The 57,671-nt window shown below is 68.5% G+C and carries 39 protein-coding genes and 1 pseudogene (1 of these 40 running past the window's edge); 33 read left to right on the forward strand and 7 right to left on the reverse strand.

All coding sequences use genetic code 11. The features are described from left to right. Positions 1 to 385: 385 nt before the first annotated feature. Both DI276_RS17475 and DI276_RS49990 read right to left on the reverse strand, forming a co-directional pair. The gene (locus DI276_RS17475) at positions 386 to 2,899 is read right to left on the reverse strand and encodes a non-reducing end alpha-L-arabinofuranosidase family hydrolase (protein ID WP_232836725.1); all 2,514 of its coding nucleotides are present in this window, start codon (positions 2,897 to 2,899) and stop codon (positions 386 to 388) included. Positions 2,900 to 3,261: 362 nt separating this feature from the next. Further along, entirely contained in the window at positions 3,262 to 3,474 is a 213-nt protein-coding gene (locus DI276_RS49990) for a hypothetical protein (RefSeq protein ID WP_157984767.1), read from the reverse strand. 88 nt (positions 3,475 to 3,562) lie between these two features. Between DI276_RS49990 and DI276_RS17480 the strand changes: the two genes are divergently transcribed. From DI276_RS17480 to DI276_RS17550, 15 genes are all read left to right on the forward strand, one after another. Continuing rightward, entirely contained in the window at positions 3,563 to 3,814 is a 252-nt protein-coding gene (locus DI276_RS17480) for a hypothetical protein (protein WP_157984768.1), read from the forward strand. Positions 3,815 to 4,018: 204 nt separating this feature from the next. Further along, positions 4,019 to 6,712: a ricin-type beta-trefoil lectin domain protein gene (locus tag DI276_RS52135; RefSeq protein ID WP_112264593.1), complete on the forward strand. Its 2,694-nt coding sequence runs from the start codon at positions 4,019 to 4,021 to the stop codon at positions 6,710 to 6,712. Positions 6,713 to 7,376: 664 nt separating this feature from the next. Further along, positions 7,377 to 7,943 (forward strand): DJ-1/PfpI family protein, encoded by a 567-nt coding sequence (locus tag DI276_RS17490; RefSeq protein ID WP_112264595.1) that lies wholly within the window; start codon positions 7,377 to 7,379, stop codon positions 7,941 to 7,943. 244 nt (positions 7,944 to 8,187) lie between these two features. After that, positions 8,188 to 9,147, forward strand: coding sequence for an ATP-binding cassette domain-containing protein (locus DI276_RS17495; protein WP_112264597.1), 960 nt, complete (start codon positions 8,188 to 8,190; stop codon positions 9,145 to 9,147). A 9-nt stretch (positions 9,148 to 9,156) separates the two neighbouring features. Then, positions 9,157 to 10,299 (forward strand): inositol-3-phosphate synthase, encoded by a 1,143-nt coding sequence (locus tag DI276_RS17500; protein WP_112264599.1) that lies wholly within the window; start codon positions 9,157 to 9,159, stop codon positions 10,297 to 10,299. 59 nt (positions 10,300 to 10,358) lie between these two features. Next, positions 10,359 to 12,197, forward strand: a complete 1,839-nt coding sequence (locus tag DI276_RS17505) for an RICIN domain-containing protein (RefSeq protein ID WP_232836726.1) — start codon at positions 10,359 to 10,361, stop codon at positions 12,195 to 12,197. Positions 12,198 to 12,512: 315 nt separating this feature from the next. After that, positions 12,513 to 15,347: a PQQ-dependent sugar dehydrogenase gene (locus DI276_RS17510; RefSeq protein ID WP_112264601.1), complete on the forward strand. Its 2,835-nt coding sequence runs from the start codon at positions 12,513 to 12,515 to the stop codon at positions 15,345 to 15,347. 37 nt (positions 15,348 to 15,384) lie between these two features. Next, positions 15,385 to 17,088 (forward strand): ThuA domain-containing protein, encoded by a 1,704-nt coding sequence (locus DI276_RS17515; RefSeq protein ID WP_112264603.1) that lies wholly within the window; start codon positions 15,385 to 15,387, stop codon positions 17,086 to 17,088. Positions 17,089 to 17,128: 40 nt separating this feature from the next. After that, the gene (locus tag DI276_RS17520) at positions 17,129 to 18,622 is read left to right on the forward strand and encodes an arabinofuranosidase catalytic domain-containing protein (RefSeq protein WP_112264605.1); all 1,494 of its coding nucleotides are present in this window, start codon (positions 17,129 to 17,131) and stop codon (positions 18,620 to 18,622) included. Positions 18,623 to 18,704: 82 nt separating this feature from the next. Beyond that, on the forward strand, positions 18,705 to 19,412 hold the full coding sequence (locus tag DI276_RS17525; RefSeq protein ID WP_112264607.1) for a glycoside hydrolase N-terminal domain-containing protein: 708 nt from the start codon (positions 18,705 to 18,707) through the stop codon (positions 19,410 to 19,412). 91 nt (positions 19,413 to 19,503) lie between these two features. Further along, entirely contained in the window at positions 19,504 to 20,718 is a 1,215-nt protein-coding gene (locus DI276_RS17530) for an ROK family transcriptional regulator (RefSeq protein WP_112264609.1), read from the forward strand. Between the two features lie 91 nt (positions 20,719 to 20,809). Continuing rightward, complete coding sequence (locus tag DI276_RS17535) at positions 20,810 to 21,661, forward strand: sugar phosphate isomerase/epimerase family protein (RefSeq protein WP_112264611.1); 852 nt, start codon at positions 20,810 to 20,812, stop codon at positions 21,659 to 21,661. 31 nt (positions 21,662 to 21,692) lie between these two features. Beyond that, positions 21,693 to 25,187, forward strand: a complete 3,495-nt coding sequence (locus DI276_RS17540) for a ThuA domain-containing protein (protein ID WP_112264613.1) — start codon at positions 21,693 to 21,695, stop codon at positions 25,185 to 25,187. Positions 25,188 to 25,247: 60 nt separating this feature from the next. Then, positions 25,248 to 25,934 carry a hypothetical protein gene (locus tag DI276_RS17545; protein ID WP_157984769.1) on the forward strand — a complete coding sequence of 229 codons (687 nt, stop codon included), beginning with the start codon at positions 25,248 to 25,250 and terminating at the stop codon, positions 25,932 to 25,934. Beyond that, the gene (locus DI276_RS17550) at positions 25,934 to 26,950 is read left to right on the forward strand and encodes a polyprenyl synthetase family protein (protein WP_112264617.1); all 1,017 of its coding nucleotides are present in this window, start codon (positions 25,934 to 25,936) and stop codon (positions 26,948 to 26,950) included. Before DI276_RS17545 ends, DI276_RS17550 begins: the two co-directional genes overlap by 1 nt. A 33-nt stretch (positions 26,951 to 26,983) precedes the next feature. Here DI276_RS17550 and DI276_RS17555 read toward each other — a convergent pair whose 3' ends face one another. Continuing rightward, a complete protein-coding gene (locus DI276_RS17555; RefSeq protein WP_112264701.1) occupies positions 26,984 to 28,156 on the reverse strand; it encodes an ROK family transcriptional regulator in 1,173 nt (390 codons plus the stop codon). A 123-nt stretch (positions 28,157 to 28,279) separates the two neighbouring features. Here DI276_RS17555 and DI276_RS17560 point away from each other — a divergent pair, with 123 nt between their 5' ends. From DI276_RS17560 to DI276_RS17605, 10 genes are read left to right on the forward strand one after another with little or no spacing between them, the layout of a single operon-like run. Further along, the gene (locus DI276_RS17560; RefSeq protein WP_112264619.1) at positions 28,280 to 29,800 is read left to right on the forward strand and encodes a sugar ABC transporter ATP-binding protein; all 1,521 of its coding nucleotides are present in this window, start codon (positions 28,280 to 28,282) and stop codon (positions 29,798 to 29,800) included. Positions 29,801 to 29,859: 59 nt separating this feature from the next. Beyond that, the gene (locus tag DI276_RS17565; RefSeq protein ID WP_232836730.1) at positions 29,860 to 30,807 is read left to right on the forward strand and encodes an ABC transporter permease; all 948 of its coding nucleotides are present in this window, start codon (positions 29,860 to 29,862) and stop codon (positions 30,805 to 30,807) included. Beyond that, positions 30,804 to 31,793 carry an ABC transporter permease gene (locus DI276_RS17570; RefSeq protein WP_112264621.1) on the forward strand — a complete coding sequence of 330 codons (990 nt, stop codon included), beginning with the start codon at positions 30,804 to 30,806 and terminating at the stop codon, positions 31,791 to 31,793. Before DI276_RS17565 ends, DI276_RS17570 begins: the two co-directional genes overlap by 4 nt. A gap of 43 nt (positions 31,794 to 31,836) precedes the next feature. After that, on the forward strand, positions 31,837 to 33,024 hold the full coding sequence (locus DI276_RS17575; RefSeq protein WP_112264623.1) for a substrate-binding domain-containing protein: 1,188 nt from the start codon (positions 31,837 to 31,839) through the stop codon (positions 33,022 to 33,024). 8 nt (positions 33,025 to 33,032) lie between these two features. After that, a complete protein-coding gene (locus DI276_RS17580) occupies positions 33,033 to 33,812 on the forward strand; it encodes an SCO3242 family prenyltransferase (RefSeq protein WP_112264705.1) in 780 nt (259 codons plus the stop codon). Next, a complete protein-coding gene (locus tag DI276_RS17585) occupies positions 33,809 to 35,137 on the forward strand; it encodes an EboA domain-containing protein (RefSeq protein ID WP_112264625.1) in 1,329 nt (442 codons plus the stop codon). Before DI276_RS17580 ends, DI276_RS17585 begins: the two co-directional genes overlap by 4 nt. Next, positions 35,137 to 35,991, forward strand: a complete 855-nt coding sequence (locus DI276_RS17590) for a TatD family hydrolase (protein WP_112264627.1) — start codon at positions 35,137 to 35,139, stop codon at positions 35,989 to 35,991. Before DI276_RS17585 ends, DI276_RS17590 begins: the two co-directional genes overlap by 1 nt. Next, entirely contained in the window at positions 35,988 to 37,079 is a 1,092-nt protein-coding gene (gene eboE, locus DI276_RS17595; protein WP_112264629.1) for a metabolite traffic protein EboE, read from the forward strand. The genes DI276_RS17590 and eboE overlap by 4 nt, the downstream gene beginning before the upstream one ends. Beyond that, positions 37,076 to 38,464 (forward strand): nucleotide pyrophosphatase/phosphodiesterase family protein, encoded by a 1,389-nt coding sequence (locus DI276_RS17600; protein ID WP_112264631.1) that lies wholly within the window; start codon positions 37,076 to 37,078, stop codon positions 38,462 to 38,464. The genes eboE and DI276_RS17600 overlap by 4 nt, the downstream gene beginning before the upstream one ends. Beyond that, positions 38,461 to 38,727 carry a helix-turn-helix domain-containing protein gene (locus DI276_RS17605; protein ID WP_112264633.1) on the forward strand — a complete coding sequence of 89 codons (267 nt, stop codon included), beginning with the start codon at positions 38,461 to 38,463 and terminating at the stop codon, positions 38,725 to 38,727. The genes DI276_RS17600 and DI276_RS17605 overlap by 4 nt, the downstream gene beginning before the upstream one ends. 622 nt (positions 38,728 to 39,349) lie before the next feature. Here the strand turns inward: DI276_RS17605 and DI276_RS17615 are convergent. Next, on the reverse strand, positions 39,350 to 40,522 hold the full coding sequence (locus DI276_RS17615) for a hypothetical protein (protein ID WP_112264635.1): 1,173 nt from the start codon (positions 40,520 to 40,522) through the stop codon (positions 39,350 to 39,352). A 258-nt stretch (positions 40,523 to 40,780) separates the two neighbouring features. Between DI276_RS17615 and DI276_RS17620 the strand changes: the two genes are divergently transcribed. Next, positions 40,781 to 44,461 (forward strand): BTAD domain-containing putative transcriptional regulator, encoded by a 3,681-nt coding sequence (locus tag DI276_RS17620; RefSeq protein ID WP_198680723.1) that lies wholly within the window; start codon positions 40,781 to 40,783, stop codon positions 44,459 to 44,461. Positions 44,462 to 45,733: 1,272 nt separating this feature from the next. On the opposite strand, the gene DI276_RS17625 is transcribed toward DI276_RS17620, so the two are convergent. Next, positions 45,734 to 46,423 (reverse strand): hypothetical protein, encoded by a 690-nt coding sequence (locus DI276_RS17625; RefSeq protein WP_112264639.1) that lies wholly within the window; start codon positions 46,421 to 46,423, stop codon positions 45,734 to 45,736. A gap of 393 nt (positions 46,424 to 46,816) precedes the next feature. Here DI276_RS17625 and DI276_RS17630 point away from each other — a divergent pair, with 393 nt between their 5' ends. The 4 genes and pseudogenes from DI276_RS17630 (at position 46,817) to DI276_RS17645 (ending at position 52,057) form a co-directional block, all read left to right on the forward strand. Further along, positions 46,817 to 47,005: a hypothetical protein gene (locus DI276_RS17630; protein WP_112264641.1), complete on the forward strand. Its 189-nt coding sequence runs from the start codon at positions 46,817 to 46,819 to the stop codon at positions 47,003 to 47,005. A 222-nt stretch (positions 47,006 to 47,227) separates the two neighbouring features. Continuing rightward, positions 47,228 to 48,646 carry a M20/M25/M40 family metallo-hydrolase gene (locus tag DI276_RS17635; protein WP_157984770.1) on the forward strand — a complete coding sequence of 473 codons (1,419 nt, stop codon included), beginning with the start codon at positions 47,228 to 47,230 and terminating at the stop codon, positions 48,644 to 48,646. After that, the gene (locus DI276_RS17640; RefSeq protein ID WP_112264645.1) at positions 48,643 to 50,412 is read left to right on the forward strand and encodes a PLP-dependent aminotransferase family protein; all 1,770 of its coding nucleotides are present in this window, start codon (positions 48,643 to 48,645) and stop codon (positions 50,410 to 50,412) included. Before DI276_RS17635 ends, DI276_RS17640 begins: the two co-directional genes overlap by 4 nt. Before the next feature lie 170 nt (positions 50,413 to 50,582). Continuing rightward, positions 50,583 to 52,057 (forward strand): annotated as a pseudogene (locus DI276_RS17645) (ISL3 family transposase). 1,667 nt (positions 52,058 to 53,724) lie between these two features. Here DI276_RS17645 and DI276_RS50975 read toward each other — a convergent pair. Continuing rightward, a complete protein-coding gene (locus DI276_RS50975; protein WP_198680724.1) occupies positions 53,725 to 54,015 on the reverse strand; it encodes a hypothetical protein in 291 nt (96 codons plus the stop codon). Between the two features lie 504 nt (positions 54,016 to 54,519). Between DI276_RS50975 and DI276_RS17660 the strand changes: the two genes are divergently transcribed. Next, complete coding sequence (locus DI276_RS17660) at positions 54,520 to 55,086, forward strand: DUF402 domain-containing protein (protein WP_198680725.1); 567 nt, start codon at positions 54,520 to 54,522, stop codon at positions 55,084 to 55,086. Between the two features lie 150 nt (positions 55,087 to 55,236). Here DI276_RS17660 and DI276_RS17665 read toward each other — a convergent pair whose 3' ends face one another. Continuing rightward, positions 55,237 to 55,953, reverse strand: coding sequence for a methyltransferase domain-containing protein (locus DI276_RS17665; protein ID WP_112264651.1), 717 nt, complete (start codon positions 55,951 to 55,953; stop codon positions 55,237 to 55,239). A gap of 274 nt (positions 55,954 to 56,227) precedes the next feature. On the opposite strand from DI276_RS17665, the gene DI276_RS17670 reads away from it, so the two are divergent. Then, positions 56,228 to 56,971, forward strand: a complete 744-nt coding sequence (locus DI276_RS17670; RefSeq protein ID WP_198680726.1) for an ABC transporter permease — start codon at positions 56,228 to 56,230, stop codon at positions 56,969 to 56,971. A 98-nt stretch (positions 56,972 to 57,069) separates the two neighbouring features. Continuing rightward, positions 57,070 to 57,671, forward strand: partial view of an ABC transporter permease gene (locus DI276_RS17675; RefSeq protein ID WP_232836727.1) — the 5' portion only. 151 nt of this gene lie beyond the right edge of the window; the window shows 602 of its 753 coding nt (coding positions 1-602); the start codon lies at positions 57,070 to 57,072; the stop codon falls past the right edge of the window.

Raw genomic sequence — 57,671 nt, forward strand, 5'->3', positions numbered from 1 at the left:
GATCAGGAACGGGTGAAGCTGGAGCGGGCGGGCTCGGCACAAGGCCGAGCCCGCCCGTGCACGCGGAGAACCCGGATGGTGGCGGCCTCGTCCTGGTCAACCACGAGGCGCGGAACGTGTCAAGCCTGGTGAGGCGGTCGATTTCAGGGTTTGTCGAGTGAGCCGGGGTCGCCGACGTCCGCGACCAGCGGCCGCCCGGGGCCCAAGGGCACTCCACCTCGATACACGACCTCGACACCCGCCGGCTGCTGCGCACCCAGATCCTCGGCGGACTCGTCAACGAGTACAGATATGCCGCATGGCTTGCAGCGATGACTTTCCTGCTCCGACTCCGCGCTCCCAGGGCTCATCAGCTCTGCCTGGGTCTGAGGTCGGGCGGATCCGGTCAGCAGGTGGAGTTGGTTTGGGTGAGCAGGCCGAGCCGCCACGGCAGGCTGTTGTAGTCGCCGCCCGCGTTGGGGTCTTTGCCTTGGTACAGGTATTGCATCTGGCACGGGCTGATGGTGAGCGTCTGGTCCGCGGTGCCGCTGCGGACCATCTCGCCGTGGCTGATGTCCGTCGTCCACGCGGAGCCGCTGAAGGTGACGTTGTTCGCGCCGGCGAACGGGTTGCTCTCGCTGGAGGCGAGAGGAGTCCAGCTGCCGCTGAGCGACGATGATGTCCAGGACCGGAAGTACCGGCCGCGGGAGCCGATCGCCTCGACGATGAGCAGGTACTGGTCCTGCCCGGCGACCTTGTAGACGTTGGCCGCCTCGAACAGGTTGTTGCGGTTGCTGTCCTGCAAGGCGATGACGGTGTTGGTCATGCCGTTGGGGAAGTCGGCCACGCTGGTCTGGGAGCGGTAGAGGTGGCCGTTGTCGTCGGAGGAGAACAGGTAGCAGTCGGCGGCGTCGCAGATGACCCACATGTCGACCCAGTAACCGTCACCGATGTTCTGCTGGATGATCGCCGGCATGCTGGAGTAGAAGTTCTTGGGAGCGCTCCACCCGTTGGGGTTGCTGATGTCGGGATTCGTGGAGTACGACGCGTTGCCGGTCTGGTAGACCAGGTACCACAGCCCCTGCGGCGCGAAGTAGAACACCTCCGGCGCGGCCCGGTAACCGGAGCCGATCGGGGTCTGGTCCAAGTAGTGGTGCGTCGCCGAGCCGGCCTGCGACCAGTCCGTGAAGCTCAGGTAGACCAGGTTGTAGCCCGAGGCGTTCGCGACGCTGGCGAACACGTGGTGTTTGCCGTTGTGATACACCACCGACGGGTCCTTGATCCCGGCGACGTCGTTGTGGGCGGCGTCCGGCTTCGGCGCGATCAACGCACCGGTGGAGCTCCACTGGAAGCTCGACGGCAACATCCCGCTCACCGGCGGCGCCGAAGACGGGGGTGACGAGGACGGGGGTGCAGAGGACTGCGGCGGCGTGGTGGGGCTGCCGGTGGGCACCAGGCTGAACTTCTGGTTGGCCTGTCCGCTGCAGTCGTACAGCTGGATCTGCGCTCCGTTGGCGGTGCTCCAGACGTCCAGGCAGCGCCCGGATCGCACGCTGGTGATGGTGCCGTTGGCGTTGACGTTCCACTGTTGGTTGGTCTGGCCGTTGCAGCTGTAGATCTGGATCGCCGCGCCGTTGCGGGAGCCGCCGGCGTCCAGACATTTGTTGCCGTACACGGTCAGTTGCTTGCGGGCGGTGTACGTCCACTGCTGGCTGACCTGGCCGTTGCAGTCGTAGAGCTGTACGCGGGTGCCGTTGTTCTGCGACGCGTTGGGCACGTCGATGCATCGGCCTGACTGAGCTCCGACGATCTGGTTGGCGCCGCTCGGCGGCGCCGTGCTCGATGACGAGCTCGTGGTCGGTGAAGCGGTCGACGAGGTGGTCGGGGCGGCGGCGTTGAGGGCGTCGAGCACCGCGGTGTACGCGGGCTTCTTGGTGCCGGCGCCGTCGAACAGCAGTGGGCTTTCGTTGGAACGCCACGAGTCGCTGTCCCGCACGCCCCAGACCGTGATGCCGATGCAGCGGGCCACGTTGAGGCAGGCCTGCGTCAGCCCGGCGTACTGCGCGGTGGAGGCGTTGGTCACGTCGACCTCGGTCAGGGCCACGTCCACGCCGAGTGCGGCGAAGCTCGACAGAGTGGTCTGGAAGTCGCTCGGCAGCGAGCTACCGCCGGTGAAGTGGGTCTGCAGCCCGACGCAGTCGATCGGCACGCCCCGGTTCTTGAAGTCCCGGATCATGTTGTACACGCCCTGGGTCTTCGCGTAAGACCAGTTCTCGATGTTGTAGTCGTTGTAACACAGCTTGACTGACGGATCCGCCGTGCGGGCGGTGCGGAACGCCACCTCGATCCAGTCGTCGCCGGTGCCCTGCAGGTTCGACTGCCGGCGGCTGCCGTTCTCGTCGAACGCCTCGTTCACCACGTCCCAATAGGCCAGCTTGCCCTTGTAGTGGGCCATCACCCCGTTGATGTGGTCGAGCATCGCCTGCCGCAAGGTGCTGCCGGACAGGCTCTCCATCCACGCCGGCTGCTGCGCATGCCACGCCAGGGTGTGCCCACGCACCTTCATCCCGCGCTGCGTGGCCCAGTTGTAGACCTGGTCGCCGGCAGCGAAGGTGAACTGTCCCCGCTGAGGCTCGGTCGCGTCGATCTTCATCTCGTTCTCGGCCGTGACCATCGTGAACTCGCGCCCGGCGATCGTCGTGTAGGCCGAGTCGCTGAGTCTCCCGCCCGCGATCGCCGTACCGAAGTACCGGCCCGACTGCGCCGCAGCGGCACCGAGCGTGCTCGCCGCCGCGTCCGCCGACGGGATCAACATCACCGCCGTGCCCACCGCCACGGCACTGGCCGCCCCCGCGACCAGAGCTCTGACAATGGGCGCTCGATTCCGCCAGAACCCGCCGGCACGGGTCGTGTGGCTCACCGCCATCATGATGTCCGTTCTCGTTCAGGGCCCGAGCCGTCTGCGCCTGAACGACTGGAGCTGCTCGGTGTGCCCCCAGTTTCGGGGGTTCTCATCTCATGTCGTTCAGCGTCCACACGGTCGTTCTTGTCACTCCCGTGGTGTTCGCCCTGGTGAAACGGGGAAGCTTCGGTTCAGAAGACGAGCTGCCAGGAGTCGACGTAGCCGCTGTCGGTGGTGCGGTAGACGTCCTCAAGGCCGCGAGTGCTTCTTCCGCCTCGGAACTCGCCCGACCCGGCGACGGTCGTGAAGCTTGTTCCACAGCATCACGACCGCTTCGGAGGCGAGCTCATCCTCCAGGTCCTCGGTATCGTCTCGTCCACCTACCATGGCAGTCTCATGCCATCGACGCGCTGGAACAGGGCATTTGGTCCTGTGAGGTCTGCGACGGACAGCTGATCCACCACGGCGGCAAAGGCTTGATCCACACCTCGATCCGCTTTCACGCAACGCTTGGCGGACAACGGAATCCTGCCGTTGATCGGTTCGGTCGGCGACTCCCGCGACCACGCGCTGATGGAGAACTTCTTCGTCACACTGAAGAAAGTTGCACCCTCACCTCCTTCGGTAACAGGGCAGGACGGCGCGCGATACACCCGCAGCGGGGGAATACGAGGAGTTGTCATGGCTGAGCGGGGAGTGACGAGCAGCGGAGCACGGGCGGTGCTCGGCTTGGCGGTGTTCGTGCTCCTGTCCTGCGCGCTGGGCAACGTGCTGCTCGCGGTCACCGAGTCCGTGTCGTGGCCGCTGGCCGCGGGCGTCGGTTGGTGGGGTGTCGCGGTCGGCGTGGCGATCCAGGCCGAGGCGGCCACGACATCCGAATCGAGAGCGCCCCGCGTGGCACCGGCGCAGGTGGCTTCAGCTAGTCGCGCGTGAAGTGCAGGGTCTCCGCTTCGGTATCAGGGCTGACAATTGTGGCAGATATTTGCCACTGCTCCCCAGTGCCGCCCAGCCTGCTGGAAGGTGACGTTGGTTCGCGGGTGGGGTGGTCCGAGGCTGGCCGTTGAGCGCTCGTCACTGCTGCGGACCGGTGCTCCACCACGGCCTGTCTGTTCGCGAACAAGCGAAGGGGAGAGCAAGGTGAAAGCAGTCGTCATCGTCAGAAGGTCGTTGTTGGCTCTTGCAGTGCTGGTGTCCGCTGCACTGCTGCCGACTGCGGCAGACCAATCGCGTGCCTCGGCCGCCGTCCAGGAAACGTATTACGTCGCTCCTGACGGAAATGATGCAAATCCGGGGACGGTCGCGGCCCCGTTCAAAACCTTGACGCGCGCACGGGACGTTGTCCGCGCGGTGAACGCGAACATGTCCGGGGACATCCACGTTCAGCTTCGTGGGGGGAACTACCCGATAGGAAACACGGTAGATTTCACGCCGAGAGACTCGGGCACGAACGGGTACCGGATCATATATTCTGCGTACCAGAACGAGACACCGGTGCTGAGCGGTGGCGTGCAGGTGAGTGGCTGGACGCAGCACGGAGGCAACATCTGGAAGGCTCCGCTCAATCGCACCAACAAGCTGCGGGCGCTCTACGTCAATGACAAGCGTGCCTTCATGGCCGGCAAGACGATCAACTCGCAAGGATGCTACGGCACGTACAACGTCAACGCCGGTCAGGCTCCATGGGCATTGGAGTCGGGATCGCAGTGTGACGGCGCCAAGTACAGCCTGGCCGATCTGCCCGCAATATCCCGCAATCCGGACGACATCGAAATCGAGACGGCAACGACCTGGCAGACGGCCATCGCAGGAGTCCGCCAGGTCACCACCAGCAGTGACGGCGCCAACCGCGTTGCGCTGTTTCAGCAACCGGGTGCGGCCATTGCGCAAGGCGCTTTCAACGGCAACTTCCAGTCCGGCGGAAGTCACAAGTTCATGAACGCCTACGAGTTCCTCGACGCGCCAGGCGAGTTCTACTTCGACAAGTCGAGCCAAACGGTGTACTACTACAAGGCCGACTCGGAGAACATGGCGACTGCGACGGTCTATGCGCCGAACAACGTGTCGACCCTGCTTAGGGTCGCCGGCACGTCCACGACCAACCACGTGCGCAACATCACGTTCTCCGGCATCACGGTGCAGCACTCGGACTGGAACCTCTTCACCGTGGCCGGCTCCGCGTTCAAGCAGGCCCAGCAGGGCAACCTCGGCAACACCGTGTACGTCAAGGGCAACTTCCACGTCTACTACTACCGCAATGTCGACACTGCGCCGGGCATCATCCAACTGGAGAACGCCGACGGCATAATGCTGCTCCGCAATCGGGTGCAGCACACCGGTGTCGACGGGATCAACATGGTCAACGACGTGCAGAACACGCAGTTGATCGGGAACTACACGAACGACATAGCCGGGTCCGCCATCACTGTGGGACATCCGCAGCACGTCTACATCGGGGACCACACGTCGACGAATCGCGAGAAGTACTCCGCGCAGGTCGAAGGACTTCCGAAGAACATCGAGATCAAGAACAACTACCTCTACGACAGCGCGGTGTTGTTCAACGGGCACAGTCCCATCTCGGCGTACTTCGCCGACACTCTGACCGTGCAGCACAACCGGATCGAAAAAGCCCCGTGGAACGGCATCACGCTCGGCTGGGGCTGGTGGAACTTCGACGGCTCATCGGGCTCTATCGCACCCAACCGGCCGACGACCACGGCACGAAACAACAACATCAGCTACAACCACATCATCGACACGGTTCAGCGCCTCAACGACACGGCCCCCATCTACACGCTCGGCAGCCAGCCGGGAACCACGATCAACAACAACTACCTTCAGGGTGTCCCGTCCGGACACAAGTACGGACTTCACCCGGACGAAGGATCGGCGTACATCACCTTCCGTGACAACGTCCTGAGCGTGGACAAGAACGTCACCTGGCTGATCAATTCTGACGATTTCGGACGCAAACACGATCTGAGCATCACGCAGACGTACGGTCCGGTCAACAAGGTCTCCAACAAGAATTTACCGAACAGCACCGTCCAGGACATCCTCGTCTATTCTGACTACGTCTGGCCGGCGGCCGCCTACGGCATCGCCGTGAACTCCGGACTGGAGGACGCATATCGGGACGTCATCCCGCTGGGCAATCTTTCCCGGCCGGATCACGCCCTGCCTGCCAGCACGTTCGTCGGCGCCGGGGTGTCGTCGATTCCGATCCGGAGCATCGGCGACGGGACCAGGACCGTCTGGCTGGCTCCGCTGGGTACGACGACCTTCGCCGTCGGCCCGACGATGACCAAGGCGAGCGGGACGGCGACGACGATCGACGTCCCGACCACCGCCGGTGACTACCGGCTCTACATCCTCGACGCGCAAGGAAATCGGTCGGCTGAGTCGAAATCGCTCGTTCGGCGGCAGGGCGGCGGTGGTCAACAGGGCGGCGCGATCGTGGGCGGCCAGTCCGGCCGGTGCCTCGACATCAGCGGCGCGAGCACGGCCAACGGCGCGCAAGCGCAGTTGTGGGACTGCCACGGCGGCACCAACCAGCGCTTCACCTACACCTCGGGCAAGCAGTTGCAGGTGTACGGCAACAAGTGCCTGGCCGCCGGCAACGGGGGTACTGGCAACGGCACCGCGGTGGTGATCTGGGACTGCAACAGCCAGGCCGGCCAGCAGTGGACCGTCAACGCCAACGGCACTATCACGGGTGTGCAGTCGGGGTTGTGCCTGGACGCCAACGGCGCCGGCACCGCGAACGGAACCAGGATCATCCTCTGGACCTGTGGCGGTGGCGGCAACCAGCAGTGGAGCCTGCGCACCTGAAACGGCTGGGGGCTGGGACATCACTGCCCAGCCCCTGCCTCTGCACGCGGCGCTTCGTCCTGCGAACTCGGCCGGACAACCATCCCTTTCGGACTGTCCACAGCGGTGTCGCGCACGGCGTCGCTCCGTGAGATCCGTGCCGTGACGCCCCGGACGGGAAAGGCATAAAACTGATCAATCTGTCGCCGGCCGGTCAGGGCGACGCAAATGAGTCATACTAATGCCAGGCAAGTCGTGCAACAGTGGGTCATCGGGTGGCCGCTACGGCGCGGTCGGCGGCACGTCGTAGAAGCGGTCGAGAAGCTCGTCGCAGTCTCGGCAAGCCGTTCGAGGGCAACCGCTGCGGTAGAGCGTCCGATGTTCGGCTGTTTGGAGCTTGTCCTTGTTGCTGGCGGGCTAGTCCAACTCATCCAAGCCTCGTGTACTACCTATTGACCGTGTTTGCGGCCGGTCCTACCGTAGGACTGTCGTACTAATCGGGTTCTGGCGGGTCAACCAGGCAATCAGGTCGGTCGTGCGTGTCGGTGCACTTCCCGCGTTCGATTCAAGGAGTACCTGTGACAACGCTGTCTCATACTCTCTTCAGACCATCGTGTTCGACGCGGTGGCGCTCGCGTCCTCCAGGCACGCCGTGTCCGAGAACCGATGGGAGTGAGGATCGGGTATGGCGCGAGTGCTGATGCTGGTGGGGGACGCCGCGGAGGAACTCGACTCGATGTACCCGTTGTTTCGGCTGCGGGAGGACGACCACGAGGTGGTCGTGGCCGCGCCCACGACACGTCCGGTGCAACTGGTGGTGCACGACTTCGAACCGGGGTGTGACGCCTACACGGAGAAGCCAGGTCGTCGGTTGCCCGTGGACCTGGCGTTCGCGGACGTGCGTCCGGAGGAGTACGACGCGCTGGTGATTCCGGGTGGCCGGGCACCGGAGTACATCCGCACGGACCCGGACGTTGCCCGCATCGTCGCGCACTTCTTCGCGAACGAACTTCCGGTCGGCACGATCTGCCACGGCCCGCAGGTCCCGGCTGCACTGGGGCTCCTGCGCGGTCGTACAACGGCCGCGTACCCGCCGCTGAAGGTCGACGTGGAGCAGGCCGGCGCCACCTTCGCCGACGGGCCGGACGTCGTGGACGGCGCGATGGTGTCCTGCCGCGGCTGGCCCGACCTGCCCCAGTGGTCGCGTGCGTTCCTCCGAGTGCTGGCGAAGTCGGGTGTCCCGACCGGCTGATCATCCACAATGGATGGTCGCTGACACCCGTCGCGAGGTGCTGCGTCGACCACTGGTCAAGGGGAACATTGGCCGATATGTGACACCGCCACGACCTTGACCGTGCGAAAAGCGGCTCATTAGTTTGACTGTTCGGAAAGCCGAATTCTCTGCTGTCGCAGCAATTCTCGGGCTCGGAGGACTCAATGGTGAGCTCGCCCAGGCGTGACCGCGCCCTGGTTCGCCCGTGGACGGGAGTGACCGGATGACGGTCGCGTCGACTCCACTGCTGGCGGTCAGAGGGTTGGTGAAACGCTTCCCCGGCGTGATGGCGTTGCAGGGCCTGGACTTCGAGGTTCGCGCGGGTGAGGTGCGCTGTCCGCTCGGGCAGAACGGGGCGGGCAAGTCGACGCTGATCAAGGTGCTGTCCGGGGCACACCGGCCTGACGAAGGTGAGATCCGCTGGCAGGGTGAGATCGCGGAGTTCGGCAATCCGACCGCCGCGATGCGCAGTGGTGTGGCCGTCATGTACCACGAACTGGATCTCGTGGCGGGCCTGTCGGTGGCCGACAACGTGTTCCTCGGTCACGGACTGTCCACAATGGCCTTTGCTCGGCGGGCAGAGGCGCGGCGCAGGACCCGTGCGCTGCTCGACCGGCTGGGGCACCTGGACATTCCGCCGGATCGCGACGTGGGCCGGCTTTCCGTGGCTCACCAGCAGGTGGTCAGCATGGCGCGGGCGCTGTCGCTGGACGGGCAGCTGCTGATCATGGACGAGCCGTCGGCCGTGCTGGACGCGGACGAGGTACGAGTCCTGTTCGGTGTCATCCGGGAGCTGACCGCCCAGGGCGTGGCCGTGGTCTACATCTCGCACCGGATGCGGAGACCCGCGAGATCGGTGACCGGGCGGGCGCTGGAGAACGTGTTCCCACCGCGGGTACCGGAGGCGCCGGAGGTGCTGGTGGTGCGCGGACTGGCCGAAGGCGACCGCTTCAGCGGCGTGAACCTCACCGTCCGCCGGAGTGAGGTGGTCGGGCTCGCCGGGCTCGTCGGGGCGGGCCGCTCGGAGATCCTCGAGACCGTGCACGGCGAGCGCAAACCGACGGACGGCACCGTCGAGGTCGACAGCGAGCAGTTGCGACGGGGAACGCTTTTGACGCGCCGTCGGCCTCGTTCGACGCGGCGTTCAGTTCTGGCGGCTGATGGGCCGGCCAGGGTCGGCTGACGAGAGGAGATGGTCGTGACCGAACGAGTCGGCTTGTGGTTGAACGGGGCCAGGGGATCGGTGGCGACCACCGCCGTGAGCGGGCTGCTCGCGTTGCGCGCGGGTCTCGTGCCGCCTGTCGGCTGTGTCACCGAGCTACTGGACGCGCGTCTGGCGCCATGGGACGCGTTCGTGGTCGGCGGGCACGACATCGTGACCACGCCGCTGGCGAAGCGGGTCGAGTCGCTGCTGCGCGACGGCGTGCTGCCGTACGACGTGACGGGGTGCATCGCGAGCGGCCTGGACGCGGTGGACGCGGAGATCCGGCCCGGTTACGACCCCGCGGCGTCCTCCGGAAGTCAGGCCGACGCCGCCCGGCGGCTGGCCGAGGACATCGCCGACTTCCGCGCCCGGCACGACCTGGCCCGCGTCGTGGTGGTGAACGTGGCGTCGACCGAGCCACCAGTGCGGGTCGAGCACGACTCGCTCGCCGCGCTGGAGGAGGCGCTCGCCGTGCCGGGAAACGCCGTGCTGCCGCCGAGCTCTCTCGTCGCTTACACCGCTTTCCAGGCGGGGTGCGCCTTCGTGGACTTCACGCCGTCCACCGGGGTCGCGGTGCCCGCACTGGACGAGCTGGCGGTGTCGAAGGGACTGCCCTACGCGGGAAGGGACGGCAAGACGGGGGAGACGCTGGTGCGGGCGGCGCTCGCACCGATGTTCACCTCGCGGGCGCTGCGCGTGCTGTCGTGGACGGGCACGAACCTGCTCGGTGGTGGTGACGGGGCCACGCTGGAGAACCCGGCGCACGCGGACAGCAAGCTGGCGTCCAAGGCCAGGGGGCTGGCGGCGTTGCTCGGCGAGGACGTGACCGCGCCCCTGCACATCGACCACGTACCCGATCTCGGCGAACGCAAGATCGCGTGGGATCACGTGTCGTTCGAAGGGTTTCTCGGCGCGCGGATGTCACTGCAACTGACCTGGAGCGGCCTGGACTCGTCCCTGGCCGCCCCGCTGGTGCTGGACCTGGCCCGCCTGATGGCCGCCGCCCACGCGGCCGGCCGGACCGGTGCCCAGGGTGCGCTCGCGTTCTTCTTCAAGGACCCGTTGGGCAGCGACGAGCACCGGCTCGCGGAACAGGCCCGCGAACTCCACGAGTGGGCCCGAAACCTCTGACACATCGATCGACCAGGTTGGACTCCGCTGCGCAACCCTTTCCCTGCAAAGGAGCAGGCGTGAACACCACCACGAGGAAACGGCGCGGCCGCCCCCGAGCGGTCCTGCCGCTGCTCACGGCCCTGTTGTCCGTCATCGCCTTCGCCGTGCCGGCGTGGGCGGCGGACGAGTCCATCGCCGTCGACTTCTCCACCGGAACCGGTGCTCCGACCTACCGGGCGTCGGGCTGGATCTACGGCATGACCGAGAACGCGTCCGGGCCAGCGGACAACTTCTACCGCGACGTGAAGTTCCGGTACATGCGCGCGGGCGGCGCCCAGCTCGACAGTCCTGGCGGCTGGGTGTCCGGGAAGTACGACCGCCGGTGGAACTCGACCCGTGCCCAGCTGCTGCGGACCCGCGCGCTGGGCGGCGAGTTCGTGTTGCTGCCGCACGACCTGTGGGGTGCCGACGGGTTCGCGATCTCCCGTTTTCCCGGTGACAACGGCAACTGGACCGACTACGACAACTTCCTCACCCGCGTGATCAGCGACGTGCGGGCGACCGGTGTGCCCGTGCAGTGGGACATCTGGAACGAACCCAACATCACGCTGTTCTGGAACCGCCCGCAGTCCCAGTACTTCGAGCTGTGGCGCCGCACGTACCAGCGCATCCGGGCGGAGTTCCCGACCCAGTTGATCGTCGGGCCGAGCTGCGCCTGCACGCCGTCCACCGGCGGTTGGTGGCCGCAGTACCTGGACTTCGTGCGCTCCAGCAACACGGTGCCGGACATCATCAGCTGGCACTCGCTGCCCGGCGACCCCGTGTCGAACGTGCAGGTGGCGAACCAGACGCTCGACTCGCGCGGCATCCCGCACCCGCGGCCGTACCAGATCAACGAGTACGGCGCCTCGAATGAGCAGAACCCCGGCGACGGCGCGTGGTACATCTCGCGGCTGGAACGGGCGGGCGCGGACGGCCTGCGCGCCAACTGGGCCAGCGGCGGCAACCTGCACAACGACCTCGGCAACCTGCTCGTCCACAACTCGGCGGGACAGCACCAGCCGAAGGGTGAGTGGTGGGTCTACCGCTTCTACGGCTCGCAGACCGGCCAGATCGCCACGGTCACGCCGAGCCAGAACTACGACGGGTTCGCGACGAAAGCACCGGGTGAAGCCAAGATCCTGGTCGGCGGCGGCCGCACGACGGGCAACATCGCGGTCAACCTGCGGCGCCTGGACGCCACCGAGGGCGTGGTGAGGAACAACCAGGTGCGGGTGCTCGCCGAGCGCATCCCGTACAACAACGGCGGAGCCGTCTCGGGCCCGGTGACCGCCATGGACACCGTCGTGACGCTGAACAACAACGGCACCACGGTGAACCTGCCGCACTCGAACGTCGACGAGTCCTTCACCATCACGGTCCTGCCGCCCTCGGGCACTCCTGGCGGGGCCTTCCAGTCCACCGCGGTCGCCCAGCACTCGCAGCACTGCCTGACCAACCCGGGCCGCAGCACCGCCGACGGCACCCGGCAGCAGCAGGTCACCTGCGGCACCGCTGACGAGCAGCGGTGGAACTTCAGCCCGGTGACCGGGACGGCCGACACCTTCACGGTCACCAACCAGCAGTCGGGCAAGTGCCTGGACGTCAACGGAGTGTCCACAGCGGACGGTGCCGCGGTCATCCAGTGGAACTGCAACGGCGGAACCAACCAGCAGTTCACCCTGCGCAAGGTCACCTACGCGGGCAGCGCTCCCACCGACTTCCAGCTGGTCGCGCGGCACAGCGGCAAGTGCGTCGCGGTCGTGGGCGCCTCCACCGCGTCGGGTGCCCTGCTGGACCAGCGGACCTGCAACCCCGTGAACCAGGGCAGCCCGCTCAACCAGACCTGGCGCCTGCCCGGCCGCCAGAGCACCTAGCACCAACTCGGCCCGCGTTCCCGGCAACGGGAGCCGGGCCGAATTCCGGACCCTTCTGGGAGCGCTCCCAGAAAGGGGCCGGATCGGCAGAGACCTTCAACGAAGAAGGACGATCATGGCCTCGTACCTCCATCCCCCGGCGCCACCGCCGGGTTTTCGCGCGTTCCGCGGTCTTCTCGCTCGTCTCGGCCGGCGCCGTGACGCTCGTACCGGATCTGCCTCTGACGGGTCTGCTCACCAGGACGGCTCGACGCCCCGGCCGTCCACAGTGAACCCCGCATCAGCGCGCCAACGAGACCGAAGGTATGACCTGCCATGAGAAACCGACTCACCGCGGCGCTCTCCGCCACGCTCCTGACCGTGGCCACCGCCGTGGCCGTCTCGGCCGTCACCGCACCGCCCGCCGCCGCGCACGTGGTCAACCCCGCCGACTTCCAACAGGTCGAACTGGCCAAGGGCGTCGCCGAGATGGGCGAGCCGATGTCGATGGCGGTGCTGCCGGACCGCTCGGTGCTGCACACGTCCCGCAACGGCACGCTGCGCCGCACCACGGCGGCCGGCGCCACGAGCGTGATCGCCAACATCCCCGTCTACACCCACGACGAGGAGGGTCTGCAGGGCGTCGCTGCGGATCCCGGCTTCGCGACCAACCGGCACATCTATCTCTACTACTCGCCGCCGTTGTCGACACCTGCCGGTGACGCGCCGTCCAGCGGGACGAACTTCTCCCAGTGGAACGGCGTGAACCGCCTGTCCCGGTTCACCCTCAACGCCGACTTCACGCTCAACACGGCGAGCCAGGTGACCGTGCTGGACGTGCCGACGAGCCGGGGGATCTGCTGCCACGTCGGCGGTGACATCGACTTCGACGCGGCGGGCAACCTGTACCTGTCCACCGGCGACGACACCAACCCGTTCGACTCCGGCGGCTACACGCCGATCGACGAGCGCTCGGGACGCAACCCCGCGTATGACGCGCAACGCAGCGCGGGCAACACCAACGACCTGCGCGGCAAGGTGTTGCGGATCAAGGTGAACGCCGACGGGGCCTACACGATCCCGGCGGGCAACCTGTTCCCGCCCGGCACGGCCAGGACGCGGCCGGAGATCTACGCGATGGGCCTGCGCAACCCGTTCCGGTTCAACGTGGACCCGGCCACCGGCACGATCTACCTCGGTGACTACGGACCGGACGCCGGCTCGACCACCTCCAGCCGCGGACCGGCCGGGCAGGTGGAGTTCAACCGGATCACCTCGGCGGGGAACTACGGCTGGCCGTACTGCACGGGCACGAACACCACCGATGAGAACTATGTGGACTACACGTTCCCGTCCGGGCCGTCGGGCAGCCGGTTCAACTGCGCCGCGCCGGTCAACAACTCGCCGAACAACACCGGCCTGACGAATCTGCCCGCCGCGCGCCCGGCGTGGATCAAGTACGACAACTGCTCCTTCGCCGCGTTCGGCTGCGGGTCGGAGTCCCCGATGAGCGCGCCCGTGTACCGCTACGACGCGGCCAACCCGTCGACGGTCAAGTTCCCCGCCTCGCTGGACGGGCACGTGTTCGCCACCGAGTTCGGCCGGCGCTGGATCAAGACCATCGACGTCAACCCCGACGGCTCCGCCGGGCAGGTCGGTGACTTCCCCTGGCGCGGCACCCAGGTCATGGACGCGAGCTTCGGTCCGGACGGCGCTCTCTACGTGCTGGACTACGGCACCGGATGGGGCAGCGGCGACGCGAGTTCCGCGCTCTACCGCATCGAGCACATCGGTCCGGCCGGCAACCGCGCGCCGGTGGCACGCGCGATTGCCAACCCCCTGTCCGGCATCGCGCCGCTGACCGCCGACTTCTCGTCGGCCGGGTCGTCCGACCCGGAGAACGGCGCGCTGACCTACTCGTGGAACTTCGGCGACGGCAGCACGTCCACGGCGGCCAACCCGAGCCACACCTTCACCGTCAACGGCCAGTACACCGTCACGCTCACGGTGAAGGACCCGGCCGGGCTCACCGGCAGCACCAACGTGATCATCACCGTCGGCAACACCGCACCCGTGGTCACGTTGAACACCCCGGTCAACGGAAGCCTGTTCAGCTTCGGCGACAGCATCCCTTACACGATCACGGTCTCCGACGTGGAGGACGGGACGATCGACTGCAGCAAGGTGACGTTGTCCTACCTCCTCGGCCACGACAGTCACTCCCACAAGATCACCTCGCGCAACGGCTGTTCGGGCACCATGGAGATCCCGGTGGACGGTGAGCACGACACGGCGGCGAACATCTACGCCGTCTTCGACGCCGAGTACACCGACAAGGGCGCGAATGGCGTGCCGCCCGCGACCACCCACGCCCAGAACGTGCTCCAGCCCCGGCACCGGCAGGCCGAGCACTACACGACGCAGTCGGGCACCGGCCTGTTCGACAAGACGCCGGCCGAGGGCGGCCGCACCGTCGGCGACATCCACAACGGCGACTGGATCGCGTTCGACAACTACAACCTCACCGGCGCCAACCGGTTCACCGCGCGCGTGTCCTCCGCGGGAGCGGGCGGCACGATCACGGTGCGCAGCGGTTCCCAGACCGGTCCGGCACTGGCCACGCTGACCGTGCCGGTGACCGGCGGGTGGGACACGTTCCGGGAGGTCTCCACCGCGCTGACGAACGTGCCCACGACCACCGGCAGGCTGTACCTGACGTTCGCGGGCAGCGGCACCGGTTACCTGTTCGACGTGGACGCCTTCACGTTCGACACGTCCACCGGCGGCGGACGCACCGGGCCGATCACCGGGGCGGCGTCCGGCAAGTGCGCCGACGTCACCGGTGGCAACAGCGCGGACGGCACGCGGATCCAGCTGTACACCTGCAACGGCGGCGCGAGCCAGCAGTGGACGGTCAACGGGACCACGTTGCGGGCGCTGGGCAAGTGCATGGACGTCGCGAACGGTGGCACCACCGACGGCGGCGCCGTGCAGCTGGGGACCTGCAACGGTGCCACGAGCCAGAACTGGAGCGCCGGTGCCAACGGATCCGTGGTCAACACGAAGTCCGGCAAGTGCCTCGACGCCAACGGAGCCGGCACCGCCAACGGCACGGCGCTGATCATCTGGACCTGCCACGGCGGCACCAACCAGCGCTGGACGCTGCCATGACGACTCCGCCGCGTGCTTCGACACCAAGGAGGATCAGATGACCTACCAGGCTTGGCGACGGGCGCTCGGCGTCGCCGCCGCGGCACTCGTCGTGGGCGGGGTCGCTTCCGCACCACCAGCGGCGGCCGCGGACACACCCTACGACGTGCTGGTGTTCTCCAAGACCGCGGGTTTCCGGCACGACTCGATCCCCAGCGGCATCCAGCTGATCCGCGATCTGGGCGGCGCCAACAACTTCACGGTTTCCGCCACCGAGGACGCGGCGCAGTTCACGACCGCCAACCTCGCGCAGTACGAGGCCGTGGTGTTCCTCAACACCACGGGGGACGTGCTGAACGCCACCCAGCAGAGCGCCTTCGAGTCCTACGTCCGCGGCGGTGGCGGTTACGTGGGTGTGCACTCGGCGGCCGACACCGAGTACGACTGGCCGTTCTACGGCGAGCTGGTGGGTGCGTACTTCGCGTCGCACCCGGCCATCCAGCAGGCGACGATCCGGACCGAGAACCGTGCGCACGCCGCCACCGCGCACCTCTCTCCGGCCTGGGTGCGCACCGACGAGTGGTACAACTACCGCACCAACCCGCGCAGCGGCGCCCGCATCCTGTCCACTTTGGACGAATCGACCTACTCCGGCGGGTCGATGGGCGCCGACCACCCGATCACGTGGTGCAAGCCCATGGCGAGTGGACGCTCCTTCTACACCGGCACCGGGCACACGAGGGAGAGCTACGCCGATCCGGCTTTCCGCACGATGATCCTCGGCGGCATCCGGTACGCGGCGAACAGGACGAAGGCCGACTGCCGTCCCGAGACCGGCTACACCACCCTCTACAACGGGTCGACGACCGGGTGGACGCAGGCAGGCCCCGGTGGTTTCACCAACAGCGACGCCACGCTCACCTCGTCCGGCGGCATGGGCATGCTGTGGTACAGCGCCAAGGAGTTCCGGTCTTACTCCCTCAAGCTCGACTGGCGGATGCCGGGGGACGACAACTCCGGTGTGGTGCTCGGTTTCCCGGCGGGCAGCACCCCGGACTCGGCTCTCGCCAACGGGTACGAGGTCCAGATCGACGCGACGGACACCGCGGACAAGACCACAGGGGCGATCTACGGGGTCAAGGCCCCCGACACCGCCGCCAGGGACGGCGCGCTGAACCCGCCCGGCGAGTGGAACACCTACGAGCTGCTCGTCGAGGGCGAACGCCTCCAGGTTTTCCTGAACGGCGTGAAGATCAACGACTTCACCAACACCGACCCGGCGAGGTCGCTCACCTCGGGGCACATCGCGCTGCAGAACCACGGGTCCGGTGACGACGTGTCGTTCCGCAACGTCCGGATCAAGGAGCTCGGCGGGCCCCTCCCGCGCACCGGGCGGATCACCGGCGGCTCCGGCAAGTGCGTCGACGTCGCCGGCGGCAGCAGCGCGGACGGCACGAAGATCCAGCTGTGGACCTGCAACACCAACGCGAGTCAGCAGTGGACGGTCAGCGGGAACACGTTGCGCGCCCTCAACAAGTGCATGGGCGTCGCCGGCGGCAGCACCGCCAACGGCGCGCTGGTGCAGCTGATGACGTGCAACGGCAGCGGCTCGCAGAACTGGACGGCCGGAGCGAACGGCTCACTGATCAACCAGCAGGCGAACAGGTGCCTGGACGCCAACGGCGGCAGTTCGGCGGATGGCACCCAGCTCATCCTCTGGACCTGCCACGGCGGCACGAACCAGCGCTGGACCTTGCCATGAGCGGCTGGTCCCAGCGACAAACCCTTCCAGGAGGTGCGGAATGAGACTCTCGGCAGTCTCTCCGGCGGCGCGGACCCGGATCGCCTTGGCGGTGACCGTGTTGGCCGCGGCGACGTTGACGTGGTCCACACCGGCACCTGCGGCGGCGGCGACCACAGGACCGTGTGACATCTACGCCAGCGGCGGCACGCCCTGCATCGCAGCGCACAGCACGACGCGGGCGCTTTACGGTTCGTACAACGGAAATCTCTACCAAGTCAGGCGTGCGTCGGACAACACCAGCAAGGACATCGGACTGCTCGCCGCGGGCGGCAACGCCAACGCGGCGACGCAGGACACGTTCTGCGCCGGCACCTCATGTGTCATCACGGTGGTCTACGACCAGTCCGGCCGCGGGAACGACCTGTGGTACCAGGGATCGAGCGTGGTCCCCGGCTCGCCGCAGAGCCGGCCCGCGAACGCGACCTCCGAGTCGCTGGTGATGGGCGCTGACAAGAGCAAGGCGTACTCGCTCTACATCAACCCCGGCAACAGCTACTGGCGTGACGGCAGCCGGACCGGCGTCCCGACCGGCGCCGCTCCGGAAGGCATGTACATGGTGACCAGCGGTACGCACGTCAACGGCGGCTGCTGCTTCGACTACGGCAACAGCGAGACGACCCGCAAAGCCGACGCGGCCGGAGCGATGGACGCGATCAACTTCAGCACGCAGTGCTGGTTCGGCGGGTGCGTCGGCCGCGGTCCGTGGGTCCAGGCGGATCTCGAATGGGGCCTGTTCCCCGGCGGAAGCCAGCAGTGGAACCCGAATCAGCGGGCCTTCACGGACAAGTTCGTCACGGCGATCCTGAAGAACAACGGGACCACGCGGTTCGCGCTCAAGGGCGCCAACGCCCAGGCGGGCGATCTGACCACGTTGTACGACGGGTCGCTGCCGAACGGCTACAGCCCGATGAAGAAACAGGGCGCCATCATCCTGGGCAGTGGTGGTGACTGCTGCAAGCCAGACGGTGGTGCCAACCTCAGCGCGGGCACCTTCTACGAGGGAGCGATGGTCGCGGGCTATCCGTCCGACGCGACCGAGAACGCCGTGCAGGCCAACATCATCGCTGCCGGGTACGGCGGTGGCGGCGGCAATCAGCCCGTGCCCGGCGGCGCTGTGCGTGCGGTGGGCGCGGGCAAGTGCCTGGAGACACCGAACGGCACCGCGGGCACGCAGACCCGGATCTGGGACTGCTCGGGCAGCGCGGGCCAGAAGTGGGCCCGGTCGGCGTCGGGTCAGCTCACCGTGTTCGACGGCACCACCCAGCGGTGTCTCGACGCGTACGGCCAAGGGACCACCGCGGGCACCAGGGTGGCGATCTGGACCTGCAACGGTCAGACCAACCAGCAGTGGAACGTCAACGCCAACGGCACGATCACCGGCGTGCAGTCCGGTCTGTGTCTGGACGTGTCCGGCGCATCCACGGCCAACGGCGCGCTCGTCCAGCTGTGGACGTGCAACGGCCAGTCCAACCAGCAGTGGAGCTTGACCTGATCAGCGGTCGTGCGTGCTGTCCTCCGCTCCGGCGGCGGACAGCACGCACGACCATTCCCATCACTGACAGAGGAGTCGAGTGATGCGCATGTCAGAGCCGACGATGCACGACACCCGCCCGGCCGCGTGCTGGACGGACGGCTTCCGCACCGCCAACGGCGAATGCGGTGCGGTGCTGTACGGCGAGCCCGCGATGGAGAAGGTGGTCTTCGAGGCCGGCCGGTCCTGCCACCCGGCGTACGAGTTCCGGATCTCCAGTCCCGGCATGGCCGCCGTCGGCGGCTACGGCCGGATCACCGACTCCCGCACCGGCGAGGTCACCTCGACCTGGACCGACGGGCACGGCACCTGGGCCCGCCGGGCCTTCGCGTCCAGAGCCGATCAGGTGATCGCACACGAGCTGCTGCCGGCACCTGGCCGGACGGTCGACACCACGCTGAGCGTCGACACCGCGCTCGACGGGCTGCTCGGCAGCACGCGCTTCACGACGAGAGCCACCGTCAGCAACGGCTCGGGCTACCTCACCTTGCGAGGCGTCGGCCTGTCGGGTCGCGGTGCCTTCGGCTACGAGGGCATCACCAGGGTGGTGGCCTTCGGCGGCAGCATCCTCGCCAGCGGGACCACCCTCGTCGTCATCGGGGCGGCCAGGCTGCTCCTGCTCACCAAACTCGACCGGTACGAGTCGTCCTCGACCGGCTGGTTCTTCCCCGCGCTGCGCACGGCACTCGCCGGGCTCGACAGCGACTACGCCAGCCTGTTCGCGCGGCACACGGCCGCCACACCCGCTTGACCCGGCCACCGGCATCGAGAGTTCGGGCGACGATCACACGCAAGCGTGACGATGTGCCCGATCCTTTCGTTGCCAGTGTGACAATTATCCGATGGAGAGCACCCAGGGCATCGAGTCCGGTTCGCCAGCCGCAGTGCTGCGCATGCTGATGGACGGCAGGCCGCGCACGCGAGCGGAGGTCGTGGCCGCGACCGGCCTCTCCCGCTCCACCGTGCGGGCGAGGCTCGACCTGCTCGTGGCCGCCGGTCTGGTGACCGGCGGCGGTACCGGGGAGTCCACCGGCGGACGCCCGGCGAGCCGGTTCGTGTTCAACCCCGGCGCGCGCCTCGTGCTGGTGGCCGAAGTGGGCGCCACCCATGCCACGGTCGCCGTGGCCGACCTCGGGTGCCGGTTGATCGCGGTCGAACAGGTCGGCCTCGATGTCGCGGACGGACCGGAGGTGATCCTCCAGCTCCTGGTCACGACCTGGCGCGAGCTGCTGCGCGACGTGGACCTCCCGGAGACCGGGCCGGAGATCGCTGGAGTGGGCATCGGGCTCCCCGGGCCGGTCGAGCATTCCACCGGCCGCCCGAACAACCCGCCGATCATGCCGGGCTGGGACGGGTTCGACGTGCCGGCGGCGATCACGGCGGAGTTCGGCGCACCGGTGCTGGTCGACAACGAGGTCAACCTGATGGCTCTGGGCGAGCACACAGCCTCGCACCCGGATGTGCGGCACATGATCGTGGTGAAGGCGGCGACCGGCATTGGCGCCGGGCTGATCAGCAACGGCCTGCTGCACCGCGGCGCGGCGGGTGCGGCGGGGGACCTGGGGCACATCCGGGTGCCCGACGGTGAGGAGGCGCTGTGCCGCTGCGGCAACACCGGGTGCCTTGAGGCGGTCGCCGGTGGTCCGGCGCTGGCGGCGAAGCTGAGAGAGCTGGGGCTCCCCGCTTCGTCGACGGCCGACGTGGTGCACCTGGTCCGGTCCGGCAACCTCGAGGCCGGCCGGGTCGTGCGGCAGGCGGGGAGGGACATCGGCGAGGTGCTCGCGGGGTGCGTGAGCATGTTCAACCCGTCGCTGGTGGTCATCGGCGGACTGGTGGCGGAGGCGGGGGAGATGCTGCTGGCGGGCGTGCGCGAGTCGATCTACCGGCGCTCGCTGCCACTGGCCACGGAGGACCTGAGGATCGTCGCGTCGAGGGCGGGTGCGACCGCCGGTGTGCTGGGCGCCGCGGCGATGGTCGTGCAGCACGTGCTGTCGCCGGAGGTGCTGGACGCGCGGCTCGGCGCGGTCGTCTCCGCGATCTCCGCCGGAGAGGCCTGAGCCACTTTGGCAGAAGATAGCCATAAGTTGGTCCAAATCTGCCGGACTTTTGCATTGACCTTGCCATATCGTCGGGCTTACGTTCACCTGCATGTGGGACATCGGCGTCAACACATGGGTTTGGACGTCACCGCTCACCGATGAGGGATTGGCCGCGCTCGCGCCGAAGGTTCGCGAGTGGGGGTTCGACGTCATCGAACTGCCGGTGGAGCAGCCGGGTGACTGGGACCCGCGCCGCGCCGCCGACCTGCTGGCCGAGCTGAACCTCGGGGCCACCGTCTGTCTCGTCATGCCGTCGGGCCGTGAGCTGGTCGCGGCAGACACGGTCGCGGAGACCCAGGACTACCTGCGGCGGGTCGTGGACGTCGCGGCGATCGTCGGCAGTCCGGTCGCGGCGGGCCCCGCGTACAGCTCGGTCGGCCGCACGTGGCGCATCGACGACCGGCCGCGGGTGTACCGCGAGTTGCGCGCGAACCTCCGCCCCGTGGTCGAGTACGCAGCGCAGCACGGTGTCCGCATCGCCGTGGAGCCGCTGAACCGGTACGAGACGAGCCTGCTGAACACCGTGGACCAGGCGCTGGAGGCGCTGGACGGGCTGCCGGCCGAGGGGTGCGGCCTGGCGCTCGACACCTACCACCTCAACATCGAGGAAGCGGCGCCGGTGAAGGCGGTTCTCGCCGCCGGCGCGCGCATCGCACACGTTCAGGTGTGCGCCAACGACCGCGGTACGCCGGGTCGCGATCACCAGGACTGGCCCGCGTTGCTGGGCGCCTTGGGCGATGCCGGCTACCGCGGTCCGTTGTGCATCGAGTCGTTCACGCCGGACAACGCCGCCATCGCGACCGCCGCCTCGATCTGGCGGCCGCTGGCCGACTCACCGGACGCTCTCGCCGTCGAAGGCCTGGCCTTCCTGCGCGCTGCCGCCGCCGCTCTCACCCGTTAGCCGACCGCGTCACCACCCCGGAGGAGTGGCAATGCAACGCAGACTCAAGCGATTACTGTCGGTGTTGGCCGGTGCTCTGGTGGTGATGGGGCTAGTCACGCCGAGCACCCCGGCACAGGCTCATGGCCTGCACGTCCTGCTGTTCACCAAGACCGCCTCCGGCGCCTACCGGCACGACTCCATCCCGGCGGGCATCACGATGATGGAGCAGCTGGCCGCCCAGCGCGGCTGGGAGATGACCAAGACCGAGGACGCGTCGGTCTTCAACGACACCACGCTCGCCACGTTCAACGTGATCGTGATGCTGCAGACGTCGGGCATGGTGTGGGACACCGCCGCGCAGCGCACCGCGATGCAGAACTACGTGCGCAGGGGCGGGGGCGTGGTGGCGATCCACAACGCCACGGACATGAACATCGAGCAGCAGTTCCCGTGGTGGGACCAGATGCTCGGCATGACCATGACCCAGCACTCGTCGATCGTCTCCGGCACCGCGAAGGTCGCCGATCGCAAGCACCCGTCAGGGGCGGGTCTTCCGGACCGGTGGACGCGCACCGAGGAGTGGTACAACTTCAACCGCTCCGCGCGCGGCGACGTGCACGTGCTGGTCACGGCGGACGAGTCGACCTACGACGCGGGCCCGTCCAAGATGGGCGTCGACCACCCGATCTCGTGGTGCCGCAACTTCGAGGGCGGCCGGGTGTGGGCCACCGGCATGGGGCACCAGGCGTCGAGCTACTCCGAACCCCTGTTCCGCCAGCACATCACCGGCGGTGTGGAGAGCGCGGGCGGCATCGTGTCCGCGGACTGCGGTCCGACGGTGTGGGGCAGCTTCCAGAAGGTGCAGCTCGACAACTCCGTCATCGCGCCGAGCACGATCGACGTCGCTCCCGACGGCCGGGTGTTCTTCAACGAGTACAACGGCAACCTGAAGATCTACAAGCCGGACACCAGGACGACGGTCGTCGCGGGCACGCTCAGCGTCTACGGCCAGGGGCAGAACTCGGAGGACGGCCTGGTCGGCATGGCGCTCGACCCGGCGTTCGCCACCAACAGATGGGTCTACCTGAACTACTCCCCGGCGGGGAGCCAGGAGATCGCCAGGATCTCGCGCTTCACCATGAACGGCGACCGGATGGACATGGCGAGCGAGAAGGTCCTGCTCACCCTGCCCGCGTCGCGGAAGGAGGAGCCGGGGCACACCGGCGGTCAGCTGGCCTTCGGTCCGAACGGCAACCTCTACATCAGCGTCGGCGACGACACCAACCCCAACGGTGACTCGGGCGGCTACGCGCCGATCGACGAACGTCCAGGCCGCGCGCTGTACGACGCGCAGGGCACTGCTGCCAACACCAACGACCTGCGCGGCAAGATCCTGCGCATCCACCCGGAACCCGACGGCACCTACACCGTCCCGTCGGGCAACATGTTCGCGCCCGGCACGGCCAGGACGCGGCCGGAGATCTACGCGATGGGCTTCCGCAACGTGTTCCGGTTCAGCGTGCACCCGACCACCGGCGTGATCTACGCGGCCGACTACGGCCCGGACGCGGGCGGCGACAACCCGAACCGCGGGCCGGCGGGACTCGTGGAGTGGAACGTGATCAAGTCGCCGGGCAACTACGGCTGGCCGTACTGCGTGGCGAACAACATCGCCTACAACGACTGGAACTTCGCCAACAACACGTCCGGTCCGAAGTTCAACTGCGGCTCGCCGGCGAACAACTCGCCCAACAACACCGGCCTGACGACTCTGCCCGCGTCACGCGCGGCGGACGTCTGGTACGGCAACGGCGCGAACGGCAACGCGTTCCCGGAGATGGGCCCTGGCAGCGGGGGCGAGGCGCCGATGGCGTTCCCCGCCTACCAGTACAACGCGAACAACCCGTCGAGGACGAAGTTCCCGGCGTACTTCGACCAAACGCCGTTCTTCGGCGAGTGGTCCCGCAACCGCATGTGGGAGTTCCGGCTGGATTCGTCCGGGAACCTGTTGAAGATCAACAACTTCCTGTCGAACATGTCGTTCGCCTCTCCGATGGACGCGAAGTTCGGCCCCGACGGGTCGATGTACCTGCTGACCTGGGGCACGGGCTGGGACGACAACAAACCGTTGCCCGGCGCCGGATTGTGGCGCATCGACTACACGACCACCGGTGAACGGCTTCCGGTGGCGCAGGCCTCCGGCACGCCCTTGACCGGTCCCTCGCCGCTGACGGTGCGCTTCTCCAGCGCCGGTTCCAGCGATCCCGGCGGTCTTCCGCTGACCTACCGGTGGACGTTCGGCGACGGCGCCACGTCCATGGAACCGAACCCCACGCACACCTACACCGGCAGCGGGAAGTTCACCGCCCAGCTCACCGTCACCAACTCGGCGGGCAAGATCGGTACCGCGAACGTGACGATCAGCGTGGGCAACACGGAGCCGGTCGTGCGGTTCACCGGTCCGGTCGACGGCGGCATGATCAACTTCGGCGACCCGATCCCGTACACGCTGTCCGTGACCGACCAGGAGGACGGCACGATCGACTGCACCAAGGTGAGCGTTCAGTCGAACATGGGCCACGACTCGCACAAGCACCCGATCGGCTCGCCGATGACCGGCTGTTCGGGAACGCTGCCGACCACCGTCGACTCGGGCCACCAGGGGCTCAACGTGCACGTCATCGGCTCGGCCGAGTACACGGACAAGGGCGCGAACGGCGTGCCGCCCCTGACCGGCAGCGGCCAGGTCGTGCTGCAGCCCAAGCAGAAGCAGGCCGAGTTCTTCAACGACTCGTCCGGCGTGACCATCGTGTCGCAGGCGGGCGCCGAATCGGGCGCCAAGGTGGGCGACATCGGCAACAACGACTGGATCTCGTTCAAGCCGGTCAACTTCACCGGCATCAACCAGGTGTCGTTCCGGGTGTCCTCTCCGCCGGGTGGCGGAGGGACGATCGAACTGCGCGCCGGTTCACCGACAGGCACGCTCATCGCATCGTCGCCGGTCACCAGCACCGGAGGCGCGGACACCTACGTCAGCACGCCCGCGGTGAACGTGACCGCGCCGACCGGCACCGTCGAGCTGTTCGCGGTGTTCAAGACATCGTCGTCGACCAGCTTCGACCTCGACTCGATCACCTACGTCGGGCCGGGCGCGGGACAGCCCGGCGGTGGCTCCGCGAAGGAGATCGTCGGCGCCGGCGGCAAGTGCGTCGACGTCAACGGAGCCAGCTCCACCGACGGCGCCAAGGTCCAGCTGTGGACCTGCAACGGTGGCAACAACCAGAAGTGGACGCAGAACGGCACCACGCTGCGGTCGCTCGACAAGTGCCTCGACGTCACCGGCAACAGTCAGACCGACGGCGCGATCGTCCGGTTGTGGTCGTGCAACGGCTCGTCCGGGCAGAACTGGACCGCCCAGTCCGACGGCTCGATCCGCAACGGCACGAAGTGCCTGGACGCCAACGGAGCCGGCACGGCGGACGGCACCCAGCTCATCATCTGGACCTGCCACGGCGGGACCAACCAGAGGTGGACCTTCCGGTAGCCCAGGAGCCGGTCAGCGGCCTTCCCGGCCGCTGACCGGTTTCCCCGTCGAGGAGGAACGATGAGCAGGACCGTTCGGTCGCGCGCGACCAAGGCCGCCGCCTGGGCCACCCCGCCGCCCAGGCCGAAAGGGCGGGTGTGGGCCGGTTTCCTCACCGCTTTCCTGCTCGGGCTGGCGGTCGCGTTCCTGATCACCTCGGGGAACGGGCCGGACGCGACCCAGCGGCGGATCGCGGAACTGGAACGCGAGGACGCCGCACGGGACGCCGCGCAGCTCGGCCCGCTGACCGACCAGGCCAAGGGCACCAGAGACAACCTGGCTCCGGTGCTCGCGGCCATGGCGCAGGCGGCTCCCGTCGACGGGTCGGCACCGAAGTCCGCGCTCACCGCGGAGGTGGTGAACGGGTGGAAGGACGTCCTCTCAGCGGCGGAGAAGTCGTACGAGCAAACGCCTTCGGCCGGCAACGGGATCAACATGGCGCGCGCCGGCCTGCGCACGGCCGTGCAACAGCTCGCTGCGGCGGTCAGGGGGTTCGACACGGCGCTCGGGGTGGCCGAGCCGGTCAGGAGCACTCTCGTGGCGCTGGCGGGTGAGCAGCGCACGCTGGCACTGCGCACGTGGTCGGTGGCCGCGGTCCAGCTCGACGTGATCAACATCGAGGCGGGGAGGGGGCACGTGCACGTCCAGCTCTCCACCGGCGGCGACGCCGGCGTGATCGCACCCGACGGCGCGCCGGAGGGACGGTGATGGCTGGTCATGTCGTTCGGCCGGCGACCGATGCCGTCCGCCTTCTGGTCGACGCGCGCACACTGATCGAGCCCGTGCACCGCGCCACGATCGACGAGCTCGGTCCGGCGCTGCGTCGCGTCGCCGGCTACCACATCGGGTGGTGGGACGCGGACGGCAGACCTTCACCGTCGGGCGGCAAGGCGCTGCGGCCCGCTCTCACCCTCGCCTGTGCCCGCGCGTTCGCCGACGGACCCGTGCCGCCGGACGTGATCGCGGCCGCGACGGCGGTGGAGCTGATCCACGACTTCTCGCTCCTGCACGACGACGTGATGGACGGCGACGAAACGCGGCGGCACCGTCCCTCGGCGTGGGCGGCGTTCGGGACCACGGCGGCGATCCTCGCCGGTGACGTCCTGGTGGGACTCGCGCTGCGCCGGGTGCCGCCGTCCCTGACGGGTGTACTCGCCGACGTGCTCGTCGACCTGTGCGAAGGGCAGTCGGCCGACGTGGCGGCCGAGACCGCGACGTCGGTGGACGTCGAGCAGTGCCTCGCCACCGCGGCGAGGAAGACCGGTGCCCTGCTGGGGGCAGCCTGCCGCCTTGGTGCTCTCGCGGCCGGAGCCGACCCTGCCGCGGCTGACCACTGCCGGTGGTTCGGGGTGCACCTCGGCGTCGCCTTCCAGTTGGTCGACGACATCCTCGGCATCTGGGGCGACCCGGCGAGGACCGGCAAACCGGCCCACTCCGACATCAGGGCCGGCAGAAGAACCCTGCCGGTCGTGGCGGCACTCGCCTCGGACACGCCGGCGGGGCGCCGGCTCGGACGGATCTACATCGAGGACCGCGGTGAGGACGAGACCGTGCCGTGCATTGCGGAGCTCGTTGCGGAGGCGGGTGGCCGGGCGTGGGCGCAGGCCGAGGCGGACCGCCGCGTGCGGCTGGCGTTCGGCTGCCTGGACCGAGCGGATCCGCGTCCGTCCGCCGCCCTGGATCTGCGCGATCTGGCCCGGCTGGTCACGAGCAGGGACCGCTGAACCAGCTCGCGCCGAACGCGGCCGCAGGGACCTTCAGCCCAGTTGCTGGTCCACGACGCTGGGTGACAGGACGTGGTGGACCACCATGGCCGCCGCCCCGAGCACGCCTGCCACCTCGCCCGCACGGGACGGCACGATGCGCAGGTTCTCCGTGGCCAGCGGCAGTGAACGGCGGTAGACCGCCTCCCGCACTCCGGCCAGCAGCATCTCACCCGCTGCGGCGAGGTCGCCGCCGACCACGATCAGCGAGGGGTTGACCATGCTGACACAGGCTGCGAGCACCTCGCCGATGGTGCGGCCCGCATGCCGGATCGCCTGACCGGCTTCGACGTTGCCCGCGCGGACCAGGGCGACGACGTCGGCGCTCGAGTGGGCCTCCACCCCCTTGGCTCGCAACCGGGCCACTATCGCGGAGCCGCTGGCGACGGCCTCCAGACACCCGGTGTTGCCACAGCCACAGGGAGCGTCGTCGCTGCCAGGCGCCTGGATGTGGCCGAGATCCCCCGCCGCGCCGACCGCGCCGCGGTGCAGGACGCCGTTGCTGATGAAACCCGAACCGATCCCGGTCGCCACCTTCACGACGATCATGTGGTCGGTGCCGGGGAAAGAGTGCGTGTGCTCGCCCAGTGCCATCAGGTTGACCTCGTTGTCCACCAGCACCGGCACGCCGAACTCGGCGCGGACGTGCGCCGGCACGTCGAAGCCGTCCCAGGCGGGCATGATCGGCGGGTGGTTGGGCTTGCCCGACGAGTGTTCGACCGGGCCGGGCAGGCCGATGCCGACACCGGCCGGCGACACGGACACGCCGGCGTCCCTGACCAGTTCCCTCCAGGTCTCGGCCAGGCGCGCCAGCACCGGCTCCGGCCCGTCGGCGATGTCCAGGCTGAGCCGGCGCATGGCCAGCGGGCCGCCGGCGAGGTCGGTCACGGCGACGGTCGCGTGCGTGGCGCCGACGTCGGCGGTGAGGACGGAGCGGGCGGCCGCGTTGAACACCAGCCGGCCCGCGGGTCTGCCGCCGGTCGACACCCGGATACCGCGGTCGGTGAGGAACCCCGCGTCCTGCAGTGCGTCGAGCCTGGTCCGGACCGCGGCGCGGGTCAGGCCTGTCTGGCTCGCCAGTTCGGCACGTGTGCGCGGTACTCCGTCGAGCAACAGCCGCAGCAGCTGCCCAGGAGAAGCCGCAGGAGCCCAAGGTACGTCCGGCACGCGCCCCAGTGAACCAGGGAACACCGAGTAATGGTGGTGTTCATCCGTAAGACGTGTGCACTTTGGCAGGGAAGTGCCAACTTATGATTGACAGTCGCCAATAGTGGCCCCTACGTTCGCCTCATGGCTGTGACCCACGCAACATCGGGGGCGGATGACCCCGTTGCCGTCGTACGGCTGGAGGGCATCGAGAAGAGCTTCTTCGGCGTACCGGTGCTGCGCGGCGTCGATCTCCTGCTGCACGCGGGTGAGGTGCATGCGCTGGTGGGGGAGAACGGTGCGGGCAAGTCGACGCTGCTGAAGGTGTTGGCCGGCGTCCACCGGCCCGACTCGGGACGGATTGTGGTGCGGGACGCGGAGGTCTCGTTCGCCACGCCGCGCGACGCGCAGGCGGCGGGCATCGCGATCATCCACCAGGAGTTCACCCTCCTCGAGCACCGCACGGTGGCCGAGAACGTCTTCCTCGGCCGGGAACCGGTGCGGCGCGGTCAGGTGGACCGGCGCGCGATGGAGACCCAGACCCGGCGGCTGCTCGACTGGCTGGGAGAGGACGGCATCGAGCCCGGCACCGAGGTGGCCCGGTTGTCCGTGGCCCGCAAGCAGGTGGTGGAGATCGTCAAGGCGCTGTCGGCGGACGCCAAGGTCCTCGCGATGGACGAGCCCACCGCGGCGTTGGCGGACAACGAGGTCGAGCTGCTGTACGGCCTGGTGCGCAGACTTCGGGATCGTGGGATCGCGATTCTCTACGTGTCGCACCGGATGCGTGAAGTGTTCGACCTCAGCTCACGGATCACGGTGTTGAAGGACGGTGCGTTCGTCACCTGTGTGCCGACCGCCGATCTGGACACCGATCAGGTCGTGCGGCACATGGTCGGCCGTCCGCTGGACGCGCTGTATCCCGAACGCACGAGCGTCCCCGGTGCGGTGCGGATCGCGTTGCGGGGAGCGGGAAACGAGCGGGTGCGGAACCTGACGTTCGACGTGCGGGCCGGGGAGATCGTCGGCCTCGCCGGGTTGCAGGGCTCCGGTCGTTCCGCGATCGCGCGGGCGATCTGGGGCGTCGAGCCGTTCACGACCGGCACCGTGGAACTCGATGGCGTGCCGACTCGCGTCACCGGTCCGCGGACGGCCGTCCGCAAGGGCATCGGGTACGTCACCGAGGATCGCAAGGGCGAAGGACTGGCGCTGCGGCAGTCGGTGCGGGACAACACCTTGCTGGTCCGTCGCGCGGCGTGCCGCGGTGCGGTGGCTCGTCAGGCCGCGGATCTGACACGGCTGCTCGGCTCGGTCGGTGTCGTCGCGCGTGGGCCGCATCAGGAAGTGCGCTACCTCTCCGGTGGCAACCAGCAGAAAGTGGTGCTGGGAAAGTGGCTCGCCGTGCGGCCACGCGTGCTGATCGTGGACGAGCCGACCCGCGGCGTCGACGTCGGCGCGAAACAGACCCTGTACCGGTTGCTGCGCGACCTGGCGGACGACGGCATGGCGATCCTCATGATCTCGTCGGAGTTGCCGGAGTTGATCGGCATGAGCGACCGGATCCTCGTCATGCACGAAGGCGCGCTGGCAGGCGAACTGCCCGCCGGTGCCGACGAGGAAGCCGTGATGGCACTGGCCACCGGGCACCGGCCTGGGGCCGTGGCGTGAGCGCCGTGCGCGAGCAGGTCCGCCGGCGCAGCGAGGCGCCGGCCCGGACGAGGACGTTCGTGATCACCCCGGTCCTGGTCGTGTACCTCGCGCTGGCGGTGCTGCTGGTGGTCGGCAGTGTGCTGGTGGGCGTCCAGGGAGGTGTGCTCCTCGATCACGGCGGCATTCTCAACATCCTGACGCGCGGCACGGTGCTCGGACTGGTCGCGATCGGGCAGACCCTGGTGATCGTCACCGGTTCCCTCGACCTGTCGGTGGCCTACCTGGTCGGCCTGTGCTCGTTGGTGGCCGCCGAGACGATGGCGGGCAGCCCGGCGATGATCGTGCCCGGTGTGCTGGCGGCGCTGGTGGTCGCGGCGGTGGTGGGGTTGGTCAACGGACTGGTGATCACCGTGCTGAAGGCCAACGCGTTCATCGCCACGCTGGGCGTCGCGCTGGTGCTGCGCGGCTACCTCGAGCACAACTACACCGGCCCGGCGGGCAGTGTGCCGCGCGCGTTCCAGCACATCGGCTACGACCGGATCGGACCGGTTCCGGTGGCGGCGCTGCTGATGTTGCTGCTCGCGGCGGCGGCGTGGTGGTACCTGCGGCGCACCCGCACCGGCTACCACATGTACGCAGTCGGCGGGGACGTCGACGTGGCCCGGCTGTCCGGCGTGCGCACCGGACGGACGATCGTCACCGCGCACGTGCTGTGCGCGGTCATGGCCGGGCTCGCCGGGGTGTTCCTGGCCGGTCGGTTGGGTTCGGGCGCCCCGTACGTCGGTACCGACGCCGGGTACGACCTGGAGTCGATCGCCGCCGTCGTGCTCGGCGGCACGGCCCTTGCGGGCGGTCGCGGCGGTGTGGCCGGCACCATCGGCGGTGTGCTGATTCTATCCACATTGGACACGATCTTCGACGACCTCGAGATGGACTCCTTCTTCAAGGACGTCGTGCGCGGCGTCGTGCTCATCGTGGCGGTGGCGCTGTACGCCCGGCGCAGGCCTGCCAGGAGATCGACATGAGAGCGCGGCCACGCCTGGCGGACGGCACCGGGCCCGTACTGGTCGTGCTGCTGATCCTGTTGGTGGGACTGGCGTTCGCCGGTCCCGCGTACGCCGAACCCAGCGGCTACCTCGCGCTGCTCAAACGTGCGGCGCCGCTCGTGGTGCTGGCCGTCGGCCAGTACTTCGTGATCGTCTCCGGTGGTTTCGACCTCTCCGTCGGCTCGCTGGTCACGGCCGAGGTGGTGGTCGCCGCCCGGCTGGTCAACGGTGATGACGCGAACACCTGGTGGGTGATCGCGCTGCTGCTGGGCTGCGGAATCCTCGTCGGGCTGGTCAACGGGCTGATCACGACGAAACTGCTGGTGCCGTCGTTCATCGTGACCCTGGGGATGCTGCTGGTGCTCGACGGTGCGGTGTTCCTGTGGTCAGGCGGAGCACCGCGCGGCGCCCTGTCCCCGTCGTTCCGCGTCCTCGGCCGGGGCAGTGCCGACGTGCCGGGTCTCGGCCAGTTGCCGTGGTCGGTGATAGTGCTGCTGGTGGTGCTCGCTGCGGCGGTGTGGTTCATGCGCAGCGGAACCGGACGCACGCTGCTCGCGGTGGGGGACAACGAGAACGTGGTCCGGCTCGCGGGCGGCCGGGTGGATCGGCTGCGCCTGCTCGCGTTCGTGCTGTCGGCGCTGCTCGCGTCGGTCGCCGCGATCCTGCTCGCAGGGTTCGCGGGGGTGTCGGCGCAGGTCGGTGAGGGCCTGGAGTTCCGTGCCATCACCGCGGTGGTGCTCGGCGGTGTCCTGCTCGGCGGTGGCCGCGGTTCGGTGGTCGCCGCGGCTGCGGGCGCGCTGTCGCTCGAAGCGCTCTTCTCCCTGTTGAACCTGCTGGGCGTCTCGGGCGCGCTCGAGTCCGCCGTGCAGGGCGTGATCATCATCGCCGCAGTGGCCTACGCCGCCCGCGGGGCCGGTCTGCAGCGGGTGCTGCGGCTACGCCGGCCGGTTCCGGACACCGCCTGAACGCCTCCGCCTGAACCCCGTCGACGAAGCCGAGGAGCAGCACATGAACAGGAAATGGTCCGTTGTGGCCCTGGTGGGCGCGTTCGCGGTGGCCGGGTGTGCCAGCGACCTTCCCTCCACCCAGGCCCCTGGCGGCACGTCCGAGTCGGCCAAGGCGAAGTCGGAGTTCTTCGACCAGGCCGAGTTCGAGCGACAGCTGCGGTTCCGCACCGCGAAGGCGACCGGGTTGGACTCGCAGGACGGCACTGCCAAGCCCTGGGAGCAGATGCTCGAACCGCAACTGGTCGACACGGCCAAGTACGCCAAGCCCGGAGGCGGCTACCACCTGTGCTTCTCCAACGCCTCGGTGGACAACCCGTGGCGGCAGGTCGGGTTCAAGACCATGAAGGAGGAGGTGAAGCTGCACCCGGAGATCGCCAAGTTCACCGTGCTGGACGCGGAGGCCAAGGACGACAAGCAGATCAGCGACATCCAGTCGCTCGCGTCGCAGGGGTGCAGCGCGTTGATCGTCTCGCCGAACACGACCGCCACGCTGACCCCGGCCGTCGAGGCCGCCTGCGCGACGGGCGTGCCCGTGATCGTCTTCGACCGCGGCGTCAAGACCAGCTGCCCGGTGACGTTCATCCACCCGATCGGCGGGTTCGCGTTCGGCGCGGACGGTGCCGAGTTCCTCAAGGAGAAGGTGGCGCCAGGCGGCAAGGTCCTCGCACTGCGCATCCTGCCCGGCGTCGACGTCCTGGAGCAGCGCTGGGCGGCGGCCAGCGAGATCTTCTCCGGTAGCCAGGTGAAGGTCGTGGGCGTGGAGTTCACCAACGGCGACGCGGCCAAGACCAAGAGCATCGTCAACGAGTACATCCAGCGCGAAGGCAAGATCGACGGCGTCTGGATGGACGCGGGCGCCACCGCGGTCGCGGCCGTGGAGGCGTTCCAGGACGCCGGCGCGGCGATCCCGCCGTTCGTGGGTGAGGACCAGCAGGACTTCCTGCGGATGTGGGCCGACGAGAAGATGACCGCGGTCGCCCCGACCTATCCGACCTACCAGTGGCGCACCCCGATCATCGCCGCCCTGCGCGTCCTCGGCGGCAAGCAGGTGCCGAAGGAATGGGTGCTGCCGCAGCCGAAGGTCACCCAGGACACCCTGAAGGACTTCATCAAGCAGGACATGCCGCCGCTGCACTACGCCATGTGCGGCTGCGAGGGCATGCCCGGCTACCCGGCGCCCTGGAAGTAGCCGCGATGATGAAGGCGTACGTGGACCTGGTGCGGGCACCGGCGGCGCTCACGGTGCTGGGCGACACGCTGGTCGGCGCAGGAAAACCGTTGCGGGGCAAGGCCTTGTTGCTTCCGCTGGCGTCCGTCTCGTTGTACTGGGCGGGAATGGCGCTCAACGACTGGGCCGACCGCGACCTGGACGCGGTCGAACGACCGGAACGACCGATCCCGTCCGGCCGGATCAGCCCGGACGCGGCCCTGGCCACCGCGGCCGGACTGACCGCGCTCGGCGTCGGTCTCGCCGCGGCGGCCGGTCGTAACGCTCTGCCGCTCGCCGCGGCGGTGTGGGCCTACGACACCGTGCTGAAGGCCACTCCCGCCGGACCGTTCGCCATGGCCGCCTGCCGGGCGTTCGACGTCCTGCTGGGCGGCCGGGCCGTCCTGCCCGCCGGGCTGATGGCCGCGCACACCCTCGGGCTGACCGTGCTGTCACGGGGCGAGGTGCACGGCACGTCACCTCGCACGGCGAAGGCGGTGCTGTCGGGCACGGTGCTGACGGCGGTGGCGGCCGGCGTCTCCACCCGGCGGCTCAGCGGGATCGCGGCGGCGCTGAGCTACGCGGTGACGGTAGGACGCGCGCAGTGGCAGGTGGTCCGGCAACCGTCGGCCGAGTCGGTCCGCGCCGCCACGAAGGACGGCATCCACGGCATGGTGCTGCTCCAGGCCGCGCTGGCCGAGCACGGCGCCGCGCTGCCGCTCGTGTTGCCGCTGGCCACAGCGCTGAGCAGGAAGGTGAGCCCGACATGACGTTCCAGCTGGGCTACGGCACCAACGGGTTCGCCAACCACCGGCTCGACGACGCGCTCGCCGTGATCGCCGATCTCGGCTACACGGCGGTGGCCCTCACCCTCGATCATCACCACCTGGACCCGTTCGCCGGCGACGTCGGGAAGCAGACCGATCGGCTTGCCGCACGCCTGCACGAACTGGGCTTGCGCGTCGTCGTGGAGACCGGCGCGCGGTATTTGCTCGACCCGCGCCGCAAGCACCACCCCACGCTGGTGAGTGAGGATCAGGCGGTGCGGGTCGATTTCCTGGTGCGCGCCAAGCAGATCGCGCTGGACCTCGGCGCGGACTGCGTGTCGTTCTGGTCCGGAGTGGGATCCGCGGACGACTGGGACCACCTGAGGTCGGGCGTCGCCGCGGTGCTGGAGAGCGGGCCGGCCGTCCCGATGGGACTGGAGCCGGAGCCGGGCATGGTCGTGCAGTGGCTCGACCAGGCACTGCGGCTGCGGACCGAGCTCGGGAACCCGGAGGAGCTGAGGATCACCCTCGACGTCGGGCACTGCGTCGCGGTCGAGCCGCAGGACGCGGCGGCGTGCATCAGGCAGGCGGGCGAGCTGCTCGTCAACGTGCAGCTCGACGACATGCTGCCGGGCGTGCACGAGCACCTGGAGTTCGGTGAGGGACAGCTGGACCTGCCCGCCACGCTCGCCGCACTGACTGGCATCGGCTACACCGGCGTCGCCGCGGTGGAGCTGCCCCGGCACAGCCATGCCGCACCGGACGTGGCGGTGCGGGCACTGCGAGCGCTGCGCGCGGCGCAGTGGCTGGCCGAGGCAGAACGGGCGGTCCGCGCCGATCCCGGCGCGATCGACACCCTGTTCCCCGCGGCGGGAAGGGCGGTGGGAGCAGGACAGGACGCCGCACGGGTCCGCCTGCTCACTGCGTTCGCCGACGTGTCCGGCGATCCGGTCGACGGCCTCACGAGGCTCTACCGGTACGGCACCTCCGCGGAACGGCGAGGTGTCCTGCGCGGGCTGGCCGAGGTGGGGGACCTTGCTCCGGCAGCCGGGGTCGCGTTGGTCGAGGACGCCTTGCGCAGCAACGAGACCGACCTGGTCGCGGCGGCACTCGGCCCGTTCGCCACCCGGCACCTCGGCAGACACGCGTGGCGGCACGGCGTGCTCAAGTGCCTGTTCATGGGCATTCCGCTGACCGTGGTCGACGGTCTCGACCGGCACGCGGACGCGGAGCTGCTGCGCATGGTGGCCGCGTTCTCCGACGAACGCCGCGCGGCCGGCCGTCCGGTGCCCGCCGACGCTCTCGCCCTGCTCGGAAAGGCTTCGTGATGCGCATCTTCGACCCGCACATCCACATGACGTCCCGCACCACCGACGACTACGAGGCCATGCGCGACGCCGGTGTGCGAGCGCTGGTGGAGCCCGCGTTCTGGCTCGGCCAGCCGCGGACGAGCGTCGGCTCGTTCGTCGACTACTTCGACAGCCTGCTCGGGTGGGAACGGTTCCGCGCCGCCCAGTTCGGCATCGCACACCACTGCGCGCTCGCCCTGAACCCCAAGGAGGCCAACGACCCCCGGTGCACCGAGGTGCTGGACGTGCTGCCGCGCTACCTGGCCAAGGACGGTGTGGTCGCGGTCGGCGAGGTCGGGTACGACTCGATGACACCGGAGGAGGACGACGCGTTCGCGCGCCAACTGGAACTGGCGCTGCGGCACGACCTGCCGGTCCTCGTGCACACACCGCACCGGGACAAGCAGGAGGGTACGAAGCGAACACTGGACGTGGTCCGTGAGTCGGGCCTGGCGCCGCACCGCGTCCTGGTCGACCACCTCAACGAGATCACCGTCAAGATGGTGGCGGACGCGGGCTGCTGGATGGGGTTCTCCGTCTACCCGGACACCAAGATGGACGAGGCTCGGATGGTGGCGCTGCTCGCCGAGTACGGCACCGAGCGGATGCTGGTCAACTCCGCCGCCGACTGGGGCCGGTCCGATCCGCTGAAGACCCACAAGACCGGGTTGGCGATGCTGGACGCCGGGTTCGGCGAGTCCGAAGTGGACACGGTGTTGTGGCACAACCCGGTCGAGTTCTACGGCCAGAGCGGCAGGCTGGCGCTCGAACCGGCGGCGGCGGGTGTGGTCGACGCGGCCACCGGCAGTTCGGTGCTGCGGGGTGAACGGTGATCGCCTACTGCACCAACGTCCACCCGGCGCCCGACCTCGCGGGCATCCTGGCCCAGCTCGACCGGCATGCGGTCCGGGTGCGGGAGGCGCTGGAGGCGGACACGCTCCCCTTGGGACTGTGGCTGCCCGCGCCGGTCGCACGAGGACTCGCGGAGGATGGCACCGCACTGCAGCACTTCCGCGCCGAGCTTGCGAGCAGAGGACTGACGGTCTCCACGCTCAACGCGTTCCCGTACGGTGACTTCCACGACGAGGTGGTCAAGCACGCGGTGTACTTCCCGACGTGGACCGATCCGCGCCGCCTGCGGTACACAGTGGACTGTGCAGCCGTGCTGGCCGACCTGCTGCCCGATTCCGCGTCCTACGGCAGCATCTCGACCCTGCCGCTGGCCTGGCGGGAGCCGTGGACGGGCCGCGACGACGACCGTGCCGCGGAGGCTCTCGCCGAGCTCACCCTGTCCCTGCGCGCCGAGACCCGCCGGCACGGCAGACCGATCAGGCTGGCCGTCGAGCCGGAGCCGGGTTGTGTGCTGGACACCGTCGCCGACGCGGTCGGCTGGCTGGCCGGCCGGGTCGATCCCGACCACATCGGGATCTGCCTGGACACCTGTCACCTCGCGGTGTCGTTCGCCGATCCGGCCGAGACGGTCGCGTCGATCCGCCGGGCAGGGCTGGAGGTGGTCAAGGTGCAGGCCTCGGCGGCACTGGAGGTGGCGGAACCCGGCACTGCGGCGGGCAGGCGGGCGGTCGCTGCGTACAGCGAACCCCGCTACCTGCACCAGGTCCGGGAGAACACCCCCGGCGGTGTCCTGGCGGCGGACGACCTGCCGGAGGCGTTCGAGACCCTGCCCGCCGAGCACCCGTGGCGCGTGCACTTCCACGTGCCGCTGCACGCTGTTCCGCCCGCACCGCTCACGTCGACCACCGACGTGCTCGTGGCCGCTGCAGCGGCGGTGGACCCCGGCACGCACGTCGAGGTGGAGACCTACACCTGGACCGTGCTGCCGGGTGCGGGCGACCTCGCTGACGGCATCGCGGCAGAACTGCGCTGGGCGGCGCAGCACCTGCGGACGGGAGTGGTGGTGTGAAACCGTTGGTGGTTCTCAACGTCGTCGGCATGACGCCGGCGCTCCTCGAACACATGCCCAATCTCTCGCGGCTGGGCTGGCAGGCCGAACTGGGCACGGTGCTGCCCGCCGTGACGTGCAGCGCGCAGGCCACGCTGCTCACCGGTCTCACCCCGGCGCAGCACGGGATAGTCGGCAACGGCTGGTACTTCCGCGACCTGGGCGAGATTCACCTGTGGCGTCAGCACAACCGCCTCGTCGGAGGGGAGAAGCTCTGGGAGACCGCGCGTCGCGCCCATCCCGGCTACACCGCCGCCAACATCTGCTGGTGGTACGCGATGGGCGCCTCGACAGACATCACCGTGACCCCTCGGCCGATCTACCACGCGGACGGGCGCAAGTCGCCGGACTGCTACGTCCGCCCACCCCGCCTGCACGACGAACTCGTCGGAGCTCTGGGCGAGTTCCCGCTCTTTCAGTACTGGGGCCCCACGGCGGCACTGGCGTCGAGCGAGTGGATCATCGGCGCCGCGCGGAAAGTCCTCGCCGAAAGGCGGCCTGACCTGTTGCTGGTCTACGTGCCACATCTGGACTACGACCTGCAGCGGTTCGGACCGTCCTCACCGCAGGCGGTCAAGGCGGCGGCGGACGTGGACCGGGCGCTGGCGCCTCTGCTCGCCGACGCGTCGGACGCCACCATCGTGGCGTTATCGGAGTACGGCATCACCGACGCACGCCGCCCGGTCGACATCAATCGGGCGTTGCGAGCAGCAGACCTGCTCGAGGTCTACTCGCAGTCCGGGATGGAGTACCTGGATCCGTGGACGTCGCGGGCGTTCGCGGTGGCCGACCACCAGATCGCGCACGTGTACGTCGCCGATCCGGCCGATCTCCCGAGGACGAGAGAGGTCCTCGCGGACATTCCGGGTGTCGACGTGCTGTACGGCCGGGACGCGCAGGCGTCCGTCGGCCTGGATCACGAGCGGTCCGGTGAACTGGTGGCGGTGGCCGAGCCGGACGCATGGTTCACCTACTACTACTGGACCGATGACCACCGCGCACCGGACTTCGCCCGTGGCGTGGACATCCACCGCAAACCCGGCTACGACCCCGCCGAACTGTTCTTCGACCCGGCCGACCCGCTCGTCAAGGCCAGAGCTGGGTTGAACCTGGCCCGCAAGAAGCTCGGGCTGAGATACACGATGAACGTCGTGCCGCTGGACCCGTCGTGCGTGCGCGGCACGCACGGCAGGCTGCCCGACCGGGCGGCGGACGGGCCGGTGCTCTTGTGCTCGGATCCGGTGGCACCGCGGTCGGTCGAGCGCACCGGCCGGATCACCGCGACCGAAGTCCGCACTCTCCTGCTCGAACTGCAGGGAATTCCCGCGGAGGAGCTCAGCCGATGATCAGTCCCTTGGCCGAGGTCACCACGGCGCACCCGAATTGCGATTACTCGGTGGTCGTGGGCAAGGAACCCACGGCGGAAACCCAGCGCCTGCTGAGGCTCATGCAAACGGGCGCGACCGACCGCGCGATCGCCCGCGAACTCAGTGTCAGCCTGCGCACCCTGCACCGGCGCGTCGCCCGCCTGCAGTCGTTGCTCGGCGTTCAGTCGCGGTTCCAGCTCGGCGTGCTCGCCGCCGAGCTGGAGTGGCTCCGTCCGGGGTGAACGAGACGCGACCGAACGTGTGCCGCTCGAAAGTCGTCCACCGCAGCGTGGCAGCGCATCTCTCCCAGGCTGGGAGCATGCTCGGGTGATCGTGTCTCTGCTGTACGAGGTGACGTGGAAGATGCTGTCCGCCGCGTCGGTGCTGCTCCGCGGTGAAGCGGCGAAGGACGTGGAGCTGCTTGTGCTGCGGCACGCCGGCCCGGTCCGTTGCGAGCCGGCGGACCGATTCTGGTTCGCGGCCCTGTCCAGGCTGATACCTCGTTCGCGTTGGCGCAAGGGTTCCCCAGTCACGCCCGGCACGGTGCACGGCTGGCACTGCAGGTTCATCGCCTGGAAGTGGGACCACACCACGCGACGACGCACCGGACGTCCACCCAGCCGAGCCGCGATCAAGACGCTCGTGCTCCGGCTTGCGGCAGAGAACCCGCGGTGGGGACATCGACGGGATCCAAGGCGAGCTGGCTCGGCTCGGCCACCGGGTAGATCCGGCCCCACCTGGCGCGAATTTCTCTCCGCCCAAGCATGGATGAGGTTTTCGGCACGCACAGCTCTCCGCGCGCCGAACGGTCGAGAGCGAGTTCTCGCTCTCGACCGTTCGGCGCGTTCGTCGGTCAGCCGCGGATCACCCGATCGTCAGCGTGCCGTTCTTGCCGGCAGGGCAGTTCGCGGAGGACTCGATCCAGCGGGTCACACCGCCGTCCTGCGGCACCGGGCCCGTTCCGACGAAGGGGCTGATGTACCAGATGTAGTGGCCCCACCACCTGCTGCCGAAGTGCAGCTCGTAGCTGCCGCCGACGCTTTGCAGCTTGGTGGCCCGTTGCAGGGCGATGGCCCTTCCCGGCGGGACGCTGAAGTTGTCGGTGCGGCTGAAGGTGTGCCCCCACGACCACTCCCTGCTGAACGAGGTCTTGACCGTCGCCTCCAGCTTCGCCAGGGCCTCGACCTTGAAGCCGGCGGTCACGGAGACCTCCACCCCGACGGTGTACTTGCCACCCGTCGTGTCCGACCAGGACACCGAGCCGGTCTGGGTCGTCGAGGCACAGTTGTTCGCCTTCGCGACCTCGTGGAAGTCGCTGTAGCTCTCGCTCACGCCGGGGTTCGCGCGGAAGTCGCAGGAGTCGGTGTTGCGGCCGCAGGCGTCGAGCAGGTGATTGACGGACGGGCCGTTGACCCACGAGATCGAACTGATCTGGCGGTTCCAGCCGCCACCGAAGTCGGCCAGCGGCGTGTCGGCGTACCACTGGTAGTAGCTGCCGCGCTCGTTGGGATCCAGGTAGTGGGTGGCGAAGCACTGGCTGAAGGTCTTGACGGAACTGAAGGCGTCGTCCCACCCGTAGTCAGCCAGATTGTGGATGTACCAGGTGCCGCCGCCCGCGCAGTCGGTTCCGCTGATGGTGAAGGTGGAGCCGGTGAAGTTGGTACCGCTGTAGCCGATCTCCACGAGCGGCACGTCGGCGGCGTTCACCTTGGCGACGTCGGCCTTGCTCAGCTCTGCGGCGGCCACCGGCGCGTCGGTGATCAGCCCGCCGGTCGCCTTGTCGATGGCTTCCCGGAAGGTCTGGTAGCAGGTGGAGGTGTGGGTGACGACCGAGGCCACGCAGTGCTTGACCGGACCACTGTCCTTGCTGGGAGTCGAGGTCCGGGCCGGCTTCGCGGCTCGCGGAGCCGGCTTCCGGGCGGCCGGGGCGCCGGACGGCGACTCCGGCGCGTAGAGATCGACGGAGGCGGGCGCCGTGGTCTCCGATGGTGCTGCCTGGGCGACCGCGGGCACCGACAACGCGAACGCGACGATCATGGACAGGACCGGGGCGACATATCTGCCCCGACGTCGACCGTGAGTGCAGGAAAGCACGGTGTCTCCTTCTCGTTTCGGCCGCCACCCGCCGTCGACGACGGGTGGCGGTGAGTTCGCGCCCAGGTTGGTGGGAGGCGATCACGAACCGCTCTCCGCGCACTCACAAGGCGCTCACCGATCCGTTCTGCCCGCGCTTGATCTTCGCTATGATCATCACGCGACGGCCGGGCGTCGCCGTTGCCGCCGTTGGAGAACTTCGTGCACTTCGGATTGCTCGGGCCGGTGCTCGTCCACGACGACGATCACCGGCAACTGTTAATCAGTGCTCCACGGCAGCGGGTTCTGCTGGCCGCACTGCTGTTGCGCGCGAACACGGTGGTGTCCACCGCGGCGCTGGCCGAGTTGGTGTGGGACGGACAACCGCCGCGCGGCGCCGTTGCGGCACTGCAGAACCACGTCATGCGGTTGCGACACTCCCTGGGCCCGTTGGTGGGTGCCCGTCTGCGCACGCAGGAACTGGGCTACCTCCTCGAGGTCGCGGACGAGGAGTTCGACGTCGCCGTCTTCACCACCCGCTGCGGGATCGGCCGCGCGGCCTCTCGCGCGGGCGACTGGGCCGCGGCGGCCGACCACCTGAGCGGGGCGCTCCGGCTGTGGCGCGGTGATCCGCTGGTCGACGTGCCCTCCGAACTGCTCCACCGGGACCACGGGGCACGACTGGCCGAGTCGCGGGTGCAGGCCGTGGAGTGGCGGGCGGACGCCGATCTCGCGCTGGGCAGGCACGAGGAACTGGTACCCGAGCTTCGCCAGCTCGCCAGGGAACACCCGCTGCGGGAGCACATCCACGTTCAGCTCGTCACCGCGCTGATCGAGTGCGGGCGGCGGGCCGAGGCGATGAGCGCCTATCGGACCGCCAGGCTCGAACTGGTCGAGAACCTCGGCATCGAACCGGGGGCGCGGCTGCGTGCGCTGCACGACCGGATCCTGCGTGGCGAGCCGGACCAGCCGGACGAGCCGGTGGTGGCACCCAGCGGGCCTGCGGCGGGGCCGGGCACGATCGACCACCCGCCGGAGGGCACGCGGCCCACCGCGGATCGGCAGGCGTTGACGGACCGGCAGGCCGAACTGGCCGAGCTGGCCCTCCTGGGCGACGACGTCCGAGCCGGGCGATCCCGGCTCGCCTGCGTCGCGGGGCCGGTCGGGATCGGCAAGAGCGCGCTGATCGACGAATGGGTCCACCGGGAGCGCTCTCGTGGGACACGGGTGCTGCGGGCGATCTGCGCTCCCGAGGAGCGGAACTTCGCCTTGGCGGCAGTGCGGCAGCTCTTCGAGCGGGTGCTGGCGGCGGCCGGTGACGACGAGCGGTCGCGGTTGCTGCACGGTCCGGGCGAGCTCGCCGCGCAGGCGCTCGCCCAGGGGCCGGAGCCCGAGCCGGACGAGGCACGGCAGCCGTCGGCCCAGGCGCTGCTGCACGCGCTGTACTGGTTCCTGGTCAACCTGTCCGCCGCCGGTCCGCTGGTTCTCGTCCTGGACGACGTCGAGTCGTGTGACGTGCCGTCGCTGCGGTGGTTGTCGTACCTCAGCCGCCGCCTCGACGGGCTTCCGGTCGCCCTGGTGCTGACCGTGTCCACCGGCGGCGATGACGCGGCGGACCCGCTGGCCGACATCATGGCGCGTCCCGACTGCGACGTACTGGAGCTCGGGCCGCTGACGCGGCGCGGTGTGGCCGGCCTGGTTCGGCGGGTGTTGGGCGCCGACACCACGGAAGCGGTCTGCGGCGCCTGCCACGACGTGTCGGCAGGCAACCCGATGTTCCTCGACGAGCTGTTACGGCACCTGCGGCGTGGCGGCGCCAAGATCGACGACCCGGACCAGGTGTGGGCTTTCGGCGCGCGGCGGCTGGTCCGCGACAGCATCGCCGAGCTCGCCCGGCAGGACACTCGGACGGTCAGGGTCGCCACGGCGCTCGCGGTGCTCGGCGAAGCGGCGACCGCACCGCTGGCGGCGCAGGTGTGCGATCTGGGCGAGCTGGAAGTGGTCGAGCAGGTCCGGCGACTGCGGCACCTCGACGTGATCGGGGAGCAGCGCCCGTGGACCTTCCGGTATCCGATGGTGCGCGATGGGCTGTTGACCGGCCTGCTGACCCCGGACGAACTCGCCGCTGCCCACTCCAGGGCGGCCAGGGCGCTGCACCACAACGGCGCACCGAGCGAGATGGTCGCCGCACACCTGTTGCTGGGCAACGAGTTCGAGTCCGACTGGCCGGTCGCGGCGCTGCAGGACGCGGCTCGGGTCGCGCGGGGCAGGGGAGCGCCCGACATCGCCGCCGGGTACCTGAAGCGCGCCCTGCGGGTGAGGTTGGACGACGCGACCCGGCGACGGATGGTGATCGCCCTCGGCATCGACGAGTTCCAGTACAACCCCGCTGCCTCGGCTCGGCACCTGCGTGAGGGCCTCGCGCTGACGCGGGATACCAGCGAGCGTGCACGGGTCGCGGGCTTGCTCGCCGCGGCACTGCACGTCGCCAAGTGCGGTGACGACGCCGTCGACGTCCTGGAGGACGCGCTGTGCGAGCTACCGGACACGACCGACGGCGGTCCGGTCCGCGAACTGCGAATGGCGCTGAAGGCTCAGCTCATCCAGGTCGGCTACGAGACGACCACGACGTACCCCGTGGTCGAAAAGCACTTGGCGGAGTTGGACGTCGACGGTTTGGCGGGTGAGACGGCGGGGGAGCGGGCGCTGCTGGCGGCCCTGGCCGTGCACTCGCTGGCAGGCAACGGGGGCGCCGAGCACGCGGTGGAACTCGTCGGCCGGGCACTGCGTTCGGGGTTGCAGGTCAACGCGCCGACGGGCGCGCTGTTCCCGCTGGCCATCTTCGTGCTGTCCTGCGGTGACCGGTTGGCGGAGGCGGCAGGCTGGTTCGACGAGATGGCCGAGCAGGGGCGACGGGACGGCCCGGCCTGGTTGTCCCTGCTGGCGCGGTACGGATCGGCCACCGTCGCGGCGCGGCGCGGTGACCTGCCCGAGGCGCTGATGCGGGCCAGTGCCGTGCTGGAGCTGACGCCCGCCGACCTGGGGTACTCCGCGTTGCCGTTCGTGGGACTGATCGTCAACGCCCTGATCGACCAGGGCGAACTGGACCGGGCGGGCCAGGTCCTGAGCGACTACCAGGGCAACGACGTGGCGGGTGCGCTGTGGGACCGGGGAGGCTTCCTGCTGGCGCGGGGCCGGTTGCGGCTGGCACTCGGCGACAGCGCCTCGGCACTGGCCGCGTTCCTGGAGTGCGGCAACCACCTGGACAGTGCGGGCCTGGTCAATCCCAGTGTGGTGGCCTGGCAGTCCCAAGCGGCCCTTGCCTACGCCGCGCTGGGGCAGCGGAACGCCGCGATCGAGATGGCCACCGCGGAGCTGGCGCGCTCGCGGCGCTGGGGCACGGCGCGCTGTGTCGGTGTCAGCCTGCGCTGCCTCGGCGTGGTCACCGGCGGCGAGCCGGGCCTGGCGTTACTCGGCCAGGCCGTGGCCGAGCTGGACCGTTCCCCGGCACGCCTGGAACTGGCCAGGGCACTGACCGACGAGGGACGGGCCTGGCTGCACCACGGCGATACCGAGCGAGCCGTGAGATCCCTCGGCCGAGCGCTGGACCTGGCACAGCGGTGCGGAGCGAGGGCACTGGTCGCCGATACCCTGCACGCGCTCCGCCAGGCAGGCGCGGCACCACAGGAGCCGCGCCAGGAGACGACCGCCGGGCTGACCGCGAGCGAGCACCAGATCGTGTCGATGGCGGCCACCGGCCTGAGCGACCAGGACATCGCCGAGGCGTTGTTCGTCACCCGTGGCACCGTCGAGCAGCACCTGGGCAGCGCGTGCCGGAAGTTGGGCGTGGACGGGCGGGAAGGTCTGGTCAACGCCGTGCACGGCGTGGGCCTGGCCCTGTAGGTGCCGAGAAATGCGTCCGTGCAGGTCAGCAGGCGTCGGCGGGTAGTGCTCATCGTCCGGCATGATCGCGGCTGTGCCGGTCCGCTTCGCCTACCTCACCGTCTCCCAGGTCTTCGCCGCGCTGTGGCTCTTGCAGAGCACCAGCAGTGTCGCGTACGTGACCACGGAGGACTGGGTGTGACCGCTGGGGAAGACCTCCGGCCGGTGGCGGTGGTGACCGGATCCCCCGGCCCTGCGTGTCGTGAGTGTTCGGCTTGACGGCGATCTGTTGCCTGCTCCGCGCGGTTGCCGGAGGTGGTGATTGACGAATGGGACCAGGTCGATGGGAGCTGCGGCTGGACCCGGCGGGATCGGGAGGTGCCGCCGCGCATGCATCTCTTGCGCCCCATGCGCTTGCGCTCTCCGCTGGGTCTCACGCTGAGCAATGTGGAGCAAATCTGGAGCGGCAGCTAGGCAGTGAGATCCTCACCCTGCTGATGAAGACCGTTCGCTGGACCTGACCACCGACACCACACTCGGCGTCGCGGCCACCGCCGGGACCACGCCGATCCTGGCCGCAGCCGCCTGGCTGCGGCGCTGACAAGCAACCTGGGATCTCCCGGCACTTAGGCAAATGAAGTAGCAATAAGCCAACTGAACGGACCCGTATCGTCCTAGTGGACTGTGGGCCGTGGTGTGTCGTCACCGGCGTGGTCGGCGTGGTGAGCGGGGAGGGTGCAGCTGACCAGCAGCGCAGCGCGGACGAGCGTGGTGGTGGACGGTGTCGATCAACGCGTTGACGAGCAGGTCGAAGAGCATGGTTCAGTCCCGCGGTGTGGTGATCTTGTCGCCGGGATCGACCCAGGGCGCTCCGCGGTGCGGTGCTGACCTGAGCACGTCCACCCAGGTGAAGCTGTGGCGGTGCCTACTGGCCCTCAAGTGACCTTCGAGGTCATCGGCTACGCCGAGTTCGTGCTCCTCAGATCAACTAGCACGGACACCGGTCGCCCGTTGAGCAGTCACACGGAAACCTATGTCCCGCAGTCAAGTTACGCGGTCCTCCGTCGGTGGATACCCGCCGCTGGAGCGGCCGGGTGACGGTCGGCGGCGTCGCCTGCGAAGATCAGCACATGCCCGTCGATCGCTTGGTCGGCGGTGATGATGTCGTGCGCGGCCGCGGAGCCTCCGTCGAACAGCGGACGGTGCGGGTCGCACCGTCCGCTGCGCGTTCTGATCTGATCTGGTGCTATCCCGTGTGCACAGTCGTCGCTGCGTGGCTACGGGACGTGGGCGCTACCTCGCGGCGACCCGCCGGTCGGCGCTGACGTTCAGGCCGGGCCAGTTGCCGGCCGCGCTGATCAGGCCGTGCCGGACGATGTCGCGACCGGACTTGTCAGTCTTGATGGCCTGGTTGCCCTTGAAGAACCAAAAGCCACTACTTGAGAACAGCGCGGCGTCGACACCGGACTCGAGTGGCGTGCCCGCCAGCGCGGGCCACGCCTCGTCAGAGGTGATCCTCGTCGGACCAATCTCGACCGACTCGCCGTGCTTGTCGAGCTTGATCGCCTTGGCGCCGCGGAAGAACCAGAACCCGTACTCGCCACCGGGGCCGGACTCGGTGGCCGCGTCGATGCCCTGGGCGAACTCCGTGCCCGCCAACCCCTGCCAGTAACCAGGGCTGGTGACGTCGTTGGTGGCCTTCACGACATGGTTGCCCGAACTGTCGGTCTTGATGGCGTGGTTGCCCTTGAAGAACCAGAACCCGCTGCTGGAGAACACGGCGTCGTCGATCTGGTTGGCGAACGGCGTGCCATTCAACGCCGGCCACGCCTCCCTCGCGGTGATGTCGCTCGGTCCCATGACCGCGCGTTCGCCGTCCTTGTCGGTCTTGACAGCCTGGTCGCGCTTGTAGAACCAGAACCCGTACTCGCCGCCCGATCCTGACCCTGTACACGCGTCGATACCGTCAGCGAAAGTGGACACAGCGAAATCCTTTCTGCCGTGGCGCGGTAGAGCCCCCCATCTGGGGTGCTGTTGCCCTTGTGTCCAGGGCACCGCGTTGCACACCCGAAGTCGGGATGCCACTTCAAGTGCACCCACCCCACGTCTTATTCGCCAGCGCTGCCCCCCGATCGTCCAACCCCAGAACCCGGTCAGGTGGGTGACCAATCACGACGACCACGCAACGTCGACATCCAGCACAGAAGGAGCTGGCCGGGATCAGTAGTGCCGGTGGACGTGCTTGCTCAAGAAGGGGCGCAATGGCTTCCGTTCGCGCGAATGCGTGAACGCGGCAACCAATGCGATCGGCCCCGCATCGTAGAAACCACGTCAGGTGGACACCTGTTCCACTGTCGAGGGAAAGAGATGAGGCCGATGAAACTCACGGCATTGCTTGCGTGCTCGGCGGCGGTGGCCGCGGTGATGGCGCTGCCGTCGACGCCGAGAGCGGGCAGGACCGTCATCACCTGCGCGCTGATCACCACCCACGCGATGTCCGCAATCGTGCCCGTCCACCGGGAAGCCCTTGCGAGCCTTGCCCTGGCCGTCCTGCATCGGGAGTGACAACGACGCCTGAGGTCTGTTGTCTGCCGGGCCGAATCACTGCAGACCCGAACGGAATTCAAGCCACGGAAGGCTTTCGGGCACCAGATGCACGCGGATAGCGACCCGTTCGGCCGCAGCTCACCCGTCAGGTGGTTCCTCTGGGTGGTCTCGCGGCGAATTCCTTTCAACCGCACGACTTCGGGGCACGCTCGGAGCAACCCCGGGACCGAAGGACATGCGATGACTCACAACGTGATCGACCTCGGCAGCGACACCGACCTGGCCAAGGCCGTCGCCGGCCTCATGCCCGGCCTGTGGCGTGACCTCGCCGACCTGGTACGCATCCCCAGTGTCTTCCCCTCGCCGGACGTCGCCGAGGCGCGTCAGGCGATCGTCAAGCTCTTCCAGGAGGCGCACATCACCGAAGCGGGCGAGCTTTCTCTTACCCACCAAGGAAAACCGCTCACCCCGCTGGTGTACGCAGACAAGGCTGGACCGGTGAACTCGCCCACCGTTCTGCTGTACGCCCACTACGACGTGCAGCCCGCGAACAAGGCGGGCTGGCATGTCACCGAACCGTTCGCGCCGAAGGAAGTCCTCTGCGGGACGGACAAACGCCTCTACGGCAGGGGTGCGGCCGACGACAAGTCCGGCGTGATGCTGCACCTGGCCGTCGCACGGGCATTCGGCGGCAAGCTGCCCGTGCACCTCAAGCTGATGCTGGAGGGCGAGGAGGAGAACGGCACCGGCCTGCTGGAGGACTACCTGATCGCCCATCCGGACGACCAGAGGTTCAAGGCGGACCTCATCATCGTCGCTGACACCGGCAACGTCGCCCTGGCCAGGCCCACCGTCACCACGACCCTGCGCGGCGTCGTCACGGTCGATGTCACCGTGCACACCCTGCGCAAGCCCGTCCACAGTGGAATGTACGGCGGGCCGGTCCCCGACGCGTTCACGTGTCTCGTGCGCATGCTGTCCACACTGCACGACGCGAACGGCGACGTCGCCGTCAAGGGTCTCGCCGTCGACGACCTGCCGTGGCCGGCCGTGGACGAGACCCGGTTGCATGAGGAGGCCGCGATGCTCGACGGCGTTCGGTTCGTCGGCACCGGCACCCTCGCGCAACGCCTGTACGGCAAGGCGTCGGTCAACGTCGTCGGCCTCGACGCGGGCCTGCCGCAGCCCAACAAGTCGGCGAACGTGTTGCGCGACAAGGCATCCGCCCGGATCAGCATGCGCACCGCACCGACCCAGGACCCGGCCGCCGCGCAAAGGGCGCTGATCGACCACCTGAAGGCGCATGTGCCGTGGGGCGTGCAGGTGGAGACGACACCCGGCATCACGGCGTACGGCTTCTCCGCCAACCCGAATGGCACCTACTTCCCGTTGGTCGAACAGGCGCTCAAAGCCGCCTACCCCGGCTCGGTCAAGGTTGAACGGGCGGGCCAGGGCGGCTCGATCCCGCTCGTGCACGCGTTCCAGGTCGTCAACCCGAACGCGGACATCGTGTTGTGGGGCTGCGAGGAGCCGAAGTGCGGCATCCACGGCCCGGACGAGAGCGTCAGCCACGCCGAACTGCAGGCGATGGCGACGGCGGAAGTTCTTCTGCTGGACCGGATCGGCAAGGCCGGTCACCACAACGGAGGTGCAATGTGACGCAGCTCGAAGGCCGCGAGGAGCTCCAGGCGTTGGAGATGTTCTGGGATGACGTCTCCATCCCGATGCAGGACGTGTGGAATCCGATACCGCCCACCGCACCCGACCCGAAGCAATTCGCCTTGGGCGAGCGGGGATTGAGTCCGGCCGCGCGGGTCAACGCGTTGAACACCCTGGCGGCCTATCTCGACCACAAACGCGACCACATGCTGGGCTACCAGGTCACCGAGGACATGAACGGGTACCAGGAGGATCTGGCCAGGTTCCTCAAGCACCACCTGAACAACCTGGGCGACCCGTTCCAGATCGGCGGCTACAAGGTCAACACCAAGGTCGTCGAGCAAGCGGTTCTGAACTACTTCGCCAAGCTGTGGCACGGCGAGCCGTACAACCACGACAACAAGGAGTCCTGTTGGGGCTACGTGCTCAGCATGGGCTCGACCGAGGGCAACATGTACGCCCTGTGGAACGCCCGCGACTACCTCGCCGGAAGGTTGCTGATCACCGATGACGAGAAGCCGGGCACGCACACGTACGACCAGCCGGTGCCTGATCCGCGCAACCCCAACGCCTACAAACCGATCGTGTTCTACTCGGAGGACACGCATTACTCGTTCGCCAAGGCCGTCCGGGTACTCGACCTGAGGACGTTCGGCCAGTATGGCCGTGAGCACGAGGGGGAGTACACGAATCCACTGGGCGGCTCTTGGACTGACGAGGTGCCGTCCGAGTCTGGTCCGGACAACAAGCCGTCGACGTACGGCTCGGGCCGCATCGACATCGGCAAGCTCAAGGTCCTGGTGGACTACTTCGCGGGCAAGGGCCACCCGATCATCGTGAGCCTCAACTTCGGCAGCACTTTCAAGGGCGCGCTGGACGACGTGCAGAAGGTCTGCGACACCCTGCTGCCGGTGTTCGTCAAGCACAAGCTGCACGAGCGTGAGGTCACCTACACCGGCGGCGCGAAGCACAAACGCCGCGGCTTCTGGATCCACGTTGACGGCGCGCTCGGCGCGGGCTACGTCCCGTTCCTGCACATGGCGGCCGACGAGCACAAGTACGCGTTCAAGCCGGACAGCGAGATCCCGAAGTTCGACTTCGGCGTCACGTCGAAGTCGGGGAACGTCACCAAGGACATGGTGTCGTCGATCGCGGTCAGCGGCCACAAGTGGATGGGCGCGCCGTTCCCCACGGGCGTGTTCATGACGAAGGTCAAGTACCAGATGCAGCCGCCGGACAAGGCCGAGTACATCGGTTCGCTGGACACCACGTTCGCGGGTTCCCGCAATGGTTTCTCGCCGATTGTGCTGTGGGACCACCTGGCGAAACACCCGCATGACCGGCAGGTCTCACTGATCACCCACGCCTACCGGATGGCCGGGTACCTGGAGCAGCAGCTCGCGCGGCTGGAGGAGTACTGGATCAAGAAGCACAAGAAGGAGAAGGGCTTCCTCCAGGTAGCCCGCAGCCCGCTGGCGATCACGGTGCGGTTCCGCAAACCTAACGCGCGGATCGTGGCGAAGTGGTCGCTGTCTACGGTCACGATGCTGATGACACCGGGCAAACCGGAGACCAAAGCGGAGATAGCCCACGTCTTCCTGATGTCGTCGGCGACGCAGGACAAGATCGACGCGTTCATCGCCGACCTGCACGACCCGGACGCATTCAACCTGAAGATCAAGGAGCCCTTCGTAGCCCCGACCCAGACTTTCGACGGTATAACCCTCGAAGCGGTCAACCCCTTCGGCGACCGAGGCTTCGCGTAACGACAACACCCATCTCAACCAGATGATCCGAAGCGCGGCCCAGGACGCCACAAGCGCACGGTCCTGGGCCGCTCTTTGGCTGCGGGGTATCAAAAGGGTCTGTCAATCGAGCGGCTCTGGCTCGTAGTCGGTGGTGACGGCGAGTAGCTGATCACGATCATGATCTTGTGATGGCTGTGGATTCCCTTGTGGGGACGGTGTTCTCCGGACTGTCAGCGTTGGTTGTCGAGGACGTGACGGACGGCAGTGGCATGGTGGTGGTCACGGCTTGCACTCGGGATGTGGCCGTGCCGTGTCCGGCCTGCGGCACTGCGACGGCGAAGGTGCACGGGTATCACCACCGGACGGTGAAGGACGTGCCGGTCGATGGCCGCCAAGTTGTCGTCCGCCTGCGCATACGGCGGCTGGTCTGCCCGGCTCGGAACTGTCCGAGGCAGACGTTCCGGGAACAGATTCCCGGATTGTTGGAACGCCATCAGCGCCGCACGGTGCGGCTTGTCCGGCAGATTTCCCATGTGGCGCAGGAGTTGTGTGGCCGGGCGGCGGCACGCCTGGCCGGCTTGCTCGCTGTGCCCGTGTCCCGTAGCGCCGCGTTGCGCCGTCTGCGGTGCCTGCCGCTGCCCCGGTTGATGATTCCGCGGGTGATCGGCGTGGACGACTTCGCCTGCGTCGCCGCCAGCGCTACGCCACGATCATCATCGATGCCGAGACCGGCCGACGTGTCGCGGTCCTGCCCGGTCGCGACGCGGCCACCCTGGAGTCGTGGCTGCGTGAGCACCCCGGTGTCGAGGTCGTGTGCCGGGACGGCTCGGCCACCTACGCTGAAGCTGTCCGCCGCGCTCTGCCGGGTGCGGTGCAGGTCAGTGACCGATGGCACTTGTGGCGGAATCTCTGTGACAAGGTTCTGCTCGAGGTCCGCGCGCACGCCGGGTGCTGGGCCACCGTCAACCCGCCCCGCCCAGGCGGCGTTCACGAGCAGACCACGCGCGAACGCTGGAACAAGGTCCACGATTTACTCGGCCACGGGGTCGGGCTGCTCGACTGCGCCCGCCGCCTCGGCGTGGCTTTGAACACGGTCAAACGCTACGCCCGCATGCCCGAGCCTCAGGCCCTGCGCATCACCCCGACCTACCGTCCGACCCTGGTCAACCCCTACCGTGATCATCTGCGTGCCCGCCGCGCGGCCGATCCCGCGGTCCCTGTCACCCGGCTGCTCGCGGAGATCCGCGAACTGGGCTACACCGGCAGTGCCAACCTGCTGGTCCGCTACCTCAACCAGGGCCGAGCCGACGGCGATCGCCCCGTCATGACCGCCCGTCACGCCAGCCGCCTCCTGCTCACCAAACCTGAGAACCTGCGCCCGAACGACACCGCCCTGCTGGAGAAAATCGCCGCAGCCTGCCCGGAGATGACCGCACTCGCCAGTCTGATACGCGGCTTCGCCGCACTGCTGAAACCGACCGCGGGCAACGACGTGAAGCTCACCGAGTGGATCGCGCAGGTTCGCGCCGCTGATCTGCCGCATCTACACAGTCTCACCAACGGCATCGAGATCGACCGGTCCGCTGTGGACGGTGCCGTCACCCTGCCCTACCACGACGGCCGCACCGAAGGCGTCAACACCCGCACCAAGAGGATCATGTAGGCAGCCCCGCGAAGGGTGTTCGCGATCTGTTGTGTGACACCAGACGTGAACACCCTCACGCCCTCCAGCAAGATCGGTTACGAGCTGGACAGGCCAGCCGAATCTGGCGCGCCGGCGCCATTCGCCGATGGGCGGGTGGCAGCGCGTGGCCTGACCGTGGACGTGCTCGCGTGGTGCCACCCGTCGTTGTGACCAAACCGCACCGAGGTGGCGGCGACTACTCGGACGGCTGTGGCACCCCGTATGTGATCCGAAGTCGCACGGGACCAGATAGCCGTTGCGTCGCAATCAGAACGGATCCGAGTTCCCTGCACGTCGAACGTGTTGCGCGGCTGCGCTCGCCAACGTCAGCCGCGACACGATCTTGTACCGGTTGTTGGGTAGTACTCGTCCGATAGTCAGGACCGGTGGCGGGCAGACCGGCCGGAGGCGAGCACAAGCAGGGAGCCGATACCCAGCAGCGAGAGTCCGGCAAGGCCGGGTACGGCCAGGCTTACCCCCGTGTCCGCCAGGTCTTGGCCGGCCACTGCGCTCGACGCCGCGGACGCGTTCTCGACGGACTGTGTTCCGACGATCGTGCTCTCGGACGAAGGCTCCTCGGCCTCTTTCACAACGGTCTCCCCGACAGGCGTTTCCGCGGCCGGGGGCTCTTCTGGCTGCGGTTGGACGACGGTCGTCGTCTCCTCGCCGGATGGGTCCTCATCGTGCGGCTCCTCCGCGGGTGGTTCCTCCGCGGGTGGCTCCTGGGTGGGTGGTTCCTGGGTGGGTGGTTCCTGGGTGGGTGGTTCCTGGGTGGGTGGTTCCTGGATGGGAGGTACCTCGGTTGTGGGAGTGGGGGTCTGGGTCGGCGGAACACTGGTCGTAGGTGCGCACCCGGTGTGCGCCGGGTTGCTGTTGCAGATGCCGCCGTTGTCGTCGCACTCGTGGCCGGACTCGCCGTGCTGCCCGCCGCCGTTCCCGCGTGGTGTGTTGTCGTCGGCCCGTCCGACGGACCCGGGGGGCGGTGGCCCGGGATCGTTGGTCCCGGTACTTGCCGTCGGCTCCAGCGCCACGGTGGTCGTTTCGTGGCTCTGTCCGGGCGGAGTTTGATCAGGGCCTCCCTGACCGTTGCCCGGTTCAGCGATGGCGGCGCCGGACGCGATGACGAACGCGATCGCAGCGACGACAGATGCGATCGCAGCGCTGTGTGTAGCCCTGGTCATGGTTTTCTCCCGCGTTCCGTCTGTCGTGCTTCGTGGTTCTGGTGCGGCCAAAACCGAGGCCGGTCTGAGTGGTGGCGGCCAGCCGCGCGACTGCTGGTGGATGGCACGGTCAAGACTCTGCAGGAGGCTCGGGGCCCACCGGTATCGGGCTACGGTCTGTAACGAGGACCCCCGATCGGATGACACGTCGTCCGATCGACCGACACGGCTCTCCGATCGGCGGACGACACCCGATCGGCGGCTGGCCCGTGCTGGTAGAGCACCACGTGCAGGCCGCAGCTCTGCCCATGGCGGCGAGCCCACGACGAACATTCCGCTCAGGTGCGCGGTGATCATGTATGCGCCACGCGGAGGACGCGTCCCGCCAGTGCGAGCAGCAGGCCCCTCCCGGCAGGAGGGCGAGTGCCGCATAGCCGAACGCGAGAGTTGACGCGCTGGCGACGCCGGCGACGATCAGTGGTCCTCCTATGTCGCCGAGCTCGCGGCCCAGTTCCGCGGAACCCCTGGTCTGTCCCATGCGTTGCTCCGGGTCGGTGCGGCCAGTGCGGCGAAGCCCGGCGGGGTGATCAGCCCGGTGCCGACGCCGATGAGGGCGGCGGCGGAGAGGACGCCGGTGAGGCCGGACAGCATCGCCGCGGCGAGCCCTGCGGCGGCGATGACCAGTCCGGTCAGCAGACCGTTGCGGGTGCTCAGTCGTCTGGCGTCGAGGGCACGGCCCGCTGCGGGCCGCACGACCGCGGCGGCCAGTATGGACACGGCGGCGCGGTGGCCACGGTGCCGAGCCCGGCCGCCGCTCCCGATACAGGGAGAAAGCCCACACCGACGGAGAGCGCGGCGGTCGCGGCGGCGAGAGCGGCGGTGGGCGCGAGAAACGAACGGCCGGCCAACCGGCAGGCGAGGTCGGCAGCGGTCTGGCGCGGGCGGGGGCAACGGTGGCACAGCGGGCGTGGACACCGCAGCCCACCGGGCGTGGACACCGCAGCCCACCGGGCGACACCTGCGGTGCACACGGCCATCACCGACTGCCTGGTTGATCGGTCAGAACGATCACGCCGCGGCTTAGATCGTTGATCAGCAGATCTGACGGGTGGGCAGAAGCTGGCCCGACAATCGGTCGTGGGAGTGGGCATGGAATGCCCGGCTCGCGGCATGACCGTGCGTTTGTCGACGAAGGTGCTTGCGAACAACATTGTCGGCCACGATGTGCGCGTTCCGGAGGACACTGCCGCATGCTTCCGCCGTGTCAGGTACGAATGGTTCATGGAACAGGTTGAGGTCTGGCGAGGCGCTCATGGTGATCCGACACCGTTGTTCGGGCCGCTGCCCGGCATCCGCCTCGGTGACACGCTCGCCTACGAGTTCCAACCGCCGGACAGCTTCGACCCATGGCCCGGTCGGACGCTGCTGGAACGCGTGTTCGTGTTGCTCGACCTCGGTGTGAGCATGTCCATCCCCGCCTGGCGGTCCACCCTCGGAACCGACCGCGACCAGACCGGACCGACCACCTGGTACGTGGACCTCGTACACGTCTCGACCACACAGGACTCGATCACCATCCGAGACCTCTACGCAGATGTCCTGGTACCCACCGACGGTCGCCATCAGCGGTTGCTCGACCTCGACGAGTTCGCCGACGCGATCGAAGCAGGACACCTCGACATCGCCACCGCCGTCGACGGACTGCGGCGCTGGCAACGATTCCTCGACCGGCACCTGCACGCCGCCCGCGACCCCAGCGAGACGTGGACCGGCTTCCCGCCCCAGCGACTGCGCGACCTGGCGGCGTTACCCAGTCCACTGGGGCCGATCGTCACCGCATCAGGCTGATCATTAGACACTTGTCACCCCGGCCTGTACCACTCATCCGCTCATCGGCATGACAGCACGTTGGTAGGTCATCCACACAGCGGCATGGCAGCGCATTGAACTGCTGAGAACGAGCCGCCGTCCCCCTGCTGGGCGACCAAGCGGCGGACGTCAGGTCGTGGCGGCAGGGCTGACGAGACCGGTTTCGTAGGCCAGGACGACGAGTTGGGCCCGGTCGCGAGCCCGAAGTTTGGTCATCGCGCGCTGGACCGGGACCGGAAGCGGGCACGGCGAGCCGGTGACGGCCACGGTGACCGGGACACCGGCCTTGCGGGCGCCCTCGACGAGTCCGTCACCGGCCAGGGTGTCGTCGGTGCGCAACACCTCCAGCGTCGCTCTCAGTTCGTCCATCGCCTCCTGGCTGGCCTGCTCGATGGCGAGCAGCGCCTCGGGGACCGCTCCCGGGTGGTTGTCGATGCCCTTGGCCAACGGCCAGCCGGGGTGATGGGCGAGCACCAGTTCCTCACTGGCCGCGGCGACCGAGCCGGGTGTGGTCACGTAGTCGCGGTAGCAGATGGCCAACGCGCCGTCCTCCACCAGCAGCCGACGGGCCTCGGCGGCGACCCGCGGCCGGTCGAACCAGTGCCAGCACTGCCCGGCGGACACCACGTCCCAGACGTGGGCCGGTAGAGCTGTGTCCTCGGCTGCGGCCAGCCGGTACGTCACTGCCAGCCCGGCACCGGCGCCCTGCTCACGAGCCTGCGCGAGCATCTCCGGTGCGACGTCGACCCCGGTCACCCGGCATCCCTCCGCAGCGAAACCCCGTGCCAGTGCTCCGGTTCCGGTGCCGAGATCGACTATGCGGTGGTCGGGGAGACCCACGTTCATCCGAGCATCGTGCCGGAGTGCCACGAGCCAAGGACACCGGCAACGCGGCGACGTCCGCTCATCGCCAACGCAATCGCAAGCGTTCGGTCAGCGGCCATGAGAGGCAGAAATCTGCGGCCATAGCCGCTGACTGTGATCATTTGTATACTGAGCGTGAATCTCCGCGCGGGAGTGCGAATTGGCAGACCTCTCTGTGCAGGCACTGGCCGCTCCGGCCCATCTGGCCCGAGGGCGATGAGGCGCTGTGGGGCCACTGGTACGGGGATTGACAGGCGTGCTGGTGCTGTTGCTGATCGGCGAGTTCTTCGGTCGCGCGGGTCTGGTGGATCAGTCGTACCTGCCGCCGTCCTCCACTGTTCTCGCCCATGCCGGCAGTCTGCTCACGGATGGCGAGTTCCTCCGTGATGTCGCCTTCACCCTGGGCGGATGGTCCTCCGGTCTGTTCATCGCGATCGTGATCGCGGTGCCCGCCGGGGTTCTGCTCGGCAGCCTGCCGGTGGTGGATTCGGCTGCTCGGGTCCTGGTCGAGTTCTTGCGGCCGATCCCGGCGGTGGCACTGGTTCCGTTGGTGTTGCTGGTCATCTCCGATCAGGGCGAGATGGAACGGACGTTGGCGGCGTATGCGGCGATCTGGCCGATCCTGATCAACACCATCTACGGCGCCGGCGAAGTGGATCCACTGGCTCGCGACATGGCTCGCTGCTTCGGGCTGAGCCCGGCTGCGATCTTGTTGCGGGTCTGGTTGCCGAGTGTTGCCCCGTTCGTGACCACGGGGGTACGGCTGGCTTCCTCGGTTGCCCTCATCGTCACGATCAGCACCGAACTGATCTCCGGTGGCGGTGGCAACGGGTTGGGCCAGTTCATCTTCGACGCGAGTGGGAATCCGGCCGGGTCGGCCGATGTCTTCGCCGCGGTGGTGGTCACGGGCGGACTTGGCCTGGTGATTGATGTTCTGCTCCGGTACGTCGAGCGCCGTGCGTTCCGGTGGCACTTCGAACGGCTGGGAGTGGCTGGGTGAACACGCCAGGAGACCGGGCTGTCATCCCCGTGGGTGGACGACGAGCCGGTTCCGTTCTGGCCGGTTCAGCACTGCGCTGGTCGGTTTTGCTTGTGGTGGTGGGTCTCTGGCAGTTCGTCACGACCACGGTCGTGGCGGCGGACTACGAACCGTACTTTCCGCCGCCGGGCATCGTTGCCAGGACTCTGTACGAGACCTGGTTCTCCGGCCCGGTGAGCCGGGGGTTCCTGACTCCGACCGCGATCGATCACCTGTTGCCCAGCTTGGGGCGCCTGCTCGGCGGTTGGGCACTGGCGGCCGTGATGGGCATTCCGGCCGGGGTGGCGCTCGGCCGGTCGAAGTACGCGATCGAGTACGTCCAGCCAGTGATCCACTTTGCTCGGTCGATCCCTGCGACCACGCTGATTCCGGTGTTCATCGTGCTGTTCGGCTTCAGCACGAGCATGCGGGTGTCGGTCATCATCTTCGGAGTTCTCTGGCCGATCCTGCTCAACACCATGGACGGCGCGCGGAAGGTGGAGCCCTCCTACCTCGACATCGCCAGGGTGTTCGGGGTGAGTCGGCCGGTGCGCCTGCTGCTGATCATCGTTCCGGCCGCAGCCCCGAGGATCTTCGCGGGGCTGCGGATCAGCCTGTCGCTGTCGATCATCCTGATGGTGACGTCCGAACTGGTCGGTGCCACCGACGGCATCGGATTCTT

The organism is Lentzea terrae, assembly GCF_003265345.1.
In the GTDB taxonomy this organism is placed as follows: domain Bacteria; phylum Actinomycetota; class Actinomycetes; order Mycobacteriales; family Pseudonocardiaceae; genus Lentzea; species Lentzea terrae.

Coding starts and splice junctions, on each gene's coding strand:
- DI276_RS17590 (WP_112264627.1), top strand. CDS start 35,137: ATGCGCATCTTCGACCCGCACATCCACATGACGTCCCGCACCACCGAC.
- DI276_RS17535 (WP_112264611.1), top strand. CDS start 20,810: ATGTGGGACATCGGCGTCAACACATGGGTTTGGACGTCACCGCTCACC.
- DI276_RS17510 (WP_112264601.1), top strand. CDS start 12,513: ATGAGAAACCGACTCACCGCGGCGCTCTCCGCCACGCTCCTGACCGTG.
- DI276_RS17605 (WP_112264633.1), top strand. CDS start 38,461: ATGATCAGTCCCTTGGCCGAGGTCACCACGGCGCACCCGAATTGCGAT.
- DI276_RS17480 (WP_157984768.1), top strand. CDS start 3,563: ATGGCTGAGCGGGGAGTGACGAGCAGCGGAGCACGGGCGGTGCTCGGC.
- DI276_RS17560 (WP_112264619.1), top strand. CDS start 28,280: ATGGCTGTGACCCACGCAACATCGGGGGCGGATGACCCCGTTGCCGTC.
- DI276_RS17580 (WP_112264705.1), top strand. CDS start 33,033: ATGAAGGCGTACGTGGACCTGGTGCGGGCACCGGCGGCGCTCACGGTG.
- DI276_RS17630 (WP_112264641.1), top strand. CDS start 46,817: ATGAAACTCACGGCATTGCTTGCGTGCTCGGCGGCGGTGGCCGCGGTG.
- DI276_RS17530 (WP_112264609.1), top strand. CDS start 19,504: ATGGAGAGCACCCAGGGCATCGAGTCCGGTTCGCCAGCCGCAGTGCTG.
- DI276_RS17520 (WP_112264605.1), top strand. CDS start 17,129: ATGAGACTCTCGGCAGTCTCTCCGGCGGCGCGGACCCGGATCGCCTTG.
- DI276_RS17500 (WP_112264599.1), top strand. CDS start 9,157: ATGGTCGTGACCGAACGAGTCGGCTTGTGGTTGAACGGGGCCAGGGGA.
- DI276_RS17515 (WP_112264603.1), top strand. CDS start 15,385: ATGACCTACCAGGCTTGGCGACGGGCGCTCGGCGTCGCCGCCGCGGCA.
- DI276_RS17585 (WP_112264625.1), top strand. CDS start 33,809: ATGACGTTCCAGCTGGGCTACGGCACCAACGGGTTCGCCAACCACCGG.
- DI276_RS17540 (WP_112264613.1), top strand. CDS start 21,693: ATGCAACGCAGACTCAAGCGATTACTGTCGGTGTTGGCCGGTGCTCTG.
- DI276_RS17495 (WP_112264597.1), top strand. CDS start 8,188: ATGACGGTCGCGTCGACTCCACTGCTGGCGGTCAGAGGGTTGGTGAAA.
- DI276_RS17665 (WP_112264651.1), bottom strand. CDS start 55,953: ATGAACGTGGGTCTCCCCGACCACCGCATAGTCGATCTCGGCACCGGA.
- DI276_RS17575 (WP_112264623.1), top strand. CDS start 31,837: ATGAACAGGAAATGGTCCGTTGTGGCCCTGGTGGGCGCGTTCGCGGTG.
- DI276_RS17525 (WP_112264607.1), top strand. CDS start 18,705: ATGCGCATGTCAGAGCCGACGATGCACGACACCCGCCCGGCCGCGTGC.
- DI276_RS17570 (WP_112264621.1), top strand. CDS start 30,804: ATGAGAGCGCGGCCACGCCTGGCGGACGGCACCGGGCCCGTACTGGTC.
- DI276_RS17550 (WP_112264617.1), top strand. CDS start 25,934: ATGGCTGGTCATGTCGTTCGGCCGGCGACCGATGCCGTCCGCCTTCTG.
- DI276_RS17545 (WP_157984769.1), top strand. CDS start 25,248: ATGAGCAGGACCGTTCGGTCGCGCGCGACCAAGGCCGCCGCCTGGGCC.
- DI276_RS17490 (WP_112264595.1), top strand. CDS start 7,377: ATGGCGCGAGTGCTGATGCTGGTGGGGGACGCCGCGGAGGAACTCGAC.
- DI276_RS17635 (WP_157984770.1), top strand. CDS start 47,228: ATGACTCACAACGTGATCGACCTCGGCAGCGACACCGACCTGGCCAAG.
- DI276_RS17615 (WP_112264635.1), bottom strand. CDS start 40,522: ATGATCGTCGCGTTCGCGTTGTCGGTGCCCGCGGTCGCCCAGGCAGCA.
- DI276_RS17660 (WP_198680725.1), top strand. CDS start 54,520: ATGGAACAGGTTGAGGTCTGGCGAGGCGCTCATGGTGATCCGACACCG.